This is a genomic window from Streptococcus sp. oral taxon 431 (genome assembly GCF_001553685.1).
Taxonomy (GTDB): domain Bacteria; phylum Bacillota; class Bacilli; order Lactobacillales; family Streptococcaceae; genus Streptococcus.
The window spans coordinates 1,338,771-1,396,441 of record NZ_CP014264.1 but is presented as its reverse complement, the minus strand read 5'-3'; the positions used below and the strand labels follow the sequence as shown (position 1 = coordinate 1,396,441).

The following is a 57,671-nucleotide window of genomic DNA, read 5'->3' as shown; positions in this document are numbered from 1 at the left end:
CCAAACATCCACTGGAAAATGAACTAACGGTCTTAGATATGGAGCGGGGGCGAAGCATTTTCCTAAGAGACCTGACAGGCAAGACCATTCTACTGGATGTCGGAGAGAAGTCTGAAGTTGAAAAGAAAGAAGCATGGCAGGAGAAAGTCACCACGAGCAATGCCAAACGTAGCTTAATCCCTTATCTAAAAAGTAGAGGAGTCGCCAAGATTGATCAGCTGGTTCTAACGACTAGTGATACTAAGCAGTTAGATCATGTGTTAGAAATCAGTAAAGCCTTCGAGCTTGGAGAGATTCTAGTAACTGAAGAAACTTTATCTAAGAGAGAATTTATGGATAAGCTGAAGGAAAGCAAAGTCAAGGTAGTTGCCATCAAAACTGGACAGCAGTTACCTATTTTTGGAAGTAGTTTAGAAGTAATCGCAACTCAAAATAAGGATAAAAATGATTCAATTACAATGTATGGAAAGTTACTAAACCAAACCTTTCTAGTTACTGGAAATATCGAGGAGAAGTTTTTAACGAGCTATTATCCAAAACTCCAAGCAGATGTAGTGATAACTCATCAGCAAGTATCAAATAAAAAAACAGATATCGAAATCTTCAAAACTGTACACCCTAAAATCACGGTTATTTCAATAGACAAGAAAAAATCATTTAAAGTTAAAAATGGGGAGAATAACCAAGAAGATAAAGAACTTGAGAATTTGGTATTAAAAACTGACAAAAAGGGCGCCATTCGTTTCAAGGGATGGACTACTTGGAATGTTGAAACTGTTCAATAACGTTTTCAGAGAAAACCAAAAATTAAAATTGTCTAAACAATCATTCAAGGCTTGATTTTGAACCCTGTTTACTATAAAATAGTTAAGATTGGTGTCAAACTTTTATATTGCAAATAGGAGAAAAAATGACAAAAACTTTGAAACGTCCTGAGGTTCTATCACCTGCAGGAACACTAGAAAAACTTAAAGTAGCTGTTCAATACGGAGCAGATGCTGTCTTTATCGGTGGTCAGGCCTATGGTCTTCGTAGCCGCGCGGGTAACTTCACTTTCGAACAGATGAAAGAAGGAGTTCAGTTCGCTGCTAAGTACGGTGCTAAGGTTTATGTAGCTGCTAATATGGTCATGCACGAAGGAAACGAAGAAGGGGCCGGCGAATGGTTCCGTAAATTACGTGATATTGGGATTGCAGCGGTTATCGTGTCTGATCCAGCCTTGATCATGATTGCTGCAACAGAAGCACCAGGACTTGAAATCCACCTTTCAACCCAGGCCAGTGCGACTAACTACGAAACCCTAGAATTCTGGAAAGAACTTGGATTGACTCGCGTTGTTTTGGCGCGTGAGGTTTCTATGGAAGAATTGGCAGAAATTCGCAAACGTACAGACGTAGAGATTGAAGCCTTCGTACATGGAGCTATGTGTATTTCCTACTCTGGTCGTTGTACCCTCTCTAACCATATGAGTATGCGTGACGCCAACCGTGGTGGATGTTCGCAATCTTGCCGTTGGAAATATGACCTTTACGATATGCCATTCGGTAAGGAGCGTAAGAGTCTCAAGGGAGAAATTCCTGAAGAATTTTCAATGTCAGCTGTTGATATGTCGATGATTGACCATATTCCAGATATGATTGAAAATGGTGTGGATAGTTTGAAGATTGAAGGCCGTATGAAGTCCATCCACTATGTTTCAACAGTAACAAACTGCTACAAGGCTGCCGTTGATGCTTATCTTGAGAGCCCTGAAAAGTTTGAAACTATCAAGCAAGACTTGATTGATGAAATGTGGAAGGTAGCCCAACGTGAATTGGCTACAGGATTCTACTATGGAACTCCATCTGAAAACGAACAACTGTTCGGTGCTCGTCGTAAGATTCCAGAATACAAGTTTGTTGCTGAAGTAGTAGCTTATGATGATGCGACGCAAACAGCAACTATTCGCCAACGTAACGTTATCAACGAAGGTGACCAAGTTGAGTTTTACGGTCCAGGCTTCCGTCATTTTGAAACTTATATCGAAGACCTTCATGATGCTAAAGGTAATAAAATTGACCGTGCACCAAATCCAATGGAACTTTTAACCATCAAGGTTCCTCAACCAGTACAAGCTGGTGATATGGTCCGTGCTTTGAAAGAAGGCCTGATCAATCTTTACAAAGAAGATGGAACAAGCGTCACAGTTCGTGCCTAGATAAGGAAAAATCAATGCTTCAAGCTCAGGGCTTACTAGTAGATGATGAAAGCAGATGTGTTCATTACCATAGTGACAAAGATATCGTAGCGCTCCAGTGTTATGAGTGTCAGAAATACTATGCCTGTTATCAGTGTCACAATGTACTAGAGTCGCACATATTTTCTCCTTACCCTTTGAATCTAAAACAGGATAAACCTATCTTATGTGGTTCCTGTAAGAAGACCCTAACTTATGAGGAGTATAGAGAAAAGGGGAGCTGTTCTTATTGTGCAGCACTCTTTAATCCTGCTTGCCAGAGTCATCACTCGTATTATTTCAAATAAGCAATTGTAAATCCAGGTTTTGAAACTTGGATTTTTCTTTTCAGAAAAATAGGAAAGATAAGGAAAATAATCTGAAAAGACATTAAAATTTTCTATATAATTGTCTTGAAAATCGTAAAAATAGAAATAAATGATTAGAAACGCTTTCAATGCTAGTAAAAAGTTGACAAAAGCAAATTTTAGGACTAAACTAGGGAAGTAAATTTAATTTAAAAAAGGAGAATTCGTCATGAATTTAACATTTTTCGGTCTATGTCTTGCCTGTATGGGTGTATCTCTTGCAGAAGGATTTTTGATGAACGGTTTGTTCAAGTCTGCAGCACGCCAACCAGATATCATCCCACAATTGCGTAGTTTGATGATCATGGGGATTGCCTTTATCGAAGGAACATTCTTTGTAACCTTGGCGATGTCATTTGTCATTAAATAGACAACTCTATTTAGAAATGGAGGTGTCAAACCATGGAAGAAAGTTTGAATCCAACCGTTAATATTGGACCAATATCCTTTGATTTGACCCTGCTTGCCATGTCTCTTGTAACTGTTTTGATGGTTTTTGCCTTTGTCTACTGGGCAAGTCGTAAAATGACCATCCGTCCAAAGGGTAAACAAAATGCTCTTGAGATGATTTATGACTTTGTGATTGGTTTTACCAAACCAAACATTGGAGAATCATACATCAAGGATTATTCCTTGTTTCTGTTTTCTCTATTTTTGTTTATCTTAGTTGCCAATAATATCGGCTTAATGGCAAAAGTACAAACAACAAACGGTTATAACTTGTGGACTTCCCCAACAGCCAACCTTGGATACGATTTATCCCTCTCATTATTGATCACTTTGATCGCCCATGTAGAAGGAGTTCGTCGTAGAGGTGTTAAAGAATATTTGAGAGCATTTGTTACACCTGGCTTCATGACTCCGATGAACATTTTAGAAGAGTTCACCAATTTTGCTTCCTTGGCGATTCGGATCTACGGAAATATTTTTGCCGGTGAGGTCTTAGCTGGATTGCTATTAGCCTTGTCACAAAATGCTTTGTATTGGTATCCTTTTGCCTTTATCGCAAACATGTTATGGACAGCCTTTTCGATTTTCATTTCATGTATTCAAGCTTATGTATTTACCATGTTGTCATCTATGTACATTGGTAAAAAAATAAATGAAGGGGAAGAGTAAGTAGAGGAGGATTAGAAGATGGATTTAACTATTAGTACCATTATTGGTGACTTTATTCTGATCGCTGGTTCCTTCCTTTTATTGATCTTTTTAGTGAAGAAATATGCTTGGGGAAATATTACCAGTGTCTTAGATGAACGCGCTGAAAAGATTTCTTCAGATATTGATGGTGCCGAGGAAGCCCGTAAAAAGGCAGAGGAACTTGCTAGCAAACGCGAAGCTGAGTTAGCGGGTAGCCGTACCGAAGCTAAAACTATTATCGAGAATGCAAAGGAAACTGCAGAGAAAAGTAGAGCCGATATTTTAGCCGAAGCTAAACTTGAAGCAGGTCGCTTAAAAGAAAAAGCCAACCAAGAAATTGCGCAAAACAAAGCTGAGGCTTTACAAAGCGTTAAAGGTGAGGTAGCAGATTTGACAGTTAGTTTAGCTGGAAAAATCATCTCACAAAACCTTGACGGTCATGCCCATAAAGAACTCATTGATCAGTATATCGATCAGCTAGGAGAAGCTTAATGGACAAAAAGACAGTAAAGGTAATTGAAAAATACAGCATGCCTTTTGTCCAATTGGTGATTGAAAAAGGAGAAGAAGACCGTATCTTTTCAGACTTGACTCAAATTAAGCAAGTCGCTGAAGAAACAGACTTGCCTTCTTTTTTGACTCAGGTAGATGTTGATGAGTCTGACAAGGAAAAAACAGTCAGTTATTTCCAAGACTCTGCATCGCCATTATTACAAAACTTCATTCAAGTTCTGTTGTACAATCATCGATCAAATCTTTTTTATGATGTGATTGTAGATTGTTTAAACCGTCTTGAGAAAGAAACGAATCGTTTTGAAGTAACGATTATGTCTGCTCATCCTCTAACCGATGAACAGAAAGAACGTCTACTTCCTATTATAGAGAAAAAGATGTCTTTAAAAGTGCGTAGCATTAAAGAAGAAATCGACGATAGTTTAATCGGTGGTTTTGTCATTATCGCCAATCACAAGACAATTAATGTTAGTATTAAACAACAACTTAAAGTTGTTAAGGAAAATTTGAAATAGAAAGTGGTGTTCTTTTGGCAATTAACGCACAAGAAATCAGCGCTTTAATTAAGCAACAAATTGAAAATTTCAAACCCAATTTTGATGTGACTGAAACTGGTGTTGTAACATACATCGGGGACGGAATTGCGCGTGCTCATGGTCTTGAAAATGCCATGAGTGGTGAGCTGTTGATTTTTGAAAACGGCTCTTATGGTATGGCGCAAAACTTAGAGTCAACAGACGTTGGTATTATCATCCTTGGAGATTTTACAGATATCCGCGAAGGCGATACCATTCGTCGTACAGGAAAAATCATGGAAGTTCCAGTTGGTGATAGCTTGATTGGACGTGTCGTGGATCCACTTGGTCGTCCAGTAGATGGGCTTGGTCCAATCGACACAAACAAAACTCGTCCAGTTGAAGCGCCAGCTCCTGGGGTTATGCAACGAAAATCAGTATCACAACCATTGCAAACTGGTTTGAAAGCTATTGATGCCCTTGTTCCAATCGGTCGTGGACAACGTGAGTTGATTATCGGTGACCGTCAAACAGGGAAAACTACCATCGCTATCGATGCAATCTTGAACCAAAAAGGTCAAGATATGATTTGTATCTATGTAGCGATTGGTCAAAAAGAATCAACAGTTCGTACACAAGTAGAAACACTTCGTCAGTATGGAGCCTTGGATTACACAATCGTCGTGACAGCGTCAGCTTCACAACCTTCACCATTGCTCTTCCTTGCACCTTATGCAGGGGTTGCTATGGCCGAAGAATTTATGTACCAAGGTAAGCATGTCTTGATCGTTTATGATGACTTATCTAAACAAGCTGTAGCTTATCGTGAACTTTCTCTCTTGCTCCGTCGTCCACCAGGTCGTGAAGCCTTCCCAGGGGATGTATTCTACCTTCATAGCCGTCTACTTGAACGTTCAGCTAAAGTTTCGGATGAATTGGGTGGAGGATCTATCACAGCCCTTCCGTTTATCGAGACACAAGCCGGTGATATCTCAGCCTATATCGCTACAAACGTAATCTCTATTACGGATGGACAAATCTTCCTAAGTGATAGTCTCTTTAATGCAGGTATCCGTCCAGCTATTGATGCGGGTTCTTCCGTATCTCGTGTTGGTGGTTCTGCACAGATAAAGGCCATGAAGAAAGTTGCTGGTACACTCCGTATCGACCTTGCTTCATACCGTGAGTTGGAAGCCTTCACTAAATTTGGTTCTGACTTGGATGCGGCTACTCAGGCTAAATTGAACCGTGGTCGTCGTACTGTTGAAGTATTGAAACAACCTGTTCACAAACCATTACCTGTTGAGAAACAAGTTACTATTCTCTATGCTTTGACCCATGGTTTCTTGGATACAATTCCTGTAGACGATATCGTTCGTTTCGAAGAAGAGTTCCATATGTTCTTTGATGCTCAACATCCTGAAATTTTGGAAACCATTCGTGAAACAAAAGACTTGCCAGATGAAGCAGTCTTGGATGCTGCGATTACTGAGTTTCTCAATCAATCAAGCTTCCAATAAGAATAGAGGTGTCAGATGGCAGTATCTCTAAATGATATTAAAACAAAAATCGCCTCAACAAAAAATACTAGTCAAATTACTAATGCTATGCAGATGGTTTCTGCAGCTAAGTTAGGTCGTTCTGAAGAAGCGGCTCGTAACTTCCAAGTGTATGCACAAAAAGTGCGTAAACTAGTTACAGACATCCTCCACGGAGATGGCGCTGGTGGATCAACTAACCCTATGTTGATCAGTCGCCCCGTCAAAAAAACAGGCTATATCGTCATTACATCTGACCGTGGTCTTGTTGGAGGATATAATTCTTCAATCTTAAAAGCTGTCATGGAAATTCAGCAAGAATACCATCCTTCAGGTGATGATTTTGAAGTCATCTGTATTGGTGGTATGGGAGCCGATTTCTTCAAATCACGTGGTATTCAACCTATCTATGAATTGCGTGGACTTGCAAGCCAACCAAGTTTTGATGAAGTTCGTAAGATTATCACAAAAACGATTGAAATGTATCAAAACGAACTTTTCGATGAGCTCTACGTTTGCTACAACCATCATGTCAATACTCTCACAAGTCAAATGCGTGTAGAACAGATGCTTCCAATCGTGGACTTGGATCCAAATGAAGCAGATGATAACTATAGCTTGACCTTTGACCTTGAAACAAGTCGAGAAGAAATCTTGGATCAATTGCTGCCACAGTTTGCAGAAAGTATGATTTATGGTGCTATTATTGATGCCAAGACAGCTGAAAATGCTGCCGGTATGACGGCCATGCAAACAGCGACTGATAATGCAAAAAAAGTCATTAATGATTTGACAATCCAGTATAACCGTGCCAGACAGGCGGCGATTACACAAGAAATCACAGAAATCGTGGCAGGAGCTAGCGCTTTAGAATAAAGCCATCCTGCTCATATCAATGAACTTAGGACCTAGCAAAACTAGGAACCGACAGTATCTTATATAGAATAGGAGAAGGAGATGAGTTCAGGTAAAATTGCTCAGGTTATCGGACCCGTTGTAGACGTTTTGTTTGCAGCAGGGGAAAAACTTCCTGAGATTAACAATGCACTTGTCGTCTACAAAAATGACGAAAAGAAAACAAAAATCGTCCTTGAAGTAGCCTTAGAGTTGGGGGATGGTATGATTCGTACCATCGCCATGGAATCAACAGATGGTTTGACTCGTGGAATGGAAGTGTTGGACACAGGTCGTCCAATCTCTGTACCAGTAGGTAAAGAAACCTTGGGACGTGTCTTCAACGTTTTGGGAGATACCATTGACTTGGAAGCTCCTTTTGGAGAAGACGCAGAACGCCAGCCAATTCATAAAAAAGCACCTACTTTTGATGAGTTGTCTACCTCTTCAGAAATCCTCGAAACAGGGATTAAGGTTATCGACCTTCTTGCCCCTTATCTTAAAGGTGGTAAAGTCGGACTCTTCGGTGGTGCCGGAGTCGGTAAAACTGTCTTGATCCAAGAATTGATTCACAATATTGCCCAAGAACACGGTGGGATCTCAGTATTTACAGGTGTTGGGGAACGTACTCGTGAAGGGAATGACCTCTACTGGGAAATGAAAGAATCAGGCGTTATCGAAAAAACAGCCATGGTATTTGGTCAGATGAATGAGCCACCCGGAGCACGTATGCGTGTTGCTCTTACTGGTTTGACAATCGCTGAATACTTCCGTGATGTAGAAGGCCAAGACGTTCTTCTCTTCATTGACAACATTTTCCGTTTCACACAAGCTGGTTCAGAAGTATCTGCCCTTTTGGGGCGTATGCCATCAGCCGTTGGTTACCAACCAACCCTCGCAACAGAAATGGGTCAATTGCAAGAACGTATCACTTCAACTAAGAAAGGTTCTGTAACCTCTATCCAGGCTATCTACGTGCCAGCGGATGACTATACTGACCCAGCGCCAGCAACAGCTTTCGCTCATTTGGATTCTACAACCAACTTGGAACGTAAATTGGTTCAATTAGGTATCTACCCAGCCGTTGATCCACTTGCTTCAAGCTCTCGTGCTTTGGCACCTGAAATTGTTGGAGAAGAGCACTACGCAGTTGCGGCTGAGGTCAAACGTGTTCTTCAACGTTACCATGAGTTGCAAGATATCATCGCTATCCTTGGTATGGATGAACTTTCTGATGAAGAAAAGACTTTGGTTGCTCGTGCCCGTCGTATTCAGTTCTTCCTTTCACAAAACTTCAATGTTGCGGAACAATTTACTGGTCAACCAGGTTCTTATGTTCCAGTAGCTGAAACAGTTCGTGGATTTAAGGAAATTCTTGACGGTAAACACGATCATCTCCCAGAAGATGCCTTCCGTGGAGTAGGTTCAATCGAAGATGTTATTGCTAAGGCTGAAAAAATGGGATTTTAAGAGGTGATCTATGGCTCAGTTAACTGTCCAGATCGTGACACCAGATGGCCTCGTCTATGATCACCATGCCAGCTTTGTATCGGTTCGAACTCTGGATGGTGAGATGGGGATCTTGCCACGACATCAAAATATGATTGCGGTATTAGCAGTTGATGAAGTTAAAGTCAAACGTATTGATGATGATTCTCATGTCAACTGGATAGCAGTAAACGGAGGAATCATTGAGATTGCTAATGATGTCATTACCATTATTGCAGACTCAGCTGAGCGTGCTCGTGATATCGATATTAGCCGTGCAGAACGTGCCAAACTTCGTGCAGAACGTGAAATCGAAGAAGCACAAGACAAACACTTGATTGATCAAGAGCGTCGTGCTAAGATTGCATTACAACGTGCTATTAACCGAATCAATGTCGGAAATAAATTATAAAAAAATGAACTTGATTTGAGAATCAAGTTCATTTTTTATGTTTAAAATGTGACGCAAACCGCTTCGGGAACGTGGAAATCATTGGAAAGTTCTGCAAGACGACCAGTCTCTGGATTACGTTTAAAGACAGTTGCATTATCAGAATCCTGGTGAACGGCGATGAGGAATTCTTGATCTGGTGAAAGGATAAAATCACGAGGAGTTTTCCCGTTTGTAGGAACGAATTCCAACAATTCTAAACTACCATCAGCGAGAATAGTGTAAACTACAATAGAATCGTGACCACGGTTTGATGCATACAGATATTTTCCATCTTGTGAGAGACGAATAGCAGCAGTTCCATTAAAGTCATTAAATCCTTCAGGAAGGGTAGAAATAACTTGCATTTTTTCAAATGCACCAACACCATCATAAATCAATACTTCAATTGTACTATTGAGTTCACAGATGAGATAAGCAATCTTGTAGTGGTTGTGAAAAACAAGGTGACGTGCACCAGCACCAGGACTACAATTGTAGGTAGTTAGCTTATTTAGTTTTCCTTCTGGATTGACATCATAAGTAGTAACCTCATCAGTACCTAAGTCGCAAGTGACTAAATACTGATCTGGTGTTAAATCTGTAAAGTGTACATGTGGAGAAGCTTGATTTTCATGGGGACCATGACCGCTATGCTGAACTGCATCAGCCAATTCTAAACTACCATCTTCTTTACGTTTATAGACCAAAACTTGTCCCTTGTGATAGTTAGCACCATATACTAGGCCACGTTTCTCATCGACTGCAACATAACAGTGAGGAGCGCCTTCTGTCACAACATGGTTTAGCAAAGTACCATCAGTTTGATAGGCAGCAATTCCACCTTGTCCATCTTTGCTACCGACAGTGTAGAGGTGATTTTCTTGATCAAATGCAAGATAGGTAGGACTTGGCTCAGCTGCAAATAGTTTAAGATTGGATAGTTGCCCAGTTTCTGTATCAAAATCAGCTTGATAAATCCCTTGGGATAAACGACGTGTGTAAGTTCCGAAATAAATTGTTTCAATCATAGCTATACCTCTAAATAAAGATGTTTCTATTATATCATAAATTGGGAGACCTGAAGAAAATAGTGAAAAAAGTATGAAACATCTAAGTATAAAATTAGTAAAAAGCAAGGTCGCTTTGTTAAAGTTCTCAATCGTCACCTCAACACTTTAAAAACAGTTTATTCCCTATAAAAATGGTATAATGAAAGGACAAAGGAAAGGAAGTAGATATGGAACAAAAAGAGAAACATTTTAATTTATCTTGGTTTTTTAAATGGTTTTTAGATAATAAGGCTGTTACTGTATTTTTGGTAGCCTTGTTACTAGGTCTCAATATTTTTATTTTAAGCAAGATTAGTTTTTTATTTATCCCTGTCGTTGATTTTTTATCAGTGGTCATGTTACCTGTTATTTTATCAGGATTGCTTTTTTATCTCTTAAACCCACTGGTGGATTTGATGGAAAAGTACAAGATAAATCGTGTCTTAGCCATTAGTATAATCTTTGTCATTATTGCTATACTTCTGATTATTGGTCTGGCTGTTGCGATTCCAAATCTTCAACGTCAAGTAGTTATTTTTGCGCAAAATGTACCAAGTTATCTCGAAGATGCTGACAGAGTTATTAATGACCTTGTAACCAAGCGTTTACCAGATGATTTTAGACCCCAACTGGAACAGGTTCTTGCTCAGTTTTCAACACAAGCAACTGCTTGGGCAAGTAATATTTCATCAAAAGCTGTGAACTGGGTGAGTGCTCTTATTAGCGGAACGTCACAAGTCATCGTCGCTCTAATTATCATGCCGTTTATGCTCTTTTATCTCCTTAGAGATGGAAAAGGCTTGAGAAATCATATCACTCAATTCTTACCAAATAAATTGAGAGAACCAGTAGGTAAGGTTCTAACGGATGTGAACCAACAACTTTCTAACTATGTTAGAGGACAAATTACTGTTGCTATTATCGTGGCAATTATGTTTATCATCTTCTTTAAAATTATTGGTTTGAGATATGCGGTGACTCTTGGTATTACTGCTGGGGTCTTAAATCTTATCCCTTATCTTGGAAGTTTCCTTGCTATGATACCAGCTCTGGTCTTAGGGTTAATTGCTGGACCAGTTATGCTCTTGAAAGTTATTATCGTTTTTATCGTAGAGCAGACAATTGAAGGTCGTTTTGTGTCTCCATTGATTTTAGGTAGTCAGCTAAACATCCATCCAATCACTATTCTATTCGTTTTGTTGACGTCTGGTTCTATGTTTGGTGTTTGGGGAGTCCTATTGGGAATTCCTGTTTATGCTTCAGCCAAAGTTGTTATTTCAGCTATTTTTGAATGGTATAAAAAAGTTAGTGGACTCTATGAGTTAGAAGAGGAGGCTGAAGGTGAGCAATAGTCAAGAAATGCTTGAAGCTTTGGATCAGCAAGATTTAACAAGAGCTGATCACTATTTTCAAAAAGCATTGGAAGAAGACCCTGATGATCTTCTTCTGGAACTGGCTTATTATCTAGAAGGTATTGGTTTTTATCCACAAGCTCGTCAAATCTATGAAAAACTAGCTCCAATATTTCCAGAGGTAAATCTGAATCTAGCAACTATTGCTAATGAGGATGGTCAAATAGAAGAAGCTTTTGCTTATCTAGAAGAAATTCAACCTAACAGCGATTGGTATGTATCTGCACTTGTTTTGAAGGCAGATTTCTACCAAATGGAAGGCTTGACGGATGTAGCTCGTGAGAAGCTCTTAGAGGCGCGTAGCTACTCTGATGATCCTCTCCTAATATTTGGTCTAGCTGAATTAGATAGTGAGCTAGGAAATGATTTAGAAGCGATTAAGGGCTATGCCCAACTAGATAATCGCGAGCTATATGAACAGACTGGGATTTCAACCTATCAGCGAATTGGAACTGCCTATGCTCGTCTTGGAAAGTTTGAATCTGCAATTGAATTTTTAGAAAAAGCTTTAGAGTTAGAGTATGAAGATCAAACTGCTTTTGAATTAGCGAGTCTTTACTTTGACCAAGAGGAATATCACAAGGCAGTTTTATATTTTAAACAGCTGGATACTATTTCTCCAGATTTTGAAGGGTATGAGTATGGTTATAGTCAGGCTTTACATAAGGAAAACCAGACTGAGCAAGCCTTACTGATAGCTCAACAAGGTTTGGAAAAAAATCCATTCGAAACACGTTTACTACTCCTTGCTTCACAATTATCTTACGAATTGCATCAACCCGAGCAGGCGGAAGCTTATCTTCTTCAAGCTCAAGAAGATGCGGAAGACCAAGAAGAAATCCTCTTGCGACTAGCAACCATGTATCAGGAGCAAGAACGGTATGAGGATATTCTAGCCTTAGAAGTATATGAGCCAGAAAATCTCTTGACTAAGTGGATGATTGCACGGAGTTACCAAGAAACTGAAGATTTGGATGTTGCCTATGAATCTTATCAGGCATTGGTTTCAGAACTCAAGGAAAATCCTGAGTTTTTAGAGCAATACATTCATCTATTACGCGAACTTGGAAGGTTTGAAGAAGCAAAAGAACAGATCCAACACTATCTCAAGTTGGTTCCTGATGACATACAGATGCAAGATTTGTATGAACGTTTATGATGATACCAAAATAGTCGTCTTAGCAGGCGATTATTTTTATAAAATGCAAGATTTAAAAATCTATAAATTCCATTATAAAAATGAATAGATACAGTATGAATTTTTAGCATTTTTTTGATATAATTGTTATAGTTAAATTGAAAAAATTCACTCAAAAAGTGAAACATAGAAAGATTTGAATTATGACACAAGTAAAAATCGTAACAGATTCTTCTGTTACCATTGAACCAGAAGTGGTCAAAGAATTAAATATTACCGTCGTTCCGCTCTCTGTAATGATTGATAGTGTTCTTTATTCGGATGCTGATCTTGAAGAAGGGGAATTTCTTCGCTTGATGAAAGAGAGTAAAAATCTGCCTAAAACAAGTCAACCTCCTGTTGGACTCTTTGCTGAGATCTTTGATGAGTTGAGTAAAGACGGTAGTCAAATTTTAGCCATTCATATGTCTCATGCCTTATCAGGAACTGTCGAAGCAGCTCGGCAAGGTGCAAGTTTGTCAACAGCTAATGTGACTGTATTGGATAGTTCCTTTACAGATCAAGCCCTAAAATTTCAAGTAGTTGAAGCAGCTAAGTTAGCTCAAGAAGGACAAGACATTGAGACAATTGTGGCTCATGTTGAAGAAGTAAAGAAGAACACAGAGCTCTATATTGGTGTTTCTACCTTGGAAAACCTTGTTAAAGGTGGTCGTATTGGCCGAGTGACAGGTCTTTTAAGCTCTCTATTAAATATCCGGGTAGTCATGCAGATGAAGGATGACGAATTACAACCAATCGTGAAAGGACGTGGAGCAAAAACCTTTAAGAAATGGTTGGATGAACTAGTTTCAAAACTGTCAGAGCGTTCTGTTGCAGAAATTGGTATTTCCTATTCTGGAACTAGAGACTGGGCAGAAGAGATGAAAGAAATCCTACAACCATTCGTTGAAAAACCAATCTCTGTACTTGAAACAGGTTCGATTATTCAGACACATACAGGTGAAAATGCTTGGGCTATTTTAGTCAGATATGAGTCCTAAAAAAATAAAGAAAATAGCAAGAAATAGCGTTTTTGACTTGACCTACAAGAGAATTTAGGATATGATTGTAATTGTTAATTAGAAAATATTTGGAGGAATTATTAACATGGCAAACAAACAAGATTTGATCGCTAAAGTAGCAGAAGCTACAGAATTGACAAAGAAAGACTCAGCAGCAGCAGTTGATGCTGTATTTGCAGCAGTAGCTGATTACCTTGCAGCTGGTGAAAAAGTTCAATTGATTGGTTTTGGTAATTTCGAAGTTCGTGAGCGTGCAGCACGTAAAGGTCGCAACCCACAAACTGGTAAAGAAATCACTATCGCAGCTTCAAAAGTTCCAGCATTCAAAGCTGGTAAAGCTCTTAAAGACGCTGTTAAATAATGAATTTAGAAAAAGTCTATTGTATCAAGCTTTTTAGCTTGGTCGATAGGCTTTTTTTGTAGTTTTGGGGCAAGAGAGAACAGTATCTTCTAAACCAGTCATAGATTCTAAGATCTACTATTGGTAAGAACGGTGAAGCCGATAAGCCTATCTCAAGTTAGGCTTGCAAAGAAAAGATTTAGGCCATCATCCATACAATTGGCACTAAATGGATAGCAAACAAGGATGGTGAGCAGAGTTTATTTCAAGCACTGAGCCCCTTATAGTATTTCTTGACAGAGTTAGTGAAAGGGTTTACAATTATATAAAAGAAGTTAGGAGGAAAGGAAGATGATTATTTCAACTACGGGAATTGAAGGGAAAAAAATCCTAGCCTACAAAGGAATTGTCTTTGGTGAAGTAGTTGCTGGAGTTAATATGTTCAAAGATATGGCTGCTGGCTTCCGTAATGTTTTTGGAGGTCGAGCGAGTAGTTATGAAGGTGAATTGACTCAAGCAAGAGAAGAAGCTATAGCAGAAATGATGGAGCGTGCAAGTGAACGTGGAGCAAATGCTATTATAGGTATAAAAATGGACTATGAAACTTTAGGTGCTGAAAATGGTATGCTGATGGTCACTTGTAGTGGAACAGCAGTAGTCGTTGACTCCTGATTTGAAGAAACAAAAAAGAACAGCTAGAGCTGTTCTCAGATTGAAGACAAAGTCCTTAGAACCCAAGTTTCTAAGGGCTTTTCTTTGTGTAAAGTCGTATAATAGAGGTAAGAAGAGTTGTGAGGTAATCCCTATGTTTCACAAAGAAAAACCTGATTATAACCGTAAGCAATATGGTTTCTATACAATAGACGAATTGGTCCCAAAAGATCACTTTCTTCGACAAGTTGATTCAAAGGTTGATTTTGGCTTTATATATGACTTGGTAGAAGATACCTATAGTCCAGATAATGGTCGGCCTAGTCTTGATCCCGTCATGTTAGTCAAAATTCCTTTAATCAAATGTTTTTATGGTATCCGTTCCATGCGCCAAACCATGAAAGAGATTGAAGTAAACGTGGCCTATCGTTGGTTTCTCGGACTAACTTTAGATGATAAGGTTCCTCATTTTACTACCTATGGGAAAAATTACAGTCGTCGTTTTCAAGATAAAGAACTCATTTCTGAGATTTTTTCCCAAGTTCTCAACCAAGCTTTGTATGCAGGGTTAATTGATCCTTCTGAAATATTTGTGGATGGTACCCATATCAAAGCAGCGGCTAATAGTCACAAGTATCGTAAGGAAATGGTAGAGCAACAAGCTAAATTTATGAGTGAACAATTGGCAGTTGAGATTGATTCAGATCGGAAAAAACACGCAAAAAAGTCCTTAAAGCCCGCAAAAGAAAGTGAGGCTAAAGAAAAGAAAATCTCAACAACAGATCCCGAGTGTGGTTGGTTTCACAAGGGCGAACACAAGGAAGTATTTGCCTATTCTGCTCAAGTTGCTTGCGATAAGCATGGTTGGGCCTTAGCTTATACGGTTGAAGCAGGAAATGTTCATGACAGTCAGGCTTTCCCTGCCTTATTTTCAAAGTTAGAGCCTTTCTCCCCACGCTATATTATTGCGGATTCAGGCTACAAAACCCCAACTATTGCCCATTATTTATTAGAACGTAATATCATTCCTGTCTTTCCTTATACTCGTCCAAAGGGAGTAAAGGGGAACTTAAGGCCTAGTAATTTTGTTTATAATGCAAGTCATGACTCTTATATTTGTCCAGAGAATCAAGTATTAAATTATCGCACTACCACTCGAGAAGGCTACCGTGAGTATAAGAGTAATCCCAAAGTATGTGTTGCCTGTCCTTTATTATCCGTTTGTACCCAAAGCCAAAATCATCAAAAAGTAGTAACGAGACATGTCTGGAAAGATGCCCTTGAATTTTGTGAGGAGATTCGTCACCAAAGAGAAATGAAAGAGCTCTATAAGAAGCGCAAAGAAACAATTGAACGTCTCTTTGGGACGGCTAAGGAGTACCATAATTTGAGATACACTAGAGAGAAAGGAAAGTCCAAAATAGAGGATCAGGTTGGGCTTACTTTGGCGTGTTTAAATATCAAAAAACTGGTGAAATGGATAGGAAATATCCCTTTTTATTTTTCTCAAATACAGATTTTCGGATGGAATATCAGATGATGAGACAAACTATTTTTGAAAGCAGAAAAAGACAAACGTCATTTTTGGCGTTTGTCTTCGTTCTGAGAACAGCTAGAGCTGTTCTTTTTATGATTATTTGAGACCGTATTTTTTGTTGAAACGATCCACGCGTCCATCTGCTTGAGTGAACTTTTGACGTCCAGTGTAGAATGGGTGTGAGTCTGATGAAATTTCCACACGGATCAATGGGTAAGTTTCGCCTTCGAACTCAACAGTTTCGTTAGAGCGTTTTGTTGAACCGCTAAGGAATTGGTAACCAGTAGTTGTGTCCATGAAGACAACTGGGCGATATTCTGGATGGATATCTTTTTTCATTTTGCAATATTTCCTTTCTGCCATGGTCTCTTTGCGAGCCATAGATTGTTACCATACTAGTCTAACAGATTATGCTAAGTTTGGCAAGCTTTTTATCTATTTTTTCAGTAAGTTTTTTAATTTTTGGTAGATGACTTCATTTTCCTCTAGGCTATAGGAGTTAGCACCACTTGCAAGTGGGTGACCTCCACCATCATGTTCTTTTGCAACACCATTGATTGGAACGAATTTACTGCGAAGTCGAACGCGATAGTGGCCATCTGCTTGTTCCACAAATATTCCCCAAAGGTTAACAGTATCAATACGTCCTGGAGCGCCAACAATGGCTGCTGTTTCTGCGTCTGTTACTTGATATGTTTTTAGAATTTCTTGAGTCAGAATGACACGCGCAACACCGTTTTCATCAACTTCTAAGTGATCATAGACATAACCTTGAAGTTTAGCAATTTTAAAGCTCATGGTGTCCATTTTACGTGCTAATTCAGCATAGTCAAAGTTATGTTCTCTTAGTTTACTAGCAATTCGAAGGGTACGAGCAGAAGTAGACGGATAAAGGAAACGGCCGGTATCGCCAATAATTCCAGCGCATAGCATTTTAGCTGCATAGTCAGATAATTCAAGATTAGTTGCTTCAGCAAAGAGAGCAATCATCTCACTGGCACTGCTCGAGTTGGTATCTACCCAAACAAGATCTCCGTATACTTCATCATTTGGATGGTGGTCAATTTTAATAATGGTTTCAGCATTGATATAACGTTTATCATCGATACGAGCAGTATTTGCTGTATCACAAATGATAGCAAGCGCTCCTTGATAATCTTTGTCTTCTACCTGATCCATCTTTGTAAGCCATGTTAGGGTAGGTTCATCATAACCGACTACCTTGATTTTTTTTTCTGGGAAATGATGTTCCAGAAGTGCTTTGAGTCCAACCTGACTTCCTAAGGCATCAGGATCGGGTTTCATGTGACGGTGAATGACAATGGTATCGTATGCTTTAATTTTTCCTAAAATTTGATGGCAAATTTCCATAAGTAACCTCAATTCTTTCTTATTTCATTGTAGCACAAGAGTTTTTATTTTTAAAATGAAAAAGATGTGATATAATGGAGGAAGATAAATTGAGGAGGACGATATGGCATTAGCAAAAATTGTATTTGCCAGTATGACCGGTAATACCGAAGAAATTGCAGATATTGTAGCAGATAAATTGCGTGAGTTGGGCTTAGAGGTAGATGTTGATGAATGTACAACTGTTGACGCATCTGACTTTCTTGAAGCAGATATCGCAATCGTTGCGACCTACACATATGGTGATGGAGAGTTACCAGATGAGATGATGGACTTCTACGAAGACCTAGCAGATCTTAATTTGAGTGGCAAGATCTACGGTGTGGTAGGATCAGGCGATACTTTCTACGATGAGTTCTGTAAAGCTGTTGATGACTTTGATCGTGTATTTGTGGCAACAGGAGCTGAAAAGGGATCAGAGTGCGTCAAAGTGGATCTCTCTGCAGAAGAAGAAGATATCGAACGCTTGGAACAATTTGCAGAAGAATTGGCTGCTAAAGTAGGATAAGCATGAAGTTGCACTGATGAAAGTTGTCAGTGCAGTTTTTGTTAGTTGTTCCTAAAAATGTACCATTCCAATTAGAAGATTTTGCTAAAATCATTCAAATAAAAAGGAGACTCTATGGATTTAGATATTATTAGACAAGAAATCGATCAAATTGATGATCAAATCGTGAAGCTCTTGGAAGAAAGAATGCATCTTGTGGAAGGCGTAGTTGCTTATAAAAAGGCTTCAGGAAAACCGATTTTGGACACTAAAAGAGAAGAAGCTATCTTTGAAAAAGTCAGAAGTCGTGTCAGCAATAAAAAATACGAAGAGACAATTGTCGCGACTTTTTCAGACATTCTCAAACGTTCGCGCGATTATCAGGATAAAAACATCAAATGAAAAAAGAACAATTTTACCCACTAGGAATCTTTCTAGCTGCCATGCTAGGAGGCCTTGTCCGTTATTTGATTTCCAAATGGTTGCCAACCAGTCCAGCTTTTCCATGGGGGACACTAGTCGTCAACTATCTAGGAATTTTCTGTTTAGTCTATCTTGTCAAAGGTTATTTGGTTTATAAGGGGAGCAGTAAGGGTCTGATTTTAGCACTTGGAACTGGCTTTTGTGGCGGTTTGACGACTTTTTCTAGCCTCATGTTAGATGCCGTAAAATTGCTGGATACAGGTTCTTATCCAAGTCTGATAATCTATCTAGTTCTGAGCATTGGTGGAGGGCTTTTATTGGCTTATTGTTTAGGGAGGAAGAAATGGTAATCATGTATTTAGCACTTGCTTGTGGCGTTGGAGCGCTTGTTCGTTATTTCCTTTCTACCCTCAATCAAGAGAGAGTTTTACCATTAGGAACACTTCTAGCAAATCTTTTAGGTTGTTTTTTAATTGGTTTATTTTACAATTATGTAGAAGATAAAGAGCTCTATGCTATTCTTGCTACAGGCTTCTGTGGAGGTCTAACCACTTTTTCAACCTTGAATGATGAACTCCAAAAACTCTTAACTGATAAGAAGATCTTTTACAGATATTTTCTCTTAACCTACTTAGGTGGTTTAGTTGCAATTTTTTTAGGAATTTTGCTATAAATTTCTTTACTTTTTTTAAGAAATTTGGTAAACTGTATCTTGTGTGTAATGGACGCACAAAAATACAGTTTATCCGCTGAGGAAGCTTCCTCAAGATTGACAAAGATAGGAGAATAAAATGAATCCATTAATCCAAAGCTTGACTGAAGGTCAACTTCGTACTGATATCCCATCATTCCGTCCTGGTGACACTGTTCGTGTACACGCGAAAGTTGTCGAAGGTAACCGTGAACGTGTTCAGATCTTTGAAGGTGTTGTTATTGCACGTAAAGGTGCTGGTATCTCAGAAAACTACACAGTTCGTAAAATCTCTAACGGTGTAGGTGTTGAACGTATCTTCCCAATCCACACTCCACGTGTTGAAAAGATCGAAGTTGTTCGTTACGGTAAAGTACGTCGTGCGAAATTGTACTACTTGCGTGCTCTTCAAGGTAAAGCAGCTCGTATCAAAGAAATCCGTCGTTAATTCGACCAAAAAACTCTGCTCATTCGGCAGAGTTTTTCTCTAGCTCCCTTAGTTCAATGGATATAACAACTCCCTCCTAAGGAGTAGTTGCAGGTTCGATTCCTGCAGGGGGCATTATAAGAAGCGTAAAGAAGCATAAAGAATATTTAAAGGTTTTATTTATAGGCAATCATCACAAATTATTTTTTAAAAATAGGATAGTATATTTATATTTTTTGACCAAAACTTGACCAAAATTTGACCAAATTTTGACCAAAAATTAGATTTAAGTTAATGGATATAGAATAAAGTAGATCAGGAAGCTGGTCTATTTTGTTTTGTATTTTTTACTTTGATTTTTTTAGTATTTGTGAATATACTGAATGAAAGTTCTAGTTTAAATATGATATAATTACAAGATAATGAAGTTATATAAAAAATGAAAAAAATAGACTTGTTGCCCCTGTTCTTAAATGGGTAGGGGGAAAAAGACAGTTAATTTCGGACATTGAACCTTTAATACCAAAAAAGGATTTCTACTTATGTAGAGCCTTTTATTGGTGGTAGTGCAATATTATTTCATCTTCAACCAAATAAGGCGATTATCAATGACTATAATCAAGAATTGCTGAAGGATTTTAGATAAAAGTATGGGGGAGTAAGTGAACAGAAGAGTTGCTTACTCCTTTTTAAAATTTATATATGCTTTTTGTTTTACAAAAAAAATAGAGTAATTATAATTTGGTTATTTTTTAGTATTAGAATTGATTACATAAGAAACGGAGGAACATTATATGGAAATTATGCTTGAAACAAGAAATTTAACAAAGAAAATCAAAGAACAAATGGTACTTGAAAATATATCAATTAAAGCAGAAAAAGGAAAGATATATGGACTATTAGGACCGAATGGTGCTGGGAAATCAACGCTATTAAAAATAATTACTAAAGTTATGAATTGTACATCAGGGGATATTTTTTTTGAAGGAAAAAGCATGTGTACACAAGATTTAAAAAAAGTTGGAGCTATCATAGAGCATCCTGCCATCTATCCAAATTTAACAGCATACGAAAACTTAGAAGTTTTAACAGTATTATTAAATATTGATAAAAGAAGAATTGATTATGTGTTAAAAACAGTTGGGTTAGAAAACACAAATAAAAAATTGGTAAAAAATTTTTCATTGGGGATGAAACAAAGACTTGGAATTGCAATGACACTAATAAATAATCCAGAATTATTGATACTTGATGAACCAACTAATGGACTAGATCCTTTGGGAATTCAAGAGTTAAGAGAAATGATAAAAGAGTTTTCTAAAAAAGGGATTACAGTCATTATTTCAAGTCATATTTTGAGTGAGATTCAACAGATAGCAGATAGGATAGGGATTATTAATAATGGGCATCTCATTTATGAAGCTAATAATTCTGATGAGATGGATTTGGAAAAATTGTTTTTAGAAATGATAAAAAAGGATGTGAAAAATAATGATTAGTTATATTAAAACAGAGTTAATGAAAGAAAAAAGATCTGCTAACTTAAAGTTAGGAATTATTGTGCCGATAATTTTTGTTTTATTTAATATAGCTATGATTAGTTTGATGGGGGAAAGCCCAGAAGGAAAAAGTTACATATTGGCAACTTCTTTTAATTGGTATCCACTTTTAATTCTCCCAATAGTTTTGAGCTTACTAGTTGTGAATATAAATGGTAAAGAAAAGAGCGAGCATATTGTTTTACAAAAAAGCAAAAATCTAAGTTTTACAAAAATAGAATTGGCAAAAAATATTATTATTGTAGCTGAATTATTTATTATTCTACTAATATCAACAATATTAATATTTACTGTTGCGATATTTTTTCTAGGTGAAAAAATATCGCTAAGTCAATTAATTATAGCTACTATTTGTCTTTTTATTGGAAGTTTACCGATTGTTGCTTTATCTTTTTTGATATATGGACTTACAAAAAAGAAAGCTGTTCTTATATTGTTGAATTTTGTGTTGACATTCCCATCGGCTGTGATTGCAGTAACAAAAAATTGGATTTTATTTCCATGGTCATATAACTTGCGAATGCTTAGTCCAGTTGTTGGAGTACATCCAAATGGTACTTTTCTTGAGACTGGCTCTACACTAATGAATATGGATGCAACATACTTAGGATTGATTTTAAGTATTGCGGTCTATGTAGTCGTATTAACATTAAGTCTTCTAATTAACAACAAAAGGAGTAAATGAAGTGTATAATATGATATCATCATACTGGCTTAGAAGTAGAAGGACACCAGTAAGACTAATGACTTTTTTATGCCCAATCCTATTTTCTTTGATTTATGGTATTTATTCGATTAATTCAAAAGGATTAATAGGGAAAGAAATGGGAGTGTTCTTTTGCACATATATAATTTTAGCAAATTTTTCAATGTGTTTTTATATACCAATGATATATGAGGTTGATAAGGTAGCTGGGAATTTTGCAAATGATTTAAGGACTGGGATTAGTAGGAATAAAATATTCTTTTCTAAATCTATTTATATCTCTATATTACTATTTATAATTGAATTTATATCTATCTTGGTAATGATATTAATAGGGTTTGGAAAAGTTGAGTTTAATTATATAAGTACAGTTTTATGCTTTTTGATTGGTACAATTATGCTGATGCCAATGATTCCTGTTTATCAATTTTTAAGTTTGAAATTAGGTTTTTCTGGTAGTATACTAATCGGAATTTTTTTAACATTATCAGGTATTTTGTTAGGTACCACAGAATTAGGCGGTAATATTTGGTATTTATTACCTTTTGTTTGGCCGATAAAACTTATTTTTGCTTATACAAGTCATGAAGTTACAAGTCATGTTATTTTGATGTTTTTAGCATTATCAGTAATTATTACTGTATTGTTTATAGGCGTATTTAATATTTGGTATAATAGATGGGATGGTATTAATAAAATGGAGGAGTAGAATGAACTTATTAATCATAGATGATGATAAAGATTTATTACGACTTTTAGAGTTGACTTTTAAAAAAGAATATAATGTCGACCTTTGTGATTCAGCTGAAAAAATTGTTCCTGAACAGCTGGTTAAATATAATTTGATTATTCTTGATGTCATGATGGATAAAATGGATGGATTTGAGTTTTTATCACGATATAGAGAATTGATAGATGCACCGATTATCTTGTTGACGGCTAAAAGTTTTGAAAAGGACAAGATAGAGGGATTTGCCTTAGGCGCAGATGATTATGTTACAAAGCCATTTTCTGTATCTGAAATAAGGGCGAGGGTTGCAGCACATATTAGAAGAGAAAATAGAGATAAGCATAGTAGAATAATTGATTATCCAATTTCTTGTGACTTATTGTCTAAAAAAATATATTTCAAGGAAGATGAAATTACTCTTACCAAAAGTGAATATGAAATATGCGAATTACTTTTAAAAAATAGAAACCAGGTTTTTACTAAAGAAAAGATTTATACAACAATTTATGGATATGATGCTGAAGGTGATAGTTCAACTTCTATTACAGAAAGAATAAAAAAAATAAGAGAAAAATTTGCTGGATTTCATATAGATCCAGTTAAAACTATTTGGGGAGTAGGTTATCAATGGGAACTAAAAAAAGTTTAACCTATTTAATTAGTAAATTTGCAATTTTAGAATTGTTTTTTGTACTATTTATGAGTTTATTTTCCTATATGCCTCTAAACGTCTTAATTAACACTGGGGTAGTATATCCTGCAAATTATGCTGAAAGACATTCTGATACAGTAAAATATGAGTTTCAAAAAGAGAATTGGGAAATTGATAAAATACCATTTTTTTATGAATATCAATTAAGAGATAATGGAGAAATTATAGAAAATACGATTGATGAACGCTATAATCAAAAAATAAGTGAGGCATTGCAAGAAGGAAAATCTTCAAAGGAACACATAATAGGTTCAGATGTATTTAAGGCTTTTAAAAATGGTAATAAAGATTTGATCATAAAATATAAAATTAGTGCTATACCTACCAATCCAAATGTATACAAAATAATTGGAAATTTTGAATTGGTGTATTTTACAAGCATGTTTTGTCTGTGGCTAATTGGGTTTATTTATTTAATAAGTAATTTGACAAGGAAATTAAGGAGTGAAATTAGAAAGATATCCAAGGCTAATGAAAATATTGAAAAATTACAATTAGAATTTGAAAGAGAGTATTCTGATTATACAGAAATTTCAGGAGTGTTAGATTCTATAGATAGTATGGCAAGGAGCTTAAAGGCATCATTAGAAAAACAATGGAATATGCAGATGACACAAAAAGAAATGATTCAATCGATTACTCATGATGTGAGGACTCCGATTACTCTAATTAAGGGGAATATAGAATTATTAAAAGAAGATCAAGAAAATGTTCTTGAAAGAGCAGAAGATGCTTTAAATGGAGTGGAGAGATTGGAATCTTTTCTAAAAAAACTAAATGATTTTTCTGATTTGATGGAAGCTCCAAAGGAAGTTGTATCAAAAGAAGTTTTAGACGATTGGATAAAAATTGTGACTAGTATTTGTAAACTTAAGGGTTTTAGCTTGTCAATTCTTTCACATGATGCAAGTAATATTAAATTAGATAAAAATTCAATTTCTATTGCGTTACAAAATTTAGTAAATAATGCAATTGAGAATTCTTCAGTGGGTTCAACTATATTTATCGGTTTTTATGATGATATAGATGATTATACTATTGTTGTCAGGGATCAAGGCGATGGATTTAATGATGATATTCTTTATGATCTAAGGGAAAAATATGTATCAACAAAAATGTATGATAATAATATACATGGTTTGGGACTTTCAATTGTTACGAAAATACTTGAAACTAACAAGGGACAATTGTTACTAAATAATTACGATGGTCAAGGTAATGGTGCTGAAGTTAAAATGGTATTTAAAAAGTAAGCATATTTTAAAAAATTAATAAATCTGGTTACCAAGAGGGATAAATTTTCACTATTAAAGTGTAGAGGGAAATTTATCCTTTTTGCTTTTGAGGTATAAGAAAAATCTATTCCGTTATTAAGCAAAGAATCCTACATAGCAGAAAGCTAATTGATTTTTAACAACTGAATAGACCAAGGTGGGACGTTATCCATTTGTGGAGAATTATGATCTACGCCAAGACTTTTTTGCTTAGAAATTGGTTTAAATGAATACTGATAAGTGCCAAGAATAAAAGAAAAAGAGCGATAAATAGGAATACATAAAGAATAAAAGTATATTTTTTAATAGTTAATAATATACTTTTTAAACCAATAAATTGTTAGTTTCTGTTTAAATATTTGTTTAGTAAATATAGAATAAAGTAGATCAGTAAGTTGGTCTATTTTATTTTGTGTTTAATAGGTACTAAAACTCGAATTGTATATCTAAAAGTGATACAATAGATATACAAGAGTAAAAGGAGAATTGATATGTCACAAATTGCTGTTAGAGTAGATGATGATTTAAAAAAAGAAGCAACTGCGATTTTTAATGAATTAGGTTTGGATATGTCAACTGCTGTAAAATTATTTTTAAAACAAAGTGTTTTAACAAAAAGTATTCCCTTTAAACTTGCTTTAGATGAATATTCAAAAGATGAAGTAGAGCAAGCAAAGAAAGATATTCAAAGGTTAGTAAATGAAAAATCAGAAGTTGTAAAACTTGATTTTAAAAGAAAAGAAGATGTTGATGTATTTTTTAATGATTAGGAGATAGAAAATGGAAATAAAAAATGTGAGTTATTATAATTCTGTACCTCAATTTCTAAAACCAAAATTGAATTATTTTTTAAGAGATTTTTTAAATGATTATTCAGATCAATTAGATGAATTGGAAGCTGGTTCAGAATTTGATTCTGAAATTGAATATGAAGGAGATTTAGAAATATATTTTGTTAAATTTGTATTTAATAAAAAAGGTGGGGGAATTTTTGGTAATTCTGAAAGTGAGTTAGATATTTATTGCAATAATGAGCTCTGTTTAACTGCTAAATTGGGATAAAATGAAAAAAAACACTATCATTAGATAGTGTCAGAACGAAGACAAACGCCAAAAATGACGTTTGTCTTTTTCTGCTTTCAAAAATAGTTTGTCTCATCATCTGATATTCCATTCAAAAATCTGTATTTGAGAAAAATAAAAAGGGATATTCCCTATCCATTTCACTAATTTTTTGATATTTAAACACGCCAAAGTAAGCCCAACCTGATCCTCCATTTTGGACTTTCCTTTCTCTCTAGTGTATCTCAAATTATGGTATTCCTTAGCCGTTCCAAAGAGCCGTTCAATTGTTTCTTTGCGCTTCTTATAGAGCTCTTTCATTTCTCTTTGGTGACGAATCTCCTCACAAAATTCAAGGGCATCTTTCCAGACATGTCTCGTTACTACTTTTTGAAAATTCTTGCTTTGGGTACAAACGGATAATAGGGGGCAGTTAACACATACTTTAGGATTACTCTTATACTCACGGTAGCCTTCTCGAGTGGTTGTACGATAGCTTAATACTTGATTCTCTGGACAGACATAACAGTCATAACTTGCATCATAAACAAAATTACTAGGTCTTAAGTTCCCCTTTACTCCCTTTGGACGAGTATAAGGAAAGACAGGAATGATGTTTCGCTCTAATAAATAATGGGCAATAGCTGGGGTCTTGTAACCTGAATCCGCAATAATATAGTGGGGCGAGAATGGCTCTAACTTTGAAAATAGGGCAGGGAAAGCCTGACTATCATGAACATTTCCTGCTTCAACTGTATAAGCTAAGGCCCAACCATGCTTATCACAAGCAACTTGAGCAGAATAGGCAAATACTTCCTTATGTTCGCCCTTGTGAAACCAACCACACTCGGGATCTGTCGTTGAGATTTTCTTTTCCTTAGCCTCACTTTCTTTTGCGGGCTTTAAGGACTTTTTTTCGTGTTTTTTCCTATCTAAATCAATCTCAACTGCCAATTGTTCACTCATAAATTTAGCTTGTTGGTCTACCATTTCCTTACGATACTTGTGACTATTAGCCGCCGCTTTGATATGGGTACCATCCACAAATATTTCAGAAGGATCAATTAAGCCAGCATACAAAGCTTGGCTGAGAACTTGGGAAAAAATCTCAGAAATGAGTTCTTTATCTTGAAAACGACGGCTGTAATTCTTTCCATAGGTAGTAAAATGAGGAACCTTATCATCTAAAGTCAGTCCAAGAAACCAACGATAGGCCACGTTTACTTCAATCTCTTTCATGGTTTGGCGCATGGAACGAATACCATAAAAACATTTAATCAAAGGAATTTTGATTAACATGACGGGATCAAGACTAGGACGACCATTATCTGGACTATAGGTATCTTCTACCAAGTCATAAATAAAGTCAAAATCAACCTTTGAATCTACTTGTCGAAGAAAGTGATCTTTTGGGACCAATTCGTCTATTGTATAGAAACCATATTGCTTACGGTTATAATCAGGTTTTTCTTTGTGAAACATAGGGATTACCTCACAACTCTTCTTACCTCTATTATACGACTTTACACAAAGAAAAGCCCTTAGAAACTTGGGTTCTAAGGACTTTGTCTTCAATCTGACACTATCATTAGATAGTGTTATTTTTTTTGTTTTCATTATAAAATTGTGTTGCTATTTCTTTAACGTAGTTTTCATATTTTGAAGGAATATCAGCATTTTTGAGATAGTCTTGATAATTGAAGCTATCGTCTATTGGATATTCGCTATTAACTAAACTCATAAAATCAAGAATTCGTCCTTTTTCGCTATTATTTTCTATGTGTTCTTTGAAGGTATCTATTTGAGATAGTGAGTTGTTACAATCATCATTGATTAGATGGTGTTTCTCATGTAGTAGAACGTTTATTTTTTCGATCTCTGATGTATCGGCATTTTTAGAAATGTAAAGAAAGACAAAGAAAATTTAAAATGTTTATTTGAAGGCAATTATCACAAGTTCATTTTTAAAAATAATTTAGTATTTTTAATTTTTTTGACCAAATCATGACCAAATTTTGACCAAAAATTATATTTTGTCAATGGCTAGAGAATAAAATGGAGAAGACTCTAATGGTTCTTCTCCATTTTTTTATCTAATTGGTAATGTTGAAAATCGGAAGTGAAATGATACTTTCAAAGAATTCATTTTGGACACTAGCAAATGAAATAGAGCCCTGATGCAAATCAACAATTTGTTTTGAAATTTTTAGCCCAATTCCAGTCGTTCTAATTTTAGAAATATCAATGTTTTTAAAAGATAATTCATTAAGTTCAGCAATTTTTTCTGGTGAAGCTCCCTGTCCATTATCTTTGATTTCGACAATTACATTTGTATCTTTTTTGTATAAGTGGATTCTTATTGTGCAACCCTTTTCGTTATGTAAAACAGAGTTGTAGATGATATTATGGATAACTCTTGTGATTAAAAACTGCTCAATCATGATAGATTGATTAACAAGTGAATAATCGTAATCAAATTCAAATTCAAATTCATTCCAGATTTCTTGATTTAAAATATGGATGAGAATGTCTTTGAAGAAGGGGATAATTTTTGTTTCAGTCTGATTTAATTGAAGATGACCGGATGAAAGGCGAGCTACTATATTTAAGTCATTTAAAACATTTTGGATGTAATAGGATTCCGTCAATATTGGACGAATATGTTTTTTAAACTGTGTATCTAGTTCAGAATCATTTAACAAGGACGCGTTAGAAATGATGACAGAAAGAGGTGTTTTGATATCGTGTGCAATACCTGAAATCCATTGCTCTTTAAAGACTTCATTCTCTTTGAGTAGAGTATCGGTTTGATTAATTGCAGTTGTAAGATATTCTAGTTCTGATATAGAATTTATTGGATTTTTTAAACCATATGGGAGATTCTGAATAGCAGTTACAAGAGGCACAATTTTACGATTGATATGCGTCACGCCATAGTAGTAAAGAAAAGCGAAATAAAGGCAGTTGAAAAGCAATACTCCAAATGCTATTAGTGGAAACAGGCGGAGACTATCTATATCTAAGTAATTAAAACTATAACGAGCAATTTTATCTTTTGGAAAACCAACAACAATGATGTATCCACCTTTTATCTGACTAAAAACAGGATAATCTGAAAGATAATAGCGAGAAAACTGTAAAATGTCCCCGTAGTCAAATTGCGAAGGAACTTCTGTAGGTTTATACTGTTCGTACACTTGTTTTCCAGTCTGCTTATCCAATACCATGAGCCATAACTTTTGTTCTTTTAGACTAGAAATATCATTTTCAGGTATGTGGACGTTATTATTTGTGATGGTAATGTGTTCAGAAATTATTTTCACAGTCTCAGTAGCAGTTTGCTTTTTACTAATGTAGAAAACAAAACTGGCAATTAGAATAATATTGGTAATAAAGATAATGATGGAAGAAAAGATAAATTTCTTTAGTGAATACCTTAAAATTTTGGTTTGATTCATAATCATGATAACAATTTATATCCTAGCCCTTTAGCTGTCTTTAAATATTGAGGTTTTGAAGGATTTTCTTCTATTTTTTCTCGAATTTTCCGAATATGTACAGTCAAAGAGTTTTCATAACCAAAGCTATCCACTCCCCAAATCGTATCACAGAGAGATTCGGTTGAAACGATGTAATTTTTATTATCGTAAAGCTTTTTCAAAATCTGAATTTCAATTGGCGTAATAGAAATTTCTGCTCCATTTTTTTGTACTGTTGCATTCCGAAAACTCACCAAAGTCTGTCCAATCTGTATTGATTCCTGTTCTGATTTATAACTTCTCCGGAGCAGAGCCATAATACGATAGATAAGATTTTTTGGAATGAAGGGTTTCATGATATAATCATCACCACCAGCATTGAAACCAGCTATCTCATCTTCAGGATTATTTTTGGCAGTCAGAAAGAGGATAGGAGTATCGCCTTTTTTTCGGATATGTTTTGCTAATGTGTAGCCATCACCATCGGGGAGCATAATGTCCAAAAGGAAAAGGTCAAACTGCTCTGTTTCAATCATGTCCAAACTAGATTCTATATCATAGGCTGATGTTAGATTGGAAAATCCGTAGGCAGTGAGAATATCTCTTATGGAAGAGTTTAAAATTTTATCGTCATCAATGATAAGGATGTGCTTATTCAGGAGCTGTTGTTCGAAATTCATAATCTTACCTCGCTTATCTATATTATACCATTTAAAAGAGTGAAAAAAGCAAGATACTTTAATCTTAATGTAAAATTAAGGTTAGCTTAGTTTAAAATTAATCTAGCATGTCTATAATAAAGACATAACCTAGATAGAGATACTTCTCAAATAAATTTTAATCAGTGAGGTATTGCCAAATGGCTAAACAAAAAATGAATCTCGTTGAGATTGAAGTAATGAATTCTCTTCAAGAATTAACTCTTGAAGAACTTGATAACGTTCTTGGTGCTGGTGGTGGAGTAATCCAAATCCATTTTATTCAGACAAAACAATGGTAATAGTGACTCACCAATTAGATATTGTGAATTATGTTGATTCTATCATTTTTGTTGATAAGAGTAGTAGAGATGTTATCAAAGATACTCATGATAATTTGATTTATAGAAATCAAAATTATAAAAAATTATTTGGTTTAAAGGAGGAAGTTCATAATGGTTAGTAATGTTTTACAGATAAAAAACTTACAAAAGGTATTTAAGGACACTCAGGTAGTTAACCTTAGTTCCTTATCAGTTCAACAAGGTGAGATTTATGGTTTTCTAGGTCCAAATGGAGCTGGGAAAACAACCACCATGAAGATGATTTTGTCTTTGATTTCTCGTACAGATGGGGAGATTGAAGTGTTCGGTCAATCTATAGGTACGGACAAGCAGTATCTTAATCAGATTGGCTCTATGATTGAAGAACCATCTTATTATCCTAATTTGACAGGCTATGAAAATCTCTTGGTCTTTCAAAAAATCCTTGGATTTGATAAGAAAAACATTCAGGAAAGCTTGAAAATTGTGGGGTTAGATCAACCTAAAAACAAGAAAAAATTGGTTAAAGATTATTCTCTGGGTATGAAACAGCGCTTGGCTTTAGCCTTTGCCTTAGTCAAGAAACCGCGTTTGTTGATACTGGATGAACCAACTAACGGGCTAGACCCTGCAGGGATTCATGAAATTCGGGAACTGATTATCAAGTTGGCAAAAGAACAGGGCATTACTGTCTTCATCTCTACCCATATCCTTTCTGAAGTAGAGCATATCGCTGACCGTGTAGGGATTATCAATCATGGTCAACTCGTTTACGAGGGAGAAATTCGTAAAATTCAGTCCAATAAATGGCTGGAAGTGCGTGGGGATTTTAGAGGTCGACGTGAAGCCATTAGCCAAGTGTTATTTGGTTATCCGTGCAAGATGTTAGAAATACATGAGGATAAACTCAAGCTGACTAACCTTGCCGACCAGCAGATTTCTAGTTTGTTACGAGATTTAATAGTCGAGGAAGTTCCAATTTATGAAGTGAAGCAAGAACAAGAAACCTTGGAATCTATCTTCCTCAACTTAACCAAGGAGTGAGTCTTATGTTGAATAATTTGTCTATTGAATTGCTCAAGGCAAAACGAACCAAATCCTTCTTCATTATCATACTAGTTATGGGAGTCGGATTTGCTTGGGCAATTGCAGCCGCTACACGTTACCTAAGTAATCCAGACATGCACCAGATTAACCTAATTTTCTATATGATAAAAGAAGTAAATGGCTTGATTCTCCCTATCGTGATTGCTCTCTTTGTATCCCGGATTGTCAAGAACGAGAAGGAGGGCAACACTTTCAAACTGCTTTTGGCAAATGGTGAAAATGTACGGCATATCTTTCTGAGTAAGCTTGGCCTGACTATGTTCGTTTTGACCTTTCTCGCTATTTTGGAGGGAGTAGTAGTCCAGTTGATTGCAAACTTTTCTGGTCTAGAAATGCCTGTTAGCCTAATCCTCTGGCAAATCGTCATTTTCTTGCTAGCATCTTTTGTCTTAACCTGTCTGTTTTTGACTTTGCAGTTTTTACTGAAAAAGCAGGCATTGATAATGGCATTAGGGATTTTCGGAGGATTTCTTGGAGTTGGATTTGGTCATGCAACAGCTTTTCTACAGCTGATTTTCCCATTTGGTGGTATAGCATATCTGTCTCTGGTGGATTACCAGAAAGTCGCCAGTCAAGTGAGTTATGTTTTGGCGACAAACCTAGGATTTAAACTCTTTACATATTTGCCAATAGCCCTAATCTATCTCTTCTTATCTCTCTATCTAGTTGAAAAGAAAGGAGGCAAGCTATGATGTCTTATCTATCAGTAGAATGGCGGAAAACCCAAAAATTTTCCATGTTGATGATTGGTATTTTCTTCTTAGCTTTTTGTAGCCTGATTGGTCTTGGTATTTACTTAGGTGCAGCTTATTCTATGGTTGCAGAAAGTGAAAAAGTGCCTGTTTTATGGGGACAATTGACCTTCTATTATAGCCAGCTTTTCTTTCCGATTTTGGTCAGCATTTATGTAGCCATGATGTTAGGAAAAGAGTTTGATAGGAAAAATATTGAATTTCTCAGAGCTAATAATGTCAGTCTTGGGAAATTATTGTTGGCAAAAGAAATAGTAATTATCTTGTTTATTGCTGTTTTACAGTTGTTCTTGTTTGGTATTTTTTATGTCAGTGCTCACCTAATTCATTTAGAAATTTCTAATTTGTTCACCTACCTTAAGTGGGATTTATTGGGGATTTTTGGAACAATTAGTATGATGGCAGTACAGTTTTTTGTGACAGCTAAAACTCGTGTTTTTAGTAAATCTGTGGGAATTGGTTCTATTGGTACTTTCGTAGGATTCATGATGATTTTTGTATCTGATAAATTATCTTTAATCTATCCCTACTCCCAAGCTATGGTGGCAATGCGGTCACGGAATTTGATAGACTTTAATTTAGTGGAAATATTGCTGTTTATCATTGTAAATATTCTTCTGTGGGGGATTTTTCATACATTGAGTAATAAAGAATTGCATAAGTAATGCGAAGACTCTTCGGAGTCTTTTTCTTGTGATAAAAGCTCCAAGCTTTATCTGGTATGCTTGACCTAGTTTTTATAGAAAGAAGGTCTAAGATGTTAAATAAAGTCAAAACTAAATCCTTAATTAGTGTTGGAGCAGTGGCTGCAACTAGCTTTATTCTCTGCAATCTTGGCAGTAATCAGACATCAAAAACCGCTCTGCTGAGCGGTTTTTGATGTATCCATTTCTTCTACAACACCCAAGTTCGAATGGCATGAGCAACGCCTGATTCGTCATTAGATTTAGTGATGTATTTGGCAATTTTTTTGAGTTCTGGGTTTCCGTTTTCCATAACAACCGGGTTACCTACGACTTCGAGCATAGCACGGTCATTTTCTTCGTCTCCGATAGCCATGGTTTCATCCTTGCTTAGTCCAAGTTTCTCAGCTAGGTGAGTGATAGCTGAGCCTTTGTCTACATTCTTTTTAAGGAGCTCAAGGTAGAAAGGAGCAGATTTGTTGATGGAGTAGCGCTCATAAAATTCTGCAGGAATCTTTTCAATAGCGGCATCCAGAATTTCAGGCTCATCGATAAACATACATTTGACGATTTCCTTGTCAGCCATTTCTTCAGGTGTACGGTAAAAAATCGGCATGCTGACGAGGGTTGATTCGTGAACGGTATATTTTCCGATATTGCGATTGGCAGTATAGATGCCGTCCTTGGTAATAGCGTGCATATGGACGCCAAGTTTGCGGCTGAGGAATTCCATATCTAGATAATCCTCAAAAGTCAAGGATTCGCTGATAATCTCATGCCCTGTAGCTGTTTCTTGGACAAGGGCACCGTTGAAGGTCACTACATAGTCACCTTCATCTCTTAATTTCAAGTCATCTAGAAGTTTGGCAACGCCAGCGATAGGACGTCCAGTTGCAATCATAACTTTGACACCAGCTTTTTTGGCATCTTGAATAGCGGCAAATACTTCAGGAGTGATTTCCTTTTTGCTGTTGACAAGGGTTCCGTCGATATCGACAGCGATTAGTTTAATACTCATATAGTTCCTCTTTTAGTTTTTATTTGGTGTAAAATGATCGTTCTCAATTAAGTGTAAAAATTGCTGGGTGATGCTTGCAAAGATGCTGTTTTGGTCTAACATTTCTTTTGGAAAATAGAAACGATTATCTCCGTGGCGACTGCCAGCAAGGGATTGGACGATAGGAGACAGGCTAGAGAGTTCTGCTAGTTCTCCATTTTTTTGGATAATCTCAATCTGTGTCCGTGGGTTTTCTGATTCAGGGCGATAGATATCATAAGGAAGGTCAAAGTTCTTATGAATAGCTGTGTAATAGTCAGGATCAAAGCCGATATCTTCTACAAGTTTTCTCATAGATGCAAGCTGTTCTTGATCTTCTTGTGAAAAGGTGATAGATTTAAAAACCTTGCGATTGACAAAGCGTTGCGACAAGTCTGCGAGAATCTTGTCAGGACTGGTCATCCAGATCTGGAAGTAGGTATTCATCACACCATCATCCAGAGCCAGATAATCAGACAAGGTCACATTTTTTTCAAAGAAAGGCAGGAGATGTGGAGAAGTTCGTGCAAAGAAGTCCTTGTCTTCAGGATAGAGTTCCTTAGCGCGTTTGAGAAGATTTTTTAGGAGAACTTCCATGGCCCGTGTTGCTGGGTGGAAATAAACCTGCATGTACATCTGGTAGCGACTGAGGACGTAGTCTTCGATGGCGTGCATGCCATTGCGCTGAAAGGCGATACCATTTTCGACAGGGCGAATGACTCGGAGGATTCGAGTCAGGTCAAATTCTCCATAGGATGCTCCAGTAAAATAGGAGTCACGCAAGAGATAGTCCATGCGGTCTGCATCAATCTGACTAGAAATGAGTTGCACGACCTGCTTGTTAGAATAGGTGTGGTCGATGACACTGGCAACTTTTTCTGGAAAGTCTGGCGCGACTTGTAGTAGGACTTGGTGAATCTCTGTCTCAGGGCTTTGGATAATCTCTTGAGTAATGGCTTCATGGTCTGTATCAAAGAGATTTTCAAAGGTATGCGAGTAGGCACCATGTCCTAGGTCATGAAGTAGGGCTGCAGTCATGGTTAAGAGGGACTCGGAAGGATCCCATTCTTTAGGATACTTTTCCTCAAAAATCTCTGTGATACGGCGTGCAATCTCGTAAACACCTAGACAGTGAGAAAAGCGACTATGCTCTCCACCATGAAAGGTATAACTGGATGTACCCAACTGCTTGATTCGACGAAGCCGTTGAAATTCTTTGGTATTGATTAAGTCATAGATAATCTGATTATCAACATGGATATAATTGTGAACAGGGTCACGAAATACTTTTTCATTCATAAAACCATTATAGCAAAAAGCTACAGTTTTTGGTAAAATAGTAGGATAAGAGTGTAGAAAGAGGACTTGAAGTGAAGATTCGAATGAGAAATACCATCCAATTTGATGAACAATTGGAAGTGATCGACCAACTTTATGACGTTGAGTTACGTGAGAAAGGTGATTTTTCCTATCTCCTTTTTTACAATGAAGAGAAGGAAAAAGTGGTACTCAAGTTTAATGATACAGAGTTGGTGATGTCTCGATTTTCCAACCCTAAGACCATCATGCGTTTTCTGAAGGAAGCTGATAGTTTAGCCTATGTTCCTACACCAATGGGGATACAGGAGTTTATCATCCAAACAAGCCATTATCAAGTTGATCAGCAAAAGATTGAACTAGCCTATCAACTACAAAACAAAGAAGGAACTCCATTTGCGAACTATCGCTTAGAAATTACCTGGGGGTAAAAAGTGGAGGAGAAATCGGAAGTCAAAGTTTCGATTTCGAAGTTCCAAATCAACTAGCAGGTCAAAGTTTTTTGCTAATAAAAAATGAGGTTGGGATTTTTGTCCCAGCCTCTATTTGATATACAGTTCTTGATTTTTCAAGACAATTTCACGTACACTTGCAAATTTCTTCAGCTTTTTGATGTCTTCGGGATGTGTTACAAGCGTGATTACATAACCCTCTTTGCCCATACGTCCAGTACGGCCAGCGCGGTGAGTGTAGGTTTCCATATCTCTAGGAACGTCAAAGTTAACCACGCATTCCAAGCTATCAATGTCGATACCACGAGCTAGAAGGTCTGTTGCAAGAAGCAGTGTTAGTTGCTTGTCTTTGAATTTTTCTAGAATAACTTTTCTGAATTTAACGTTGACATCGCTAGCTAGTGAAACAGCTAAAACATCGCGATACTGCAATTTTTCCTCAGCGCTTCCGAGGTCTGATAAACTATTAAAGAAGACTAGGCCACGGAAATCCTCGACATGTGCCAGTTTTCTAAGCATATCTACTCGATGACGTTGGTCTACTTGCATGTAGAAGTGTTGAATGTTGTCCAACTTTTGATCAGAGAGGTCGATGGTGCGAGTGTTAGGTGCAATCTTATCTTGGTCAAATTTGGTAGTGGCACTCATGTAAATAAGTTGATGGTCACGAGGTGCGTAGTGGGTAATCTTTTCTACAAAGTGGATTTGAGAATCATCTAGCAACTGGTCAAACTCATCAAGTATAATAGTCTCCACATTCATCATCTTGATTTTTTTCAATTTGATCAGTTCAAAGATACGCCCAGGAGTTCCAATCAGAATTTCTGGGCCTTTTTTCAGTCGTTCGATTTGACGTTTCTGACTCGAACCTGACAGGAAGAGCTGAGCAGTCAAGCCGATAGCTTCACCCCAAGTTTTAGTTACCTCAAAAATCTGACCAGCCAGTTCAGTATTTGGTGCTAAAATCAATAGTTGCTGCGCTTTTTTCTTTTGGAGACGAAGAAGACTTGGTAGGAGATAAGCTAAAGTCTTACCTGTACCAGTTGGACTAACTCCAAGAAGGGTTTGACCGTCTAAAATTGGATCAAAAAGCTGAGTTTGAATGGGTGTGAATTCTTGAAAGCCGAGTTTTTCGGTTAGCTCTAGCCATTCTGTAGGTAGTTTGGTTTTCATTTTTCTGCCTCAAATCTAATGCCAGCAGTCTGGCGCATAGTGTATATTAGGTTATGGACGTGTGACGCATCCTCTAACCAAGCTTGGTAAAGTTCTAGGTTTGGCTGCTTGATCATGTTAGCAAAAGCAGCGACCTCCTCAGTCATGGTATGAGGTGCCTGCTGAATAGGTAGATATGTTTCATTACCTTGATGATCTGTAAAAATAGCTGATCGAACATGTTCAATAGTGTTGAGTGTCAAGGTTCCATCTGTTGTATATATTTCACAAGGCAGATTAGAAGTAATGTTTTTACCAGCCTTGATATGGACTTGATAACCGGGATAAGATAAGATACCATCTCCATTTAAATCAATGGTGTTGTCAAGTTGCTGAGTTTGATAGGTCGCATTAAGTGCCTTTCCAAACAAGCGAACCGCAGCATAGATCGGATAAATTCCCAAGTCCATGAGAGCCCCACCAGCAAAACGGTCTGAAAATACATTCGGAGTGTTTCCAGAAAGAAGGTCAGACATCTTAGAAGAATACTTGGCATAGTTAAAATCTGCACCTAAAACTTGCTTATCTGCTAAAAAGTTTTTAATAACGGTGAAGGCTTCCTCATGATAGTTTCTTGCTGCTTCAAAGATGAAACGGTGATTCTCCTGAGCTATTTCAACTAAATCCTGCCATTCTTGGGGTTGAGTCACCGCTGGTTTTTCAAGGATAACATGTTTGCCAGCAGATAAAGCGGCCTTGGCTTGAGTAAAGTGCAGAGAATTTGGACTTGCGATATAGATAACATCAAATTCAGATTGGAAGAAATCCTCTAAATTATCAAATAGACTAACATCTGAATAGGAACTAGCAAATTGCTGAGCAGTCGTGAGCTTTCTTGAATAAACAGCCACTAACTGGAATTCCTGACTAGCATGAGCAGCTTCTATAAAGTGGTGACTGATTGCACCAGTGCCGATAATACCAAGTTTAAGCATGAAATCTCCTTTTCTACAAGTAATGACTGCTTTCATTATATCACAGATAGACTAAACTAGCCAAAGGGAGACAATTCTTTTATTTGACACTTCGAATTTTCCTCAAAAAATGGTACAATAGATTCAGAAAAAATAGGAGTGTAGTATGAGATTATTACCTATGAGAAAAATTTCTCGTCATTCAAAAAGATTGGCGCTTTTTTTGACTTTTTGTGCGGGTTATGTAGATGCCTATACCTTTATCATACGTGGGAATACTCTAGTTGCAGGCCAAACGGGGAATGTCGTTTTCCTTTCCGTTGGTCTCATTCAGGACAATGTTTCAGATGCCAGCGCCAAGGTAATGACCTTGATTTCCTTCATGGTGGGTGTCTTCCTCTTGACAGTCTATAAAGAAAAGTTGAGGATTGTAAGAAAACCAATTTTATCCCTTGTTCCACTAGCAATTTTATCTTTGATTATAGGATTTGTTCCCTTGACGGTTGATAATATATACATAGTACCACCGTTAGCATTTTGTATGGGTCTGGTTACAACAGCATTCGGTGAAGTTTCAGGAATTGCATACAACAATGCTTTTATGACTGGAAATATCAAACGAACCATGTTAGCATTTGGTGAATATGTTCGCACAAAACATACACCTTTTTTAAGAGAAGGTCTCATCTTTGTTAGCTTGCTGTCGAGTTTTGTACTTGGGGTTGTTGTATCAGCTTATCTGAGTATTTTTTATGAAGAAAAAACAATTTTAGGGATTCCAATCATGATGAGTATTTTTTATTTAAGTATGCTTTTTGCATCTTGGAGGAAAAAAATAAGAGAAAAAGTTTAAATTCGATGATAAATACTTGTCAAGAACTAGGAATCATGCTATACTTGAAGAGTTGACTATGCACGATCCTGTGCAACCGCACGAACATCGTTGCTCGTCGTATAACAAATTTAAACTTCGTCATTATCGCCTTGCCTAACATAAGTTATGTCTTCGGCTCAATTCCTAGTTTATTCTTTGTTATACTTAGAGCTCTTCTTTTAAGTGGTTCGTCCCACGATGCTAGGCGAGTCTTCACAAAAAATATGGGGAAACCCCAAAAAATCATAGGAGGTGCATAATGAGCACATACGCAATTATCAAAACTGGCGGAAAACAAGTTAAAGTTGAAGTTGGTCAAGCAATCTACGTTGAAAAATTGAACGTTGAAGCTGGTCAAGAAGTTACTTTTAACGAAGTTGTTCTTGTTGGTGGTGAAAACACTGTTGTCGGAACTCCACTTGTTGCTGGAGCTACTGTAGTTGGAACTGTTGAAAAACAAGGAAAACAAAAGAAAGTTGTTACTTACAAGTACAAACCTAAAAAAGGTAGCCACCGTAAACAAGGTCACCGTCAACCATATACAAAAGTTGTCATCAACGCAATCAACGCTTAATTTTAAGGAGAACACATGATACAAGCAGTCTTTGAGAGAGCCGAAGATGGCGAGCTGAGGAGTGCGGAAATTACTGGACACGCCGAGAGTGGCGAATACGGCTTTGATGTCGTGTGTGCATCGGTTTCTACGCTTGCCATTAACTTTATCAATTCGATTGAGAAATTTGCAGGCTATGAACCAATCTTAGAATTAAACGAAGATGAAGGTGGCTATCTGATGGTTGAAATTCCTAGAGACCTTCCTTCACACCAGAGAGAAATGACGCAGTTATTTTTTGAATCATTTTTCTTAGGTATGGCAACCTTATCGGAGGACTCTTCTGAGTTCGTCCAAACCAGAGTTATCACAGAAAACTAACACGGAGGAAAACATTATGTTAAAAATGACTCTTAACAACTTGCAACTTTTCGCCCACAAAAAAGGTGGAGGTTCTACATCAAACGGACGCGATTCACAAGCAAAACGTCTTGGAGCTAAAGCAGCTGACGGACAAACTGTAACAGGTGGATCAATCCTTTACCGTCAACGTGGTACACACATCTATCCAGGTGTAAACGTTGGACGTGGTGGAGACGATACTTTGTTCGCTAAAGTTGAAGGCGTAGTACGCTTTGAACGTAAAGGTCGCGATAAAAAACAAGTTTCTGTTTACCCAATCGCAAAATAATCGCTCTAAGTAGCATTAAATAAGGCTTTCCGAGTTTTCGGAGAGCCTATTTTTTTATCCAAAAAGAATATAAGAAATTAAAACCCTGTTCATTCGTATTTTATATATAAAACAAAGTATGAAAGCGCATCTCAATTTTAAGACTTTTTGGTAAATTAAGAGTATAATCAAAGTGTGTTACCTTTTTATAAGATAACAAGCTAATATAATAAAGTTTAGCTTGCATATTTTTAAAATTTTATTTCAAGGAGGAATAATGGAAAAGTATTTTGGTGAAAAACAGCAGCGTTTTTCATTTAGAAAATTATCAGTAGGACTTGTATCTGCAACGATTTCAAGTTTATTTTTTATGTCTGTATTAGCTAGCTCATCTGTAGAGGCTCAAGAGACTAAAGGTGTTCACTATAAATATGTGACAGAGTCAGAGCTATCATCAGAAGAAAAGAAGCATCTTGTCTATGACATTCCGACATACATGGAGAATGATGATGAGACTTATTATCTTGTTTATAAATTAAATTCCCAAAATCAACTGGGAGACTTACCAAATACTGGAAGTAAGAATGATATGCAAACCCTAGTTGCTGGTGCTAGCTTAGCGGCTCTGGGGATTTTAATTTTTGCCGTTTCTAAGAAAAAAGTTAAGAATAAAACAGTATTACATTTAGTATTGGTTGCAGGGATAGGAAATGGTGTCTTAGTTTCAGCTCATGCTTTAGAAAATAATCTTTTGCTAAATTACAATACTGACTATGAATTAACCTCAGGAGAAAAATTACCTCTTCCTAAAGACATTTCTGGTTACACATATATCGGATATATCAAAGAGGAAAACATAACTTCTGAGTCTATAGTAAATAATCAAGAAAAATCAGCAGCCACTCCTACAAAACAACAAAAGGTGGATTATAATGTTACACCGAATTTTGTAGAGAATCCATCAACAGTACAAGCTATTCAGGAACAAACACCTGTTTCTTCAACTAAGCCGACAGAAGTTCAAGTAGTTGAAAAACCTCTTTCTACAGAATTAACCAATCCAACAAAAAAAGAGAAACAATCTTCAGATTCTCAAGAACAATTAGCCAAACATAAGGATGTACAAGCTGGAACTCTGGTAACCGACAAGGGGGAGCCAGCGATCCAGCCAGAGTTACCAGAAGCAGTTGTATCTGATAAAGGGGAGGCTGCAGTCCAACCCGCCTTGCCAGAAGCTGTGGTAAGTGATAAAGGCGTACCGGAAGTTCAACCTGCGTTACCAGAAGCAGTTGTAAGTGACAAAGGCGAATCTGAAGTTCAACCAACGTTACCAGAAGCAGTAGTAACTGACCAGGGCGAACCAGCGGTCCAGCCAGAATTACCCGAAGCAGTTGTAAGTGACAAAGGCGAATCTGAAGTTCAACCAACGTTACCAGAAGCAGTAGTAAGTGACAAGGGTGAGCCTGCAGTCCAACCCGCCTTGCCAGAGGCTGTTGTAAGTGATAAAGGCGTACCTGAAGTTCAACCTGCGTTACCCGAAGCGGTTGTAACTGACAAAGGTGAGCCGGAAGTTCAACCCGCCTTGCCAGAAGCAGTTGTTACTGATAAAGGAGAACCGGAAGTTCAACCTGAATTGCCAGAAGCAGTTGTAACCGATAAAGACAAACCGGAAGTTCAACCTGAATTGCCAGAAGCAGTTGTAAGCGATAAAGGAGAACCAGCAGTCCAACCCGCCTTACCAGAAGCAGTTGTGACTGACAAAGGTGAGCCGGAAGTTCAACCTGCGTTACCAGAAGCAGTCGTGACTGATAAGGGTGAGCCTGCAATTCAGCCAGAGTTACCAGAAGCTTTAGTAAGTGACAAAGGCGAACCAGAAGTTCAACCTGAATTACCCGAAGCAGTTGTAAGTGACAAAGGCGATCCAGCGATCCAGCCAGAGTTACCAGAAGCAGTTGTAAGCGATAAAGGAGAACCGGAAGTTCAACCTGAATTGCCAGAAGCAGTTGTTACTGATAAAGGTGAACCTGAAGTTCAGCCTGAATTACCAGAAGCTGTTGTTACTGATAAAGGCGAACCTGCAGTCCAATCAGCGTTGCCAGAAGCTGTTGTAAGTGGCAAAGGGGAGCCTGAACAGGTAGCCCCACTTCCAGAATACACTGGTGATATTGATCAAGTAAAGCCAGATATTCCGACTGAAAAAACGAAAGAGCAGGATCCAGAAAAAACACTCGAATTAAGAAATGTTTCGGATATTGAGTTGTACAGCCAGACGAATGGGACTTATAAACAACATATCTCATTGGATGGAATTCCAAAGAATACGGATAATTACTTTGTCAAGGTAAAATCTTCGGCATTTAAAGATATCTATCTACCAGTCTCCTCAATAACTCAAGAGGAAAGAAATGGTCAGTCAGTTTATAAAATTACAGCTAAGGCTGAGAAACTCCAGCAAGAGCAGAACAATAAATATGTCGACAATTTCAGCTTCTATCTTTCCAAGAAGGCTACAGAGGAAAAGACAAACTTTACTTCCTTTAGTAATCTGGTCAAAGCTATAAACCAAAATCTCTCTGGAACCTATCATTTAGCAGCTAGCCTGAATGCTAACGAAGTGGAGCTTAGTCCTGATGATAAATCCTATATCAAGGGAACCTTTACTGGTCAGTTGATTGGAGAAAAAGATGGTAAGAAGTATGGTATTTATAACTTGAAAAAACCTCTGTTTGAAAACTTGAGTGGTGCTACAGTAGAAAAACTGAGTCTAAAAAATGTTACTATTTCAGGGAAAGATGATATCGGTTCACTGGCAAATGAAGCTCAGAATAACACAAAAATTAAGCAAGTTCATGTCGATGGTGTTCTGGCTGGAGAACGTGGTATCGGTGGTTTGTTGGCTAAGGCAGACCAATCAAGCATCACAGAGAGTAGTTTCAAGGGAAGAATTGTCAATACCTATGAAACAACTGATGCCTACAATATTGGCGGTCTGGCCGGTCATTTAACAGGAAAAAATGCGTCTATTGCTAAATCAAAAGCGACAGTAGCCATTTCATCCAACACCAATAGTTCAGATCAGACTGTTGGTGGGCTTGCAGGTCTAGTAGATCAAGATGCGCATATACAGGATAGCTATGCTGAAGGTGATATCAACAATGTCAAGCACTTTGGTAGAGTTGCGGGTGTGGCTGGATATTTGTGGGATCGAACTTCTGGTGAGGAACGGCATGCTGGAAGCTTGACCAATGTTCTCAGTGATGTCAATGTAACCAACGGAAATGCCATTACCGGTTACCACTATAATGACATGAAGGTGAAGGACACATTCAGCAGCAAGGCGAACAGAGTATACAATGTCACCTTGGTTAGGGATGAAGTCGTCAGCAAAGAATCCTTTGAAGAAAGAGGAACAATGTTAGATGCTTCTGAAGTGACTAATAAAAAAGCAGAAATCAATCCTCTCACTCCTCCAACAATGGAGCCCCTTTCAACAAGTGGTAGTAAAGAAAGTGATTTTTCTAAGGTAGCCCATTATCAAGCTAACCGTGCTTTGGTTTATAAGAACATTGAAAAATTGTTACCTTTCTATAACAAGGCGACCATCGTGAAATACGGAAACCTGGTTAAGGAGAACAGTCTCTTATATCAAAAAGAACTCTTGTCCGCAGTTATGATGAAGGATGACCAAGTAATCACAGATATTGTTTCTAACAAACAGACTGCAAATAAACTCTTGCTTCACTATCAGGACCATTCATCTGAGAAGCTCGATCTCAAGTACCAGACTGATTTTGCCAAGCTAGCAGAATATAGTTTAGGGGATACAGGACTCCTCTACACTCCAAATCAATTCTTGTATGACCAAGACTCTATCATTAAGCAAGTCTTACCTGACTTACAAAAGGTTGACTATAAGTCGGATGCCATCAGAAAGACACTCGGAATTTCTCCAGATGTCAAGCAAACTGAGCTCTATCTGGAAGACCAGTTCGTCAAAACAAAACAAAATTTGGCAAACAGTTTGAAAAAACTCTTGTCAGCAGATGCTGGACTTGCTGGTGACAACCCAGTTACCAGAGGCTATCTTGTAGATAAAATCAAGAACAATAAGGAAGCCTTGCTACTCGGTTTAACTTATTTAGAACGTTGGTATAACTTTAGCTATGGTCAAGTGAATGTCAAAGACCTGGTGATGTATCGTCCAGACTTCTTTGGTAAAGGAAATACTTCACCATTAGATACTCTGATTGAGTTAGGTAAATCTGGCTTTAACAATCTTCTTGCTAAAAACAATGTCGATACTTATGCTATCAGTCTTGCCAGCCATCATGGAACGACAGATTTGTTTAGCACGCTAGAAAATTACCGAAAAGTCTTTTTACCAAACACTAGCAATAATGACTGGTTTAAAAAACAGACCAAAGCTTTCATTGTCGAAGAAAAATCCACTATTGCAGAGGTCAAAGCCAAGCAAGAGCAAGCAGGGACTAAGTATTCTATCGGTGTTTATGACAGAATTACTAGTAGTACTTGGAAATATCGCAATATGGTCTTGCCTCTCCTTACCTTGCCAGAAAGATCTGTATTTGTCATCTCAACCTTGTCTAGCCTAGGATTTGGCGCTTACGATCGCTACCGCAACAGCGATTATAAGGCTGGAGATGAACTCAATAAGTTTGTTGAAGATAATGCGCGTGAAACAGCCAAACGTCAGCGAGATCACTATGATTATTGGTATCGTATTTTAGATAAAGAAGGACGTGAAAAGCTCTATCGTACAATTTTACTTTATGATGCCTATAAGTTTGGAGATGATACAACATCTGGAAAAGCTACAGTTGAGGCTCAGTTTGATAGTACCAATCCGGCGATGAAGAATTTCTTTGGTCCAGTGGGGAATAAAGTAGTTCACAATCACCATGGTGCTTATGCAACTGGAGATGGCGTTTACTATATGTCCTATCGTATGTTAGATAAGGATGGAGCTATCACCTATACCCATGAGATGACACATGATTCAGATCAGGATATTTACCTTGGTGGCTATGGTCGAAGAAGTGGCTTAGGACCGGAGTTCTTCGCAAAAGGCTTATTGCAAGCTCCTGATCAACCAAGTGATGCAACCATTACCATCAACTCTATCTTGAAACATAAAACATCAGATAGTACAGAAGGCCAGCGATTGCAAGTACTTGATCCAACTACAAGATTTAATGACGCAGCAGATCTTCAGAACTACGTCCACAATATGTTTGATGTCGTTTACATGTTGGAATATCTCGAAGGGCAATCTATTGTGAAACAGTTAGATGCTTATCAGAAAATGACGGCTCTGAGAAAAATCGAGAATAAATACGTGAAAGATCCTGCAGATGGAAATGAGGTTTACGCTACTAACGTTGTACAAAATCTGACAGAAGAAGATGCCAAAAAATTGACTACCTTTGATAGTTTAATTAAAAATAATATCTTGTCAGCTCGTGAATATAAGTCTGGGGAATATGAAAGAAACGGTTACTATACGATTAAACTCTTCGCCCCAATCTATTCGGCTCTGAGCAGTAAGGGAACTCCGGGTGATTTGATGGGACGTAGGATAGCTTATGAACTTTTGGCTGCCAAAGGTTTTAAGGATGGAATGGTACCTTATATCTCAAACCAATACGAGGAAGTTGCTAAACAACAAGGGAAAACTATCAATCTTTATGGTAAAGAACGAGGATTGGTGACAGATGATCTTGTTTTGGAAAAGGTATTTGAAGGTAAGTATAAAACTTGGGCAGAATTTAAGACAGCTATGTACCAAGAACGGGTGGGTCAGTTTGGAAACTTGAAAAAGGTGACCTTCAACGATCCAACTAAATCTTGGGCAAGTTTTGCAAGAAAGACGATTCATAGTGTAGAAGAACTGCAGCGATTAATGGACGAAGCTGTCCGTAAGGATGCAGATGAGAATCGTTATTCTTGGGACAACTATAATCCAGAATATGATAGTGCAGTTCATAAGTTAAAGAGAGCAGTGTTTAAGGCCTATCTAAATCAAACTGATGATTTTAGAAGTTCAATTTTTGAAAATAAAAAATAGTGTTTACTATTAGGAAATAAAATTAAAGAAGGTGATTACGCTTGTCATTATTTAAAAAAGAACGGTTTTCAATCCGAAAAATCTGTGGGATTGTTGGTTCAGTTTTACTCGGAAGTATCTTAGTTGCACCGTCAGTCATTCATGCTTCTACCTATCATTACATTGAAAAAAGCGCTCTTACAAAGGAAGAACAAAGAAAGATTCAAGCAGGAATTCCTACTGATAATGAGGTAACTTATGCTCTTATTTATCAGCAGGAAGCTCTTCCTGCAACAGGTTCATCGACTTCTGTGCTTACAGCTTTAGGGCTATTAGCTGTTGGTAGTTTAGTCCTTTTGGTTCATAAAAAGAAAAAAGTTAGTAGTTTGTTCTTAGTTACTACTATCGGACTGATTAGTCTTTCTAGTATGCAAGCTCTCGATATAAGCAATCCTTTGAAAGCTCCAAGTAATGAAGGAGTAGTTCAAATTGCTGGATATCGTTATATTGGATACTTACCTCTTGATGATGATGCAATCTCAGAAATTCAACATAAAGCTGAGGGGACAAAAAATGTTCCAGTATCTGAAATTCAAAGTATCCCTAATGAAGCGCCTAAAGCAGAAAAACCAGAACATACAGCACCAGTTGGTGGTAATCTGGTTGAGCCCGAAGTTCATGAAAAACCAGGATACACTCAACCTGTGGGGATGGTTCCTGACGAAGCACCTAAAGCAGACAAACCAGAATATACTAAACCAGTTGGCACAGTGCCTGACGAAGCACCTAAAGCTGAGAAACCAGAATACACTAAACCAGTGGGTACAGTGCCTGACGAAGCACCTAAATCAGAGAAACCAGAGTACACTGCACCAGTAGGCACAGTCCCAGACGATGCTCCTAAGTATGAGAAGCCTGACTATACGCAACCAATAGGTACAAACCTTGTAGAACCTGAAGTTCAACCAGCGTTGCCGGAAGCTATTGTGACTGACAAAGGCGAGCCGGAAGTTCAACCGGCATTACCCGAAGCTGTTGTGACTGACAAAGGCGAACCGGAAGTTCAACCAGCGTTACCCGAAGCTGTTGTGATTGACAAAGGCGAACCGGAAGTTCAACCGGCATTACCCGAAGCTGTTGTAACTGATAAAGGTGAACCGGAAGTTCAACCAGCGTTACCCGAAGCTGTTGTAACTGATAAAGGTGAACCGGAAGTTCAACCAGCGTTACCCGAAGCTGTTGTAACTGATAAAGTGGAACCGGAAGTTCAACCGGCATTACCCGAAGCTGTTGTGACTGACAAAGGCGAACCGGAAGTTCAACCAGCATTACCAGAAGCTGTTGTAACTGACAAAGGCGAACCGGAAGTTCAACCAGCCTTACCAGAAGCTGTTGTAACTGACAAAGGCGAACCGGAAGTTCAACCAGCATTACCCGAAGCTGTTGTGACTGATAAAGGAAAACCAGAAGTTCAACCGGCATTACCCGAAGCTGTTGTGACTGACAAAGGCGAACCGGAAGTTCAACCGGCATTACCCGAAGCTGTTGTGACTGAAAAAGGTGAGCCAGAAGTTCATGAAAAACCAGCATACACTGAACCGGTAGGCACAGTTCCAGACGAAGCACCCAAGTCCGAGAAGTCAGAATACACGGAATCTGTAGGTACAACAGGAGTAGATGAAACAGGAAACTTAATTGATCCGCCGGTTATTGAAATCTCAGAGTATACCGATCCACTAGCTACAGTTCCTGACGTTGCTCCAGAGAGAGAAGAGCTTCCTGCTTTACATACTGATATTCGTACAGAGACTATTCCTAAAACTATCACAGAAGAATCTGATTCTAGCAAATTTATAGGTGATGATTCTATTAAACAAGTTGGTGAGGATGGCGAACGTCAAATTGTTACTAGCTATGAAGAGTTACATGGCAAAAAAATCAGTGACCCAGTTGAAACAGTAACTATTTTGAAAGAAATGAAGCCTGAAATTCTTGTAAAAGGTACCAAAGAAAAGCTCAAAGAAAAAACGGCTCCTGTTTTGACTCTGACCACTGTATCTAAGGATGTTTTAGCTAAGTCTGCTACAATTAACTACAATCTAGAAAATCAAGACAATGCTACAATTACACGCATTGTAGCGACTATCAAAGAAGGTGGAAAAATTGTAAAAACGCTTGATTTAAAAACCGATAACTTATCTCAAGTATTAGAGAACTTAGACTATTACAAAGATTATACGATTTCAACCACTATGACTTATGATGTAGGTAAGGGTGCAGAAGTATCGACTTTGGAAGATAAACCTTTACGCTTAGATTTAAAGAAAGTTGAGTTGAAAGATATTGCAAACACAAGTCTAATACAAGTAGATAAGAGCGGTATCGAAAGCGATAGTAGTTATTTAACTTCTCTTCCAAGTGATTTTAACAACTATTACTTAAAAGTAACCTCCAGAGAAAACAAAGTGACTCGTTTAGCAATTGATAAGATTGAAGAGGTCATTGAGGAAGGTAAGCAGCTTTACAAGATAACGGCAAAAGCACCTGACTTAGTTCAACGTGATAAAGACGGTAAGTTAAGAGATACTTACACTTATTATCTTGAAAAACCGAGGGCTACCGAGGATAAGGTTTATTACAACTTCCATGATTTAGCAAAAGACATGCAAGCAAATCCTACCGGTGAGTTTAAACTTGGTGCAGATTTGAATGCAGTTAACGTTAAGCCAGCAGGTAAAGCTTATGTTATGGCTAAGTTTAGAGGTACTTTATCAAGTGTAGAGAATCATCAGTACACGATTCATAACTTAGAAAGACCTTTGTTTAATGAGGCTGAAGGTGCTACACTCAAAAACTTTAACTTAGGTAATGTAAATATCAATATGCCTTGGGCTGATAAAGTTGCACCTATTGGTAATATGTTTAAGAAGTCTACACTTGAGAATATCAAAGTAGTAGGTTCAGTAACAGGAAATAACGATGTAACCGGTGCTGTTAATAAGTTAGATGAAGCTAATATGCGCAATGTAGCTTTTATTGGCAAGATTAACAGTCTTGGAGATAAAGGCTGGTGGTCTGGTGGACTTGTCAGCGAAAGTTGGATAAGTAACGTTGATAAAGCTTACGTTGATGCTAAGATTAGTGCCAATAAATCTAAATATGGTGGTTTAATTGGTAAACTAGATCATGGTATTGACTCGATGACAGTAGGTAAAAAAGGATTTCTCCGAAATGCTGTAATAAAAGGTACTATGAATTTGATTCAGCATGGCGAAAGTGGAGCTGTAATTCATAACAACTTTAACTGGGGGGTTATTGAAGACGTCGTAACAATGCTTAAAGTAAATAATGGTGAAATTGTCTATGGTTCATCAGCCTTGAATGATAATGACCAATATTTTGGATTAGATAATATCAAACGTGTAAATTATGTAAATGGTGTTGCAAGTGGTTTATCTTCCTACAAGCATTCAAATCGTATTACTGGTATCTCTCAAGCCGAAGCAGACGCCAAAATCGCTAATATGGGGATTACTGCGAATACCTTCGCTATTCAAGATCCAGTTGTAAACAAGTTAAATCGTATTGTTGATAGAGATTCTGAATATAAAGCGATTCAGGACTACCAAGAAACAAGAAACCTAGCTTATCGAAACTTGGAAAAACTGCAACCATTTTATAACAAAGAGTGGATTATAAACCAAGGGAATAAGTTAACAGATGATTCCAATCTTGTTAAGAAAACTGTTCTGTCTGTAACAGGTATGAAAGCAGGGCAATTTGTCACTGATTTATCAAGTGTGGATAAAATCATGATTCACTATGCCGATGGAACCAAAGAAGAATTTGGGGTATCTGCGGTTTCGGACTCTAAGGTAAAACAAGTCAAAGAATATAATGTAGATGGTTTAGGTGTAGTTTACACTCCTAATATGGTTTATAAGAACAGAGATTCCTTGATTACGAAAGTTAAAGAGAAGTTGAGTTCTGTTGCTTTAGACTCTGCTGAGGTTAAAGCTATTACAAATAACCCTTCATCTCTATACCTAGAAGAAAGCTTCGCTGAGGTTAGAGAGACGTTAGATAAGTTAGTGAAGTCCTTGTTAGAAAATGAAGACCATCAACTGAACAGTGATGAAGTGGCTGAGAAGGCGCTTCTCAAGAAAGTTGAAGATAATAAAGCTAAGATTATATTAGCCTTGACTTATCTAAATCGTTATTATGGTATCGACTATGATGGCTTGAACTTTAAGCATTTGATGATGTTTAAACCAGACTTTTATGGTAAAACACCAAGTATTTTAGATTTCTTGATTCGTATAGGTTCAGCAGAAAAGAATTTAAAAGGAGATAGAAGTTTAGAAGCTTATCGTGAAGTTATTGGTGGTACTATTGGAAAAGGTGAATTAAATGGCTTGTTAGGCTATAACATGCGTTTATTCACTAAGTACACCGACTTAAATGACTGGTTTATTCATGCTGCAAAGAACGTTTATGTTTCTGAGCCTGAGACGACTACAGAGGATTTCAAAGACAAGCGCCATCGTATCTATGACGGTTTGAACAATGACGTGCATAGTCGCATGATTTTACCGTTACTCAACTTGAAGAAAGCACATATTTTTGTCATTTCTACTTACAACACGTTGGCATTCAGTTCTTTTGAAAAATATGGGAAGAATACGGAAGAAGAACGAAATGCTTTCAAAGAGGAGATAAACAAAGTAGCGAAAGCTCAACAAAGATATTTAGACTTTTGGTCTCGTTTAGCTTTACCAAAAGTTCGTAATCAGCTCTTGAAGAGTCAAAACTCCGTACCAACGCCTGTTTGGGATAATCAAAATTATAGCGGTATTAAGAATGCTAGTCGCCGTGGTTATGGTTCAGATGGCAAGGTTGCAACTCCTATTCGTGAGCTATTTGGCCCAACTGATCGTTGGCATCAAGTTAACGGAGCGATGGGAGCGATGGCAAAAATTTATGAACGTCCATGGAAAGATGATCAGGTTTACTTCATGGTAACTGACATGATTAGTCAGTTTGGTATTTCAGCCTTTACACATGAAACAACTCACATAAACGACCGTATGGCTTACTATGGTGGAGATTGGCATCGTGAAGGTACTGACTTAGAAGCCTTTGCTCAAGGTATGTTACAAACCCCTGATAAATCTACTCCGAATAGTGAGTATAAAGCTCTGGGTATCAACATGGCTTATGAGCGTAAAAATGATGGTGAGCAGTACTACAATTATGATCCAGCTAAGTTAGACAGTCGAGACAAGATTGATAGTTATATGAAAAACTACAATGAGTCTATGATGATGTTAGATTACTTAGAAGCTACTGCCGTTATTAAGCAGAAGTTATCTGATAACTCTAAGTGGTTCAAGAAGATGGATAAAGAGTGGCGTACAAATGCGGATAGAAATCGTTTAATTGGAGAACCACACCAGTGGGACAAATTACGTGATTTGACGGAAGAAGAGAAGAAATTACCAATTGATAGCATTGACAAGTTGGTAGATAATAACTTTGTAACTCTTCATGGTATGCCAAATAACGGTCGCTTCCGTACGGAAGGTTTTGATAGTGCTTATCAAACGGTCAATATGATGGCAGGTATCTTTGGCGGGAATACGAGTCGAAGCACCGTAGGTTCTATTTCCTTTAAACACAATACTTTCCGTATGTGGGGTTACTATGGTTATGAGAATGGCTTTATCCCTTATGTTTCTAACAAGTTAAAAGGTGATGCCAACAGAGAAAATAAAGGGCTTTTAGGTGATGATTTCATTATCAAGAAAGTTTCTAATAATCAATTCCAAAACCTCGAAGAGTGGAAGAAACATTGGTATCATGAAGTGTATGCGAAAGCACAGAAAGGCTTTGTTGAGATTGAAGTAGACGGTTCTAAGATTTCAACTTACGCTCAACTTCAAAACTTATTTAACACTGCTGTTGAGAAAGACTTGAAAGAAGGTGGTTTCAAGCATACCGAAGGCCTCAAGTGGAAAGTTTATAAGAAATTATTACAAAACACAGATGGTTTCTTAAATCCATTGTTTAAAATATAAAAGGGACAAGTTTTTTGCTCCCTCTGAAAAGTGGCTCTTTTCTACCATTTGTCAAGTATATCAAGGGCCTTAAGTAAAAAAAGAGATAAGACAGTAGCTATTCTGAGGTTACTGTCTTATTTTTACCACTTATTGATCCATAAAAGGGCACGCTAAAAAACACCTCATCTGGTATTTTTTGTCAACTGTAGTGGGTTGAAGAAAAGCTAATCTCGAGAAAGGACAAATTTCGTCCTTTCTTTTTTGATGTTCAGAGCGATAAAAATGCGTTTTTTGAAGTTTTCAAAGTTCTGAAAACCAAAGGCATTGCGTTTAATAAGTTTGATTAGATTATTAGTGGCTTCCAGTTTGGCGTTAGAATAGGGTAGTTGAAGAGCGTTGACAATTTTCTCTTTGTCCTTTAGAAATGTTTTCAAGACAGTCTGAAAAAGAGGATGAACCAGCTTTAGATTGTCCTCAATGAGTCCAAAGAATTTCTTCGGCTCCTTATTCTGAAAGTGGAAAAGCAAGAGTTGATAGAGATGATAGTGGTGTTTCAAGTCTTCGGAATAGCTCAAAAGCTTGTTTAGGATTTCCTTATTGGTTAAATGCATACGAAAAGTAGGGCGATAAAAATGTTTATCACTCAGTTTACGACTATCCTGATTGATTCATAATTTGTACACGCACACGACTCATAGCACGGCTTAGATGTTGTACAATGTGAAAGCGATCCAGAACGATTTTAGCGTTTGGGAGTGAAACAGTCTCGTAGACTGTTTCAGCCTGAGCCTAGAAATTCGAAAGCGAAGTTGTCTAGTCAAGTCATAATAAGGGCTAAACATATCCATAGTAATGATTTTGACGCGACTTCGGACAGAACTCTCATATTTAAGAAAATGATTTCGGATGATAGATTGTGTTCTACCTTCCAGAACTGTGATGATATTGAGATTGTCAAAATCTTGAGGGTAATTTCTCAAAGTAACTTCCACTTTCCTGACCAAAGTGGAAATTAGTCTAAAACGGATTTTTATGGTGGAATTAAGTGTGAGACGTTTGTTAATTATTTTATAGGATTGGCTATTAGTAAGAAATATGGTATAATATAGGGTGAGACCTTCTTAATAAATAGTGAAAGAGCATAAAATGAAAAAAATTGTCATTAACGGCGGGAGACCATTGAAAGGTGAGATTACGATTAGTGGCGCTAAAAATAGTGTCGTTGCCTTAATTCCTGCCATTATTTTATCAGATGATGTTGTGATTTTGGATTGTGTTCCAGACATCTCTGATGTAGCTAGTCTTATTGAGATTATGGAAATCATGGGAGCTAGTGTCAAGCGTTATGACGATGTTCTTGAGATTGATCCTCGTGGTGTTCAAAATAAACCAATACCTTATGGTAAAATTAATAGCTTGCGTGCGTCTTATTATTTCTATGGTAGTCTTTTAGGTCGTTTTGGTGAAGCAACTGTAGGTTTGCCTGGAGGGTGTGACCTAGGACCGCGTCCGATTGATTTGCATTTAAAAGCATTTGAAGCTATGGGAGCTAAGACAACCTACGAGGGAGATAATATGAATCTCTCAACCCAAGGATCAAGTCTACATGGTGCACATGTCTATATGGATACTGTTAGTGTTGGTGCAACAATCAATACGATGCTAGCAGCAGTAAAAGCTAAAGGTCGAACAGTTATTGAAAATGCTGCTCGCGAACCTGAAATTATTGATGTGGCTACATTATTAAACAATATGGGAGCTCATATTCGTGGCACAGGTACGGATATGATTACTATTGATGGTGTAGATAGCCTTCATGGAACACGTCACCAAGTCATCCCTGACCGTATCGAAGCAGGTACATATATTTCATTGGCTGCTGCAGTAGGTCATGGGATTCGAATTAATAATGTACTTTATGAGCATTTAGAAGGATTTATTGCTAAACTTGAAGAAATGGGTGTTCACATGACTGTTTCTGAAGACAGTATTTTCGTCGAAGAGCAAACAAATCTAAAGGCTGTTAATATCAAGACAGCTCCTTATCCAGGTTTCGCAACAGATCTTCAACAGCCTATTACTCCTTTGCTTTTAAAAGCAGAAGGTCGTGGCACATTGATTGATACAATCTATGAAAAACGTGTCAACCATGTTTTTGAATTAGCCAAAATGAATGCAGATATTTCAACAACAAACGACCACATACTTTATAAGGGTGGAAATCCTTTGCAGGGTGCAAAAGTTAAGGCGACAGACCTACGTGCTGGAGCTGCCTTGGTTATTGCTGGCTTGATGGCTGAAGGAAAAACAGAGATTACCAATGTAGAATTCATCCTTCGAGGCTACTCGAATATTATCGAAAAATTGCGTAATCTTGGAGCAGATATTGAGCTAATCGAAGATTAGCACTTTGAGGATTGCAATGAATATCTGGACTAAATTAGCAAAATTTTCTTTCTATGAGACGGAACGTTTATATTTCCGTCCCTTCTTTTTTACAGATGTAGATGATTTTCATCAACTTGCATCAGATCCTGAAAATCTTCAATTTATCTTTCCTGCACAAGCAAGTATTGAAGAAAGTCAGTATGCTCTTGCCAATTATTTTATGAAATCACCTTTGGGGATCTGGGCTATTTGTGATAAAAAAGAGCAAAGAATGATTGGAGCTATCAAGTTTGAAAAACTTGATGAAATTAAGAAAGAAGCTGAAATTGGCTATTTTTTAAAGAAAGACTATTGGTCTCAGGGTTATATGACTGAAGCAGTTACCAAATTACGAGATTTATCTATGAACGAGTTTGCCTTGAAGCAACTTTCGATTGTGACACATCTAGAAAATGTTGCTAGTCAGAAAGTAGCAGAGAAATCAGATTTTGTTCTTTATCGTCGTTTTAAAGGTAGCGATCGTTATACCCGAAAGATGCGGGATTATCTAGAATTCCGTTATACAAAAGGAAATCTAAATGAGTAAACACCAAGAAATATTAGCCTACTTGGAAGAATTACCAGTTGGGAAGCGTGTCAGTGTTCGTAGTATTTCAAATCGGCTGGGAGTAAGTGATGGTACGGCATATCGGGCTATCAAAGAAGCTGAAAATAGGGGACTTGTTGAAACACGTCCTCGAAGTGGAACAGTACGTGTAAAGTCAAAAAAAGTAGCTATTGAGAAATTAACGTTCGCAGAAATTGCAGAAGTTACAGGCTCGGAAGTTTTAGCTGGTCAAGCTGGATTGGATAGAGAATTTAGTAAATTCTCCATTGGAGCGATGACTGAAAAGAATATTCTTTCATATCTTCATGATGGCGGCTTACTTATCGTAGGAGATCGAACACGTATTCAGTTATTAGCACTAGAAAATGAAAATGCTGTCTTGGTAACAGGTGGATTTGAAGTTCATGAAGATGTTTTGAACCATGCTAATAAAAAAAATATTCCAGTATTGCGCAGTAAACATGATACATTTACAATTGCAACTATGATCAACAGAGCTTTGTCTAATGTTCAGATTAAGACAGATATTTTAACGGTTGAAAAAATCTATCGTACCAGTCATGAATATGGATTTCTACAGGAAACGGATACTGTCAAAGATTATCTAGACTTGGTTCGTAAGAATAGAACGAGCCGTTTTCCTGTCATCAATCAGCATCAGGTCGTTGTTGGTGTAGTTACTATGCGTGATGCTGGGGATAAATCACCTGGTACAACGATAGATAAGGTCATGACAAGGACAGTCTACATGACTGGTTTATCGACGAATATCGCTAACGTTAGCCAGAGAATGATTGCTGAAGACTTTGAAATGGTACCTGTTGTGAGAAGTAATCAAACTTTACTTGGTGTTATTACTAGACGGGATGTCATGGAAAAGATGAGCCGCTCTCAAGTTTCAGCTTTGCCAACATTTTCAGAACAGGTTGGTCAGAAGTTATCTTACCACCATGATGAAGTTGTCATTACGGTTGAACCATTTATGTTGGAAAAAAATGGAGTCCTTGCAAATGGAGTTCTTTCAGAAATTTTGACCCATATGACGCAGGATCTGGTCGTGAATAGCGGACGTAACCTCATCATTGAACAGATGTTGATTTACTTTTTACAGGCTGTTCAGATCGATGATATCTTGCGAATTCAGGCTAGAATTATTCATCATACGAGAAGGTCAGCCATTATTGACTATGACATTTATATCAATCATCAAATCGTATCAAAAGCAAATGTTACTGTAAAAATTAATTAAAACTAGGAGAAAACATGATTACATTAAAATCAGCTAGAGAAATCGAAGCAATGGATAAGGCTGGCGATTTTCTTGCCAGTATTCACATCGGTTTGCGAGACATCATCAAACCAGGTGTAGATATGTGGGAAGTAGAAGAATATGTGCGTCGTCGTTGTAAAGAAGAAAATTTCCTCCCTCTTCAAATTGGTGTTGATGGGGCAATGATGGATTATCCATACGCAACTTGTTGTTCGCTTAATGACGAAGTAGCCCATGCTTTTCCACGCCACTATATTTTGAAGGAAGGCGATTTGCTGAAAGTTGATATGGTTCTTGGTGGGCCAATCGCTAAGTCTGACCTCAATGTTTCTAAACTTAATTTTAACAACGTTGAGCAGATGAAAAAATACACTCAAAACTTTACGGGCGGATTGGCAGATTCTTGTTGGGCTTACGCTGTTGGAAAACCGTCAGAAGAAGTTAAAAACTTGATGGATGTTACCAAAGAAGCTATGTATAAGGGAATTGAGCAGGCTGTTGTAGGAAATCGTATTGGAGATATTGGAGCTGCTATTCAGGAATATGCTGAAAGTCGTGGGTACGGAGTTGTTCGTGATCTTGTAGGACACGGTGTTGGTCCAACTATGCATGAAGAACCAATGGTGCCTAACTATGGTATCGCAGGTCGTGGTCTCCGCCTTCGTGAAGGCATGGTCTTAACCATTGAACCTATGATCAATACAGGTGATTGGGAAATCGATACAGATATGAAAACAGGCTGGGCACATAAAACAATCGATGGTGGACTATCATGTCAGTACGAGCATCAGTTTGTTATTACTAAAGATGGACCTGTAATCTTGACAAGTCAAGGTGAAGAGGGAACTTATTAATCAAAAAAGGAGCTGAGCTCCTTTTTTTGATTCTTTCAAGTTGAAAATAAATTTGCGTAGCAGATATCTTACAAACGTTTTCTTTTATAGTAAAATAAAAGATGACTATATGAAAGAAGGTTTTTAATTGGAAAGTATTTTATTTTTTATTTCTGTCTTTATTGCTGGGGTCTTGTCATTCTTTTCTCCCTGTATCTTTCCCTTGTTACCAGTCTACGCAGGTGTTCTGCTAGATGATCAAGAGAAGTCAAAGACATTTCGTTTTTTGGGTAAAGATGTTGACTGGTCAGGATTGATTCGTACCCTCTGTTTCATTGCGGGTATCTCTCTCATTTTCTTTATTCTTGGATTTGGAGCAGGATTCCTTGGGAATTTACTTTATGCTGTCTGGTTCCGTTATGTCATGGGAATCATGATTATCATACTGGGATTGCATCAGATGGAAATTCTTCATCTACAAAAATTAGAGGTACAAAAAACAGTAACATTTAAGCAAAAACAGTCTAGTAAATATCTCTCGGCTTTTTTACTGGGTATCAGCTTCAGCTTTGGCTGGACTCCATGTATAGGCCCAGTTTTAAGTTCT

At 37.3% G+C, this 57,671-nt stretch carries 56 protein-coding genes, 1 tRNA gene and 2 pseudogenes (2 of these 59 cut by a window edge); 48 read left to right on the top strand and 11 right to left on the bottom strand.

The genetic code is table 11. From position 1 onward, the window contains the following. The 11 genes from AXE83_RS06560 to AXE83_RS06510 form a co-directional block, all read left to right on the top strand. Positions 1–785, top strand: the final stretch of a protein-coding gene (locus AXE83_RS06560; RefSeq protein ID WP_060955852.1) for a ComEC/Rec2 family competence protein. 1,435 nt of this gene lie to the left of the window's left edge; only the last 785 of its 2,220 coding nucleotides appear in the window; its start codon lies off the left edge, out of view; it ends in the stop codon at positions 783–785. A 125-nt stretch (positions 786–910) separates the two neighbouring features. Further along, a complete protein-coding gene (locus AXE83_RS06555) occupies positions 911–2,197 on the top strand; it encodes a peptidase U32 family protein (protein WP_060955851.1) in 1,287 nt (428 codons plus the stop codon). Between the two features lie 14 nt (positions 2,198–2,211). Then, positions 2,212–2,523 (top strand): CHY zinc finger protein, encoded by a 312-nt coding sequence (locus tag AXE83_RS06550; protein ID WP_060955850.1) that lies wholly within the window; start codon positions 2,212–2,214, stop codon positions 2,521–2,523. A 229-nt stretch (positions 2,524–2,752) separates the two neighbouring features. Further along, a complete protein-coding gene (locus AXE83_RS06545) occupies positions 2,753–2,953 on the top strand; it encodes a F0F1 ATP synthase subunit C (protein ID WP_001054551.1) in 201 nt (66 codons plus the stop codon). A 32-nt stretch (positions 2,954–2,985) separates the two neighbouring features. Continuing rightward, positions 2,986–3,702 carry a F0F1 ATP synthase subunit A gene (gene atpB / locus AXE83_RS06540; RefSeq protein WP_060955849.1) on the top strand — a complete coding sequence of 239 codons (717 nt, stop codon included), beginning with the start codon at positions 2,986–2,988 and terminating at the stop codon, positions 3,700–3,702. 18 nt (positions 3,703–3,720) lie between these two features. After that, the gene (atpF, locus tag AXE83_RS06535; protein ID WP_060955848.1) at positions 3,721–4,215 is read left to right on the top strand and encodes a F0F1 ATP synthase subunit B; all 495 of its coding nucleotides are present in this window, start codon (positions 3,721–3,723) and stop codon (positions 4,213–4,215) included. Continuing rightward, positions 4,215–4,751, top strand: coding sequence for a F0F1 ATP synthase subunit delta (locus tag AXE83_RS06530; protein ID WP_060955847.1), 537 nt, complete (start codon positions 4,215–4,217; stop codon positions 4,749–4,751). Before atpF ends, AXE83_RS06530 begins: the two co-directional genes overlap by 1 nt. Before the next feature lie 14 nt (positions 4,752–4,765). Next, positions 4,766–6,271, top strand: a complete 1,506-nt coding sequence (gene atpA / locus AXE83_RS06525; protein WP_049503616.1) for a F0F1 ATP synthase subunit alpha — start codon at positions 4,766–4,768, stop codon at positions 6,269–6,271. Positions 6,272–6,286: 15 nt separating this feature from the next. Then, positions 6,287–7,165: a F0F1 ATP synthase subunit gamma gene (locus AXE83_RS06520; RefSeq protein ID WP_045763457.1), complete on the top strand. Its 879-nt coding sequence runs from the start codon at positions 6,287–6,289 to the stop codon at positions 7,163–7,165. 81 nt (positions 7,166–7,246) lie between these two features. Continuing rightward, positions 7,247–8,653, top strand: coding sequence for a F0F1 ATP synthase subunit beta (gene atpD, locus AXE83_RS06515; protein ID WP_000094353.1), 1,407 nt, complete (start codon positions 7,247–7,249; stop codon positions 8,651–8,653). 10 nt (positions 8,654–8,663) lie between these two features. Continuing rightward, positions 8,664–9,083, top strand: coding sequence for a F0F1 ATP synthase subunit epsilon (locus AXE83_RS06510; RefSeq protein ID WP_049503620.1), 420 nt, complete (start codon positions 8,664–8,666; stop codon positions 9,081–9,083). A gap of 41 nt (positions 9,084–9,124) precedes the next feature. Here the strand turns inward: AXE83_RS06510 and AXE83_RS06505 are convergent, their stop codons facing one another. Then, complete coding sequence (locus tag AXE83_RS06505; RefSeq protein WP_060955846.1) at positions 9,125–10,132, bottom strand: lactonase family protein; 1,008 nt, start codon at positions 10,130–10,132, stop codon at positions 9,125–9,127. A 209-nt stretch (positions 10,133–10,341) separates the two neighbouring features. On the opposite strand from AXE83_RS06505, the gene AXE83_RS06500 reads away from it, so the two are divergent. The 6 genes from AXE83_RS06500 to AXE83_RS06475 all read left to right on the top strand — a co-directional run bounded on the left by AXE83_RS06500 (position 10,342) and on the right by AXE83_RS06475 (position 16,295). Next, positions 10,342–11,505: an AI-2E family transporter gene (locus tag AXE83_RS06500; protein ID WP_060955845.1), complete on the top strand. Its 1,164-nt coding sequence runs from the start codon at positions 10,342–10,344 to the stop codon at positions 11,503–11,505. Further along, positions 11,495–12,724, top strand: a complete 1,230-nt coding sequence (locus AXE83_RS06495; protein ID WP_060955844.1) for a tetratricopeptide repeat protein — start codon at positions 11,495–11,497, stop codon at positions 12,722–12,724. The genes AXE83_RS06500 and AXE83_RS06495 overlap by 11 nt, the downstream gene beginning before the upstream one ends. Before the next feature lie 182 nt (positions 12,725–12,906). Further along, entirely contained in the window at positions 12,907–13,743 is an 837-nt protein-coding gene (locus AXE83_RS06490) for a DegV family protein (RefSeq protein WP_049509469.1), read from the top strand. Positions 13,744–13,849: 106 nt separating this feature from the next. After that, positions 13,850–14,125, top strand: coding sequence for an HU family DNA-binding protein (locus AXE83_RS06485; protein WP_001284633.1), 276 nt, complete (start codon positions 13,850–13,852; stop codon positions 14,123–14,125). Between the two features lie 330 nt (positions 14,126–14,455). Beyond that, entirely contained in the window at positions 14,456–14,776 is a 321-nt protein-coding gene (locus AXE83_RS06480) for a heavy metal-binding domain-containing protein (protein WP_000587311.1), read from the top strand. 133 nt (positions 14,777–14,909) lie between these two features. After that, positions 14,910–16,295: an IS1182 family transposase gene (locus AXE83_RS06475; RefSeq protein ID WP_060955843.1), complete on the top strand. Its 1,386-nt coding sequence runs from the start codon at positions 14,910–14,912 to the stop codon at positions 16,293–16,295. Between the two features lie 93 nt (positions 16,296–16,388). Here the strand turns inward: AXE83_RS06475 and AXE83_RS06470 are convergent, their stop codons facing one another. Further along, on the bottom strand, positions 16,389–16,631 hold the full coding sequence (locus tag AXE83_RS06470) for a type B 50S ribosomal protein L31 (RefSeq protein ID WP_000710764.1): 243 nt from the start codon (positions 16,629–16,631) through the stop codon (positions 16,389–16,391). 96 nt (positions 16,632–16,727) lie between these two features. Further along, complete coding sequence (locus AXE83_RS06465) at positions 16,728–17,663, bottom strand: DHH family phosphoesterase (protein WP_060955842.1); 936 nt, start codon at positions 17,661–17,663, stop codon at positions 16,728–16,730. A 103-nt stretch (positions 17,664–17,766) separates the two neighbouring features. On the opposite strand from AXE83_RS06465, the gene AXE83_RS06460 reads away from it, so the two are divergent. The 14 genes from AXE83_RS06460 to AXE83_RS06400 all read left to right on the top strand — a co-directional run bounded on the left by AXE83_RS06460 (position 17,767) and on the right by AXE83_RS06400 (position 25,773). Then, positions 17,767–18,210: a flavodoxin gene (locus tag AXE83_RS06460; protein WP_001162134.1), complete on the top strand. Its 444-nt coding sequence runs from the start codon at positions 17,767–17,769 to the stop codon at positions 18,208–18,210. Between the two features lie 114 nt (positions 18,211–18,324). Then, entirely contained in the window at positions 18,325–18,591 is a 267-nt protein-coding gene (locus AXE83_RS06455) for a chorismate mutase (RefSeq protein WP_049549300.1), read from the top strand. After that, positions 18,588–18,962 (top strand): fluoride efflux transporter CrcB, encoded by a 375-nt coding sequence (gene crcB / locus AXE83_RS06450; RefSeq protein WP_060955841.1) that lies wholly within the window; start codon positions 18,588–18,590, stop codon positions 18,960–18,962. Before AXE83_RS06455 ends, crcB (AXE83_RS06450) begins: the two co-directional genes overlap by 4 nt. Further along, the gene (gene crcB / locus AXE83_RS06445; RefSeq protein ID WP_045763448.1) at positions 18,956–19,285 is read left to right on the top strand and encodes a fluoride efflux transporter CrcB; all 330 of its coding nucleotides are present in this window, start codon (positions 18,956–18,958) and stop codon (positions 19,283–19,285) included. Before crcB (AXE83_RS06450) ends, crcB (AXE83_RS06445) begins: the two co-directional genes overlap by 7 nt. 118 nt (positions 19,286–19,403) lie before the next feature. Beyond that, positions 19,404–19,751, top strand: coding sequence for a 50S ribosomal protein L19 (gene rplS / locus AXE83_RS06440; RefSeq protein ID WP_001068670.1), 348 nt, complete (start codon positions 19,404–19,406; stop codon positions 19,749–19,751). Between the two features lie 42 nt (positions 19,752–19,793). After that, positions 19,794–19,865, top strand: a tRNA-Arg gene (locus tag AXE83_RS06435). A 397-nt stretch (positions 19,866–20,262) separates the two neighbouring features. Continuing rightward, complete coding sequence (locus AXE83_RS11430; RefSeq protein ID WP_223299874.1) at positions 20,263–20,376, top strand: DNA adenine methylase; 114 nt, start codon at positions 20,263–20,265, stop codon at positions 20,374–20,376. A gap of 148 nt (positions 20,377–20,524) precedes the next feature. Further along, entirely contained in the window at positions 20,525–21,229 is a 705-nt protein-coding gene (locus AXE83_RS06430; protein ID WP_060955840.1) for a lantibiotic protection ABC transporter ATP-binding subunit, read from the top strand. Positions 21,230–21,248: 19 nt separating this feature from the next. Then, positions 21,249–21,974: a lantibiotic ABC transporter permease gene (locus tag AXE83_RS06425; protein ID WP_237370547.1), complete on the top strand. Its 726-nt coding sequence runs from the start codon at positions 21,249–21,251 to the stop codon at positions 21,972–21,974. 1 nt (position 21,975) lies between these two features. After that, positions 21,976–22,704, top strand: coding sequence for a lantibiotic ABC transporter permease (locus tag AXE83_RS06420; protein ID WP_060955838.1), 729 nt, complete (start codon positions 21,976–21,978; stop codon positions 22,702–22,704). Position 22,705: 1 nt separating this feature from the next. Beyond that, positions 22,706–23,374: a response regulator transcription factor gene (locus tag AXE83_RS06415; protein ID WP_060955837.1), complete on the top strand. Its 669-nt coding sequence runs from the start codon at positions 22,706–22,708 to the stop codon at positions 23,372–23,374. Beyond that, positions 23,353–24,690 (top strand): sensor histidine kinase, encoded by a 1,338-nt coding sequence (locus tag AXE83_RS06410; protein WP_060955836.1) that lies wholly within the window; start codon positions 23,353–23,355, stop codon positions 24,688–24,690. The genes AXE83_RS06415 and AXE83_RS06410 overlap by 22 nt, the downstream gene beginning before the upstream one ends. 512 nt (positions 24,691–25,202) lie before the next feature. Beyond that, the gene (locus AXE83_RS06405; protein ID WP_060955835.1) at positions 25,203–25,481 is read left to right on the top strand and encodes a type II toxin-antitoxin system RelB/DinJ family antitoxin; all 279 of its coding nucleotides are present in this window, start codon (positions 25,203–25,205) and stop codon (positions 25,479–25,481) included. A gap of 10 nt (positions 25,482–25,491) precedes the next feature. Continuing rightward, complete coding sequence (locus tag AXE83_RS06400) at positions 25,492–25,773, top strand: hypothetical protein (protein ID WP_060955834.1); 282 nt, start codon at positions 25,492–25,494, stop codon at positions 25,771–25,773. 96 nt (positions 25,774–25,869) lie between these two features. On the opposite strand, the gene AXE83_RS06395 is transcribed toward AXE83_RS06400, so the two are convergent. The 3 genes from AXE83_RS06395 to AXE83_RS06380 all read right to left on the bottom strand — a co-directional run bounded on the left by AXE83_RS06395 (position 25,870) and on the right by AXE83_RS06380 (position 29,932). Further along, a complete protein-coding gene (locus AXE83_RS06395; RefSeq protein ID WP_060955833.1) occupies positions 25,870–27,255 on the bottom strand; it encodes an IS1182 family transposase in 1,386 nt (461 codons plus the stop codon). Positions 27,256–27,866: 611 nt separating this feature from the next. Continuing rightward, on the bottom strand, positions 27,867–29,237 hold the full coding sequence (locus tag AXE83_RS06385) for a sensor histidine kinase (protein ID WP_060955831.1): 1,371 nt from the start codon (positions 29,235–29,237) through the stop codon (positions 27,867–27,869). After that, positions 29,234–29,932 (bottom strand): response regulator transcription factor, encoded by a 699-nt coding sequence (locus AXE83_RS06380; RefSeq protein ID WP_060955830.1) that lies wholly within the window; start codon positions 29,930–29,932, stop codon positions 29,234–29,236. The genes AXE83_RS06385 and AXE83_RS06380 overlap by 4 nt, the downstream gene beginning before the upstream one ends. A 179-nt stretch (positions 29,933–30,111) precedes the next feature. Here AXE83_RS06380 and AXE83_RS06375 point away from each other — a divergent pair, with 179 nt between their 5' ends. From AXE83_RS06375 to AXE83_RS11015, 5 genes and pseudogenes are all read left to right on the top strand, one after another. After that, positions 30,112–30,252 carry a type A2 lanthipeptide gene (locus AXE83_RS06375; RefSeq protein ID WP_060955829.1) on the top strand — a complete coding sequence of 47 codons (141 nt, stop codon included), beginning with the start codon at positions 30,112–30,114 and terminating at the stop codon, positions 30,250–30,252. A gap of 153 nt (positions 30,253–30,405) precedes the next feature. Continuing rightward, positions 30,406–31,317, top strand: a complete 912-nt coding sequence (locus AXE83_RS06370) for an ABC transporter ATP-binding protein (RefSeq protein WP_060955828.1) — start codon at positions 30,406–30,408, stop codon at positions 31,315–31,317. A 5-nt stretch (positions 31,318–31,322) separates the two neighbouring features. Then, positions 31,323–32,072, top strand: a complete 750-nt coding sequence (locus AXE83_RS06365) for an ABC transporter permease (protein WP_029689695.1) — start codon at positions 31,323–31,325, stop codon at positions 32,070–32,072. Beyond that, a complete protein-coding gene (locus AXE83_RS06360; RefSeq protein ID WP_006149384.1) occupies positions 32,069–32,797 on the top strand; it encodes an ABC transporter permease in 729 nt (242 codons plus the stop codon). The genes AXE83_RS06365 and AXE83_RS06360 overlap by 4 nt, the downstream gene beginning before the upstream one ends. Positions 32,798–32,889: 92 nt before the next feature. Next, positions 32,890–32,988, top strand: a pseudogene (locus tag AXE83_RS11015) (peptidylprolyl isomerase); the annotation flags it as partial. A 38-nt stretch (positions 32,989–33,026) separates the two neighbouring features. Here the strand turns inward: AXE83_RS11015 and yidA are convergent. After that, positions 33,027–33,833, bottom strand: a complete 807-nt coding sequence (gene yidA / locus AXE83_RS06355) for a sugar-phosphatase (RefSeq protein ID WP_060955827.1) — start codon at positions 33,831–33,833, stop codon at positions 33,027–33,029. Positions 33,834–33,845: 12 nt separating this feature from the next. Further along, positions 33,846–35,150 carry an HD domain-containing protein gene (locus tag AXE83_RS06350; RefSeq protein ID WP_060955826.1) on the bottom strand — a complete coding sequence of 435 codons (1,305 nt, stop codon included), beginning with the start codon at positions 35,148–35,150 and terminating at the stop codon, positions 33,846–33,848. Positions 35,151–35,221: 71 nt separating this feature from the next. On the opposite strand from AXE83_RS06350, the gene AXE83_RS06345 reads away from it, so the two are divergent. Continuing rightward, a complete protein-coding gene (locus AXE83_RS06345; RefSeq protein WP_148130305.1) occupies positions 35,222–35,599 on the top strand; it encodes a DUF1934 domain-containing protein in 378 nt (125 codons plus the stop codon). Between the two features lie 111 nt (positions 35,600–35,710). Here AXE83_RS06345 and AXE83_RS06340 read toward each other — a convergent pair whose 3' ends face one another. Continuing rightward, complete coding sequence (locus tag AXE83_RS06340) at positions 35,711–36,793, bottom strand: DEAD/DEAH box helicase (protein ID WP_060955825.1); 1,083 nt, start codon at positions 36,791–36,793, stop codon at positions 35,711–35,713. Further along, a complete protein-coding gene (locus tag AXE83_RS06335) occupies positions 36,790–37,767 on the bottom strand; it encodes a Gfo/Idh/MocA family protein (protein ID WP_045763443.1) in 978 nt (325 codons plus the stop codon). The genes AXE83_RS06340 and AXE83_RS06335 overlap by 4 nt, the downstream gene beginning before the upstream one ends. Positions 37,768–37,912: 145 nt before the next feature. Here AXE83_RS06335 and AXE83_RS06330 point away from each other — a divergent pair, with 145 nt between their 5' ends. From AXE83_RS06330 to AXE83_RS06305, 6 genes are all read left to right on the top strand, one after another. After that, positions 37,913–38,599, top strand: coding sequence for a YoaK family protein (locus AXE83_RS06330; protein WP_045763442.1), 687 nt, complete (start codon positions 37,913–37,915; stop codon positions 38,597–38,599). Positions 38,600–38,879: 280 nt separating this feature from the next. Further along, positions 38,880–39,194, top strand: coding sequence for a 50S ribosomal protein L21 (gene rplU / locus AXE83_RS06325; RefSeq protein ID WP_000109137.1), 315 nt, complete (start codon positions 38,880–38,882; stop codon positions 39,192–39,194). Positions 39,195–39,209: 15 nt separating this feature from the next. Beyond that, entirely contained in the window at positions 39,210–39,554 is a 345-nt protein-coding gene (locus tag AXE83_RS06320) for a ribosomal-processing cysteine protease Prp (protein WP_000613695.1), read from the top strand. Positions 39,555–39,570: 16 nt separating this feature from the next. Next, positions 39,571–39,864 carry a 50S ribosomal protein L27 gene (gene rpmA, locus AXE83_RS06315; RefSeq protein ID WP_000916509.1) on the top strand — a complete coding sequence of 98 codons (294 nt, stop codon included), beginning with the start codon at positions 39,571–39,573 and terminating at the stop codon, positions 39,862–39,864. 256 nt (positions 39,865–40,120) lie between these two features. Beyond that, a complete protein-coding gene (locus tag AXE83_RS06310) occupies positions 40,121–45,928 on the top strand; it encodes a ZmpA/ZmpB/ZmpC family metallo-endopeptidase (protein WP_060955824.1) in 5,808 nt (1,935 codons plus the stop codon). Between the two features lie 41 nt (positions 45,929–45,969). Next, positions 45,970–51,984, top strand: coding sequence for an SIALI-17 repeat-containing surface protein (locus tag AXE83_RS06305; RefSeq protein WP_060955823.1), 6,015 nt, complete (start codon positions 45,970–45,972; stop codon positions 51,982–51,984). Positions 51,985–52,190: 206 nt separating this feature from the next. Here the strand turns inward: AXE83_RS06305 and AXE83_RS11245 are convergent. Further along, positions 52,191–52,931 (bottom strand): annotated as a pseudogene (locus tag AXE83_RS11245) (transposase); the annotation flags it as partial. A 181-nt stretch (positions 52,932–53,112) separates the two neighbouring features. On the opposite strand from AXE83_RS11245, the gene AXE83_RS06295 reads away from it, so the two are divergent. The 5 genes from AXE83_RS06295 to ccdA2 all read left to right on the top strand — a co-directional run. Next, on the top strand, positions 53,113–54,372 hold the full coding sequence (locus AXE83_RS06295; RefSeq protein ID WP_060955822.1) for a UDP-N-acetylglucosamine 1-carboxyvinyltransferase: 1,260 nt from the start codon (positions 53,113–53,115) through the stop codon (positions 54,370–54,372). A gap of 16 nt (positions 54,373–54,388) precedes the next feature. Next, positions 54,389–54,940 (top strand): GNAT family N-acetyltransferase, encoded by a 552-nt coding sequence (locus tag AXE83_RS06290; protein WP_049525843.1) that lies wholly within the window; start codon positions 54,389–54,391, stop codon positions 54,938–54,940. Beyond that, positions 54,933–56,210, top strand: a complete 1,278-nt coding sequence (gene spxR, locus AXE83_RS06285) for a CBS-HotDog domain-containing transcription factor SpxR (protein ID WP_060955821.1) — start codon at positions 54,933–54,935, stop codon at positions 56,208–56,210. Before AXE83_RS06290 ends, spxR begins: the two co-directional genes overlap by 8 nt. A gap of 14 nt (positions 56,211–56,224) precedes the next feature. Then, the gene (locus tag AXE83_RS06280; RefSeq protein ID WP_045763436.1) at positions 56,225–57,085 is read left to right on the top strand and encodes a methionyl aminopeptidase; all 861 of its coding nucleotides are present in this window, start codon (positions 56,225–56,227) and stop codon (positions 57,083–57,085) included. A 127-nt stretch (positions 57,086–57,212) separates the two neighbouring features. Beyond that, positions 57,213–57,671 carry the 5' portion of a thiol-disulfide oxidoreductase-associated membrane protein CcdA2 gene (gene ccdA2, locus AXE83_RS06275; RefSeq protein WP_060955820.1) on the top strand. Its footprint extends 249 nt past the window's final position, so only the first 459 of its 708 coding nucleotides appear in the window; its start codon is at positions 57,213–57,215; the stop codon falls past the right edge of the window.

What these genes read in the sequence shown, in the direction of transcription:
- AXE83_RS06465 (WP_060955842.1), bottom strand. Translation starts at nt 17,663, where the DNA reads ATGGAAATTTGCCATCAAATTTTAGGAAAAATTAAAGCATACGATACC.
- AXE83_RS06365 (WP_029689695.1), top strand. Translation starts at nt 31,323, where the DNA reads ATGTTGAATAATTTGTCTATTGAATTGCTCAAGGCAAAACGAACCAAA.
- atpD (WP_000094353.1), top strand. Translation starts at nt 7,247, where the DNA reads ATGAGTTCAGGTAAAATTGCTCAGGTTATCGGACCCGTTGTAGACGTT.
- AXE83_RS06360 (WP_006149384.1), top strand. Translation starts at nt 32,069, where the DNA reads ATGATGTCTTATCTATCAGTAGAATGGCGGAAAACCCAAAAATTTTCC.
- yidA (WP_060955827.1), bottom strand. Translation starts at nt 33,833, where the DNA reads ATGAGTATTAAACTAATCGCTGTCGATATCGACGGAACCCTTGTCAAC.
- AXE83_RS06425 (WP_237370547.1), top strand. Translation starts at nt 21,249, where the DNA reads ATGAAAGAAAAAAGATCTGCTAACTTAAAGTTAGGAATTATTGTGCCG.
- AXE83_RS06375 (WP_060955829.1), top strand. Translation starts at nt 30,112, where the DNA reads ATGGCTAAACAAAAAATGAATCTCGTTGAGATTGAAGTAATGAATTCT.
- AXE83_RS06410 (WP_060955836.1), top strand. Translation starts at nt 23,353, where the DNA reads ATGGGAACTAAAAAAAGTTTAACCTATTTAATTAGTAAATTTGCAATT.
- AXE83_RS06400 (WP_060955834.1), top strand. Translation starts at nt 25,492, where the DNA reads ATGGAAATAAAAAATGTGAGTTATTATAATTCTGTACCTCAATTTCTA.
- atpB (WP_060955849.1), top strand. Translation starts at nt 2,986, where the DNA reads ATGGAAGAAAGTTTGAATCCAACCGTTAATATTGGACCAATATCCTTT.
- AXE83_RS06370 (WP_060955828.1), top strand. Translation starts at nt 30,406, where the DNA reads ATGGTTAGTAATGTTTTACAGATAAAAAACTTACAAAAGGTATTTAAG.
- AXE83_RS06470 (WP_000710764.1), bottom strand. Translation starts at nt 16,631, where the DNA reads ATGAAAAAAGATATCCATCCAGAATATCGCCCAGTTGTCTTCATGGAC.
- rplS (WP_001068670.1), top strand. Translation starts at nt 19,404, where the DNA reads ATGAATCCATTAATCCAAAGCTTGACTGAAGGTCAACTTCGTACTGAT.
- AXE83_RS06350 (WP_060955826.1), bottom strand. Translation starts at nt 35,150, where the DNA reads ATGAATGAAAAAGTATTTCGTGACCCTGTTCACAATTATATCCATGTT.
- AXE83_RS06430 (WP_060955840.1), top strand. Translation starts at nt 20,525, where the DNA reads ATGGAAATTATGCTTGAAACAAGAAATTTAACAAAGAAAATCAAAGAA.
- AXE83_RS06480 (WP_000587311.1), top strand. Translation starts at nt 14,456, where the DNA reads ATGATTATTTCAACTACGGGAATTGAAGGGAAAAAAATCCTAGCCTAC.
- spxR (WP_060955821.1), top strand. Translation starts at nt 54,933, where the DNA reads ATGAGTAAACACCAAGAAATATTAGCCTACTTGGAAGAATTACCAGTT.
- AXE83_RS06545 (WP_001054551.1), top strand. Translation starts at nt 2,753, where the DNA reads ATGAATTTAACATTTTTCGGTCTATGTCTTGCCTGTATGGGTGTATCT.
- AXE83_RS06455 (WP_049549300.1), top strand. Translation starts at nt 18,325, where the DNA reads ATGGATTTAGATATTATTAGACAAGAAATCGATCAAATTGATGATCAA.
- atpF (WP_060955848.1), top strand. Translation starts at nt 3,721, where the DNA reads ATGGATTTAACTATTAGTACCATTATTGGTGACTTTATTCTGATCGCT.
- AXE83_RS06530 (WP_060955847.1), top strand. Translation starts at nt 4,215, where the DNA reads ATGGACAAAAAGACAGTAAAGGTAATTGAAAAATACAGCATGCCTTTT.
- AXE83_RS06320 (WP_000613695.1), top strand. Translation starts at nt 39,210, where the DNA reads ATGATACAAGCAGTCTTTGAGAGAGCCGAAGATGGCGAGCTGAGGAGT.
- AXE83_RS06550 (WP_060955850.1), top strand. Translation starts at nt 2,212, where the DNA reads ATGCTTCAAGCTCAGGGCTTACTAGTAGATGATGAAAGCAGATGTGTT.
- AXE83_RS06380 (WP_060955830.1), bottom strand. Translation starts at nt 29,932, where the DNA reads ATGAATTTCGAACAACAGCTCCTGAATAAGCACATCCTTATCATTGAT.
- AXE83_RS06340 (WP_060955825.1), bottom strand. Translation starts at nt 36,793, where the DNA reads ATGAAAACCAAACTACCTACAGAATGGCTAGAGCTAACCGAAAAACTC.
- AXE83_RS06485 (WP_001284633.1), top strand. Translation starts at nt 13,850, where the DNA reads ATGGCAAACAAACAAGATTTGATCGCTAAAGTAGCAGAAGCTACAGAA.
- AXE83_RS06555 (WP_060955851.1), top strand. Translation starts at nt 911, where the DNA reads ATGACAAAAACTTTGAAACGTCCTGAGGTTCTATCACCTGCAGGAACA.
- AXE83_RS06330 (WP_045763442.1), top strand. Translation starts at nt 37,913, where the DNA reads ATGAGATTATTACCTATGAGAAAAATTTCTCGTCATTCAAAAAGATTG.
- AXE83_RS06395 (WP_060955833.1), bottom strand. Translation starts at nt 27,255, where the DNA reads ATGTTTCACAAAGAAAAACCTGATTATAACCGTAAGCAATATGGTTTC.
- AXE83_RS06415 (WP_060955837.1), top strand. Translation starts at nt 22,706, where the DNA reads ATGAACTTATTAATCATAGATGATGATAAAGATTTATTACGACTTTTA.
- AXE83_RS06295 (WP_060955822.1), top strand. Translation starts at nt 53,113, where the DNA reads ATGAAAAAAATTGTCATTAACGGCGGGAGACCATTGAAAGGTGAGATT.
- AXE83_RS06505 (WP_060955846.1), bottom strand. Translation starts at nt 10,132, where the DNA reads ATGATTGAAACAATTTATTTCGGAACTTACACACGTCGTTTATCCCAA.
- AXE83_RS06490 (WP_049509469.1), top strand. Translation starts at nt 12,907, where the DNA reads ATGACACAAGTAAAAATCGTAACAGATTCTTCTGTTACCATTGAACCA.
- AXE83_RS06385 (WP_060955831.1), bottom strand. Translation starts at nt 29,237, where the DNA reads ATGATTATGAATCAAACCAAAATTTTAAGGTATTCACTAAAGAAATTT.
- AXE83_RS06510 (WP_049503620.1), top strand. Translation starts at nt 8,664, where the DNA reads ATGGCTCAGTTAACTGTCCAGATCGTGACACCAGATGGCCTCGTCTAT.
- AXE83_RS06310 (WP_060955824.1), top strand. Translation starts at nt 40,121, where the DNA reads ATGGAAAAGTATTTTGGTGAAAAACAGCAGCGTTTTTCATTTAGAAAA.
- AXE83_RS06335 (WP_045763443.1), bottom strand. Translation starts at nt 37,767, where the DNA reads ATGCTTAAACTTGGTATTATCGGCACTGGTGCAATCAGTCACCACTTT.
- crcB (WP_045763448.1), top strand. Translation starts at nt 18,956, where the DNA reads ATGGTAATCATGTATTTAGCACTTGCTTGTGGCGTTGGAGCGCTTGTT.
- AXE83_RS06475 (WP_060955843.1), top strand. Translation starts at nt 14,910, where the DNA reads ATGTTTCACAAAGAAAAACCTGATTATAACCGTAAGCAATATGGTTTC.
- crcB (WP_060955841.1), top strand. Translation starts at nt 18,588, where the DNA reads ATGAAAAAAGAACAATTTTACCCACTAGGAATCTTTCTAGCTGCCATG.
- rpmA (WP_000916509.1), top strand. Translation starts at nt 39,571, where the DNA reads ATGTTAAAAATGACTCTTAACAACTTGCAACTTTTCGCCCACAAAAAA.
- AXE83_RS06290 (WP_049525843.1), top strand. Translation starts at nt 54,389, where the DNA reads ATGAATATCTGGACTAAATTAGCAAAATTTTCTTTCTATGAGACGGAA.
- AXE83_RS06405 (WP_060955835.1), top strand. Translation starts at nt 25,203, where the DNA reads ATGTCACAAATTGCTGTTAGAGTAGATGATGATTTAAAAAAAGAAGCA.
- AXE83_RS06280 (WP_045763436.1), top strand. Translation starts at nt 56,225, where the DNA reads ATGATTACATTAAAATCAGCTAGAGAAATCGAAGCAATGGATAAGGCT.
- AXE83_RS06460 (WP_001162134.1), top strand. Translation starts at nt 17,767, where the DNA reads ATGGCATTAGCAAAAATTGTATTTGCCAGTATGACCGGTAATACCGAA.
- AXE83_RS06500 (WP_060955845.1), top strand. Translation starts at nt 10,342, where the DNA reads ATGGAACAAAAAGAGAAACATTTTAATTTATCTTGGTTTTTTAAATGG.
- rplU (WP_000109137.1), top strand. Translation starts at nt 38,880, where the DNA reads ATGAGCACATACGCAATTATCAAAACTGGCGGAAAACAAGTTAAAGTT.
- AXE83_RS06520 (WP_045763457.1), top strand. Translation starts at nt 6,287, where the DNA reads ATGGCAGTATCTCTAAATGATATTAAAACAAAAATCGCCTCAACAAAA.